A 57,671-nucleotide genomic window follows, 5' to 3' on the forward strand; every position below is an offset into this window, starting at 1 on the left:
TTTTTGCGGGAACTTTTCTATGTCGTCTTTCCCTTATTGCACGATCGTTTCCACAAAGGCAGCATGATAGATTTGTTCTCCGCTATCCACGGTAATCTTATCTCCTTTATTCAAGCGAACTAATTGGCCATTGGCATCCAAGTTAAACCGGCTGTAGATTTTGAAACGGCCATCGGGGTCGATTTGTCCGGCACCGGCGCTTCGTGGTGTGATTACGCGTTGGGGAATACCGTTGACAATCAGTCGTAAAGTTTGGGAGCCTGGTAAGGTTTGTCCTGTGATGTAGTCCGCACGTGCTTGCACCGGATCGACTGTCGTTGGACGGCTATACTCTTTGACCACTTGTCTCGTAATGAAATGCTCCGGCGTATCTGCCCCATAGTCTACTTGGATTGTATCTCCAGATCTAATAGAGAACATTGCTGCACCGTTGCTCATCAAGACTTTACGTACAGGTACGGAGTAGTAGCCGTCCGCATCGGTATCTACTTCACGTTGCATGACGCCATTTATTAAGACGCGCGCATGCGATCGACCATCGATTATGCGCCCGCTAATAGCTTGTATCCCCACGGTCACTTTGTTTAATTGCGGTGCGACACCATCGACAATTAGCGCAAGGACAGGTGTACCTTTGGTGCCGGTTGGATCACTAACTGTTACGACATACGGCGTATCTACAGCATGCATGCCTATTTGTATCGCAAAAGTACCCGTCTCATCGGCTACTGCTTCATAGGTTTTCCCCGCGATGTCGACTTGAATAGTATAGCCGGGACTTGTTTTCCCGTGTAGTGTATCTTGTAAGACCGATACAGGCGACAAAGTTGGAGGTTTAGGAATGTCCAACACGCGAACCTTGGTCTGCACTTTATACCCAGGAACCACTTCACTCGTCAGCGTCGTGACCCCACCTTTCGTTGCTTCAACAGGGATTGTAGTCAAGGTTGGTTTCGTAATGGTTAGAATCGCTGGACTACTTGTCACCGTATTGCTGTAATTACTGAAAGGAACGTCTGGCCCCAAGTAACCCGGCGAAACGGGAACTAATGGCAGGCCATTGTAGGTCCATGTCATCGGTAAGACTATACTTTCTCCAATCGCTAGCTCCGTTGTTTCTGTTGGTAATTGGGCAGCGTATTGATTGGGTTTCCCAGAAATATAATTACCATCCAAAATCACTTCTTGTAACGAGGGTAACGCTTGAAGCGAATCGACGTTTGTAAGCCAATTATTCGTAAGATCCAAGTACGTCAAATGCTTTAATGGCGCTAAGAAACTGGTATCTTGTATCCTCTGCTCTTGGAGGCGGAGGGATTCTAAGTGGGATAAGGTTGAAATAGGACTAAGATCCAATTTTTTAATTGTATAGTACAGCGATAGTGACTTTAATAAGGATAAATTCTGTAACGCCGAGATATCAGTTAGTGCACGATTATCGTAGTCCTTGCCCCCTAACTCTAGCTTTTCTAGTGCCGTATTCTTGGATAGGAAATTCAAGTCTATCAATCGGGGAGCGCTTAAAGTTAGTTCCCTTAATTTAGGGAGGGACGAGAAAGATGGATAAGAATCGTAATTTAATATTTTTAACGACAAAATCTCTAGATGATGTAATTGAAGGATACGTTCTATGTCTGCGGACTTAGCGACGGAACCTGAAAATTCTCGTAAATTAACCGCATATTCTAGACCAGTAAAATCCTCAATGTAAGGGCTAGAGGCCTTTAACGTGGTGAGGGAAGCCATCATCGATCTGGTTATAGGCGTCTTGCGCTCCAAATGCAAAGTATCCGTGATAAGATTGCGTAGGTTAGTGTTCGGTATTGTTACAATAATATCGACAATAGCCGCATGTACAGGTTTACCTTCGGTGCCGGTTGGATCACTAATTGTTACGACATACGGCGTATCTACAGCATGCATGCCTATTTGTATCGCAAAAGCACCCGTCTCATCGGCTACTGCTTTATAGGTTTTCCCCGCGATGTCGACTCGAATAGTATAGCCGGGACTTGTTTTCCCATTTAGTGTATCTTGTAAGTCCGATACAGGCGACAAAGTTGGAGGTTTAGGAATATCCAACACGCGAACCTTGGTCTGCACTTTATACCCAGGAACCACTTCACTCGTCAACGTCGTGACTCCCTCTTTTGTTGCTTCAACAGGGATTGTAGTCAAGGTTGGTTTCGTAATGGTTAGAATCGCTGGACTACTTGTCACCGTATTGCTGTAACTTCGGAAAGGAACGGATAACGGAAAGTGACCCTGGTAATCGGGACCTACTGGCACGCCATTGTAGGTCCATGTCATCGGTAAGACTATACTTTCTCCAATCGCTAGCTCCGTTGTTTCTGTTGGTAATTGGGCAGCGTATTGATTGGGTTTCCCAAAAATATAATTACCATCCAAAATCACTTCTTGTAACGAGGGTAACGCTTGAAGCGAATCGACGTTTGTAAGCCAATTATTCGTAAGATCCAAGTACGTCAAATGCTTTAATGGCGCTAAGAAACTGGCATCTTGTATCCTCTGCTCTTGGAGGCGGAGGGATTCTAAGTGGGACAAGGTTGAAATAGGACTAAGATCCAACGGTTCCCTTGTAAAGTACAGCGCTAGATACTTTAATAAGGGCAGATTCTGTAACGCTGAGATATCGGTTAATGAATAGTTATCGCTAACCTGGCTCCCTAACTCTAGCTTTTCTAGTGCCGTATTCTTGGATAAAAAGTTCAAGTCTCTCATTCCGGCATCCCCCACAGTAAGTTCCCGTAATTTGGGGAGGGACGAGAAGGATGGATAACGCTCTTCTGAATATATTTGCGTGCCTAACGACAAAATCTCTAGATGATGTAATTGAAGGATACGTTCTAGGTTTTCGGATCTAAAGTCATTGCCCGATATAAATTCTCGTAAATTAACCGCATATTCTAGACCAGTAGTATCCTCAATGTAAAAGCGAGAGGTATCTAACGTGGTGAGGGATGCCATCATTGATTGGGTCACAGACGTCCCACGCTCCAAATGTAAAGTATCCGTGATGCTATTGTGTAGCTCTGAATCTTTTATCGTTACAATAGGATCTGTTTCCAATGACTTTTCTGTTTTTGGTTCGGTAGCTGGTGTTGCTGATTTATCTGTTTGGCGTGGTGCTTCTACGCTTGTTTCTACCTCTACGTTCGCTGCTTCCTCTGTTAGTGGTGCCATGTCTTTCGGTGTTGCTGATTTATCTGTTTGGCGTGGTGTTTCTACGCTTGTTTCTACCTCTACGTTCGCTGCTTCCTCTGTTAGTGGTGCCACGTCTTGCGGTGTTGTTGATTTATCTGTTTGGTGTGGTGTTTCTACGCTTGTTTCTACCTCTACGTTCGCTGCTTCCTCTGTTAGTGGTGCCATGTCTTTCGGTGTTGTTGATTTATCTGTTTGGCGTGGTGTTTCTACGCTTGTTTCTACCCCTACGTTCGCTACTTCCTCTGTTAGTGGTGCCACGTCTTTCGGTGCTGCTGTTTCTTCCGATGCCCACGTCATACTCGGGATAATTAACGCCATGATGAGGACCGTTATGCCTAGTTTCTTTTTCATCTTTTTCTCTCCTTATTACCCTTTTTACCCTTTGAACCAATTTCATAATTCAAAAGCGTTGCCGCACAATGACTTTCAGAACGTCAAAAAATGCTACCTCCCCATGCCACTCATTTAAATACCAAAAAATAACTACTATCAGGTTTTCAAATCTCCTTGCCTGCGCTATTCTGAAATAAAATGGATTATTATTCCTACGAAAACAAAAGCGGAGTTATGAAATTGATTCCTTTATTTGTCTTCTGTCGTGAATTTTTGCCGGTGAAGTCTTGTTCTAGAATAGTCAAAAACAGAAGATTCCTTATGTTGCTATTTAGCTAGAGGCCATGTTTCAAACGCTTAGCTTTTCTATCTCTATAATGCCCACCTCTCTTTTAGTATGTGTTGCGTGTGATTGCTCTTTTTTATCTGTTATTCTCGTGTCGTTGATGATACTTCTGTCCTTTTTGTAAAGTACACTAAATGAGTAGTATAGCATTTTGTCAGCGTATTTTTAGAGACAGGTCCCCGTTTTTAGTGTGATTGTGTGAAGAATATGTGAAGAGTAGACTCAGAGTATCGACAGAATGAGTTCTTGGTTTGTTTGAAGCAAGATTCACGACTTGGCGCAAAAAGGAGATATGTGATAGCTTGATTGTCTTTGTATATTGTAGGATAGATGTACTAATCAATTATAAAATCAATTAATAATATGATTCTAAAGTATATCGTGATATAATCTAAATGAGGAGGGTGATTCAAATGATGTTTGTAGAACCGTCATTAAAACCAAGCCAGCTTGTTAGTACGAGTGAGGTTAACAAAGAATTTAGTAAGATTAAGAAACAAGCGCGAAACAATCCCATTTTTGTATCGAATAAGAATCAAATTGACACGGTGATTTTAAGTTATGATGATTATTTAGCTATGTACAACTTAGCATTGGAGGCACAAGAAATGGAATATTATAAACAGGCAGAAGTCGAGCTACAAGCAATCCAAAATGGGGCGAGTGAAACAGTAGCGCTAGATTTATCTGGAATAGAGGATGATGGAACGCCCGATGCGGAGCTTTTTGAATGAGTTACGACATTGAATTAACCAACTTGGCGGCGAAACAGCTTAAGAAAATGGATGGTTCGGTGAAACAAATGCTTTTAAAAGGTATCAAGCGATTGGCGGAACGTGGTGATACGATTGGTAAGCCGCTGGGCGGAGAGCTTGCGGGATGTCGTGAGTTGAAATTTCGCTCGGACGGTCTGCGTCTCATTTATACGATTGATCAAGGGCGGATTGTGATTACGATTTTAACGATGGCGAAGCGGGGAGACGATGTCGTTTTTCAGATGGCCTTGAATGAGTTGAAGAAAGAAATCGCCGCGGCATGGAGTTCCTCGCGATAATGTACTATAATAGAAGTATTAAATCGAATGGAGGAACTAAAATATGGCTGATTTGCCAAAATGCCCAGAATGTAATTCAGAATACACGTACGAAGATAGAGGTCTATTTATTTGTCCAGAATGTGGTCATGAATGGTCTGCTGACGCGGCCGAAGTAAGTGATGACGTGAAGGTTGTCCGCGATTCTAATGGTAATGTTTTAACAGATGGCGATTCTATCACGGTGATTAAGGACTTGAAAGTAAAAGGAAGTTCATCCGTGGTCAAAATCGGAACCAAAGTAAAAAACATTCGTTTAGTAGACGGCGATCACGATATCGACTGCAAAATCGATGGTTTTGGGCCAATGAAATTAAAATCAGAGTTTGTTAAGAAACTTTGATTTGAGTGAGGGACGCTTGCTTATTTTGGCAGGCGTCTTTATTTTGAAAGGGTGATAAAATGAGATATATTAAATCACAAATGAAACAATTGGTGAGAGAAGATGTGCGCTTGCAGCAGAAACTGAAACAATTGATGACGGAGCATGATTTGGAGAAGAGTTTTGCTTTGAAGGCGTTGTATCATGCGGAAGTTGCGGATAGCGGGAAGTACATGGAAGCGTATCGCGAACTCGATGATTTGAAATAATTTAGTTGGCCCGATTCTACCGCAGAGTCGGGTTTTTAGTAAAATAAATAAAAAAAGTTAGCTATTTTACCGTTTTGTCTGGCGATTTTTTTACTTTAGCTCTATAATAAGGCTATTAAATACTTTTAAAAGGTGATAAAATGGCGACGATGACAGATATTGCGAAATTGGCGGGGGTTTCGATAGCAACGGTTTCTCGGGTGTTGAATTATGATGAAACGCTTTCTGCTTCAGAGGAAACGCGACGTAAAATTTTTGAAATTGCTGAGAGTCTGGATTATACGAAACATAAACAGAAATCGACGAAAAAAGTTGGTAAAATTGCGATTGTGCAGTGGAACACGGAAGAGGAAGAGTTGAATGATATTTATTATATGTCGATTCGAATTGGCGCAGAGAATCGTGCGAGGGATCACGGGATTGAGATTTCGACATTGTATGAATTAGGGAAGATTACATCGGCGACTATTGATGGGATTTTGGCAATCGGTAAATTCACATGGCAGCAAGTGGAGCAGTTGCAGGCGATTCACAGCAATATTTGTTTTGTGGATACGGATTATCGGCTGAATAAATATGATTCGGTTGTGATTGATTTCAGGCAGTCGACACGTGATGTGGTCGATTACTTTATCCAGTCTGGGCACACGAATATCGGTTTTATTGGGGCGGAGGAGCGCAGTGAAATGGATGGTGGCATGAATGATCCGCGTTCGGTCGCTTATGTTGCGTATATGAAGGAGCAAGAATTGTATGAAAAGCGGAATATGTTTGTGGTTGGCGGACGTTTTGATGTGCCGTCGGGTTACGAGCAGATGAAGCAAGCAATTGAGCAACTGGGGGACGATTTGCCGACTGCTTTTTTTGTGGCGAATGATCCGATGGCGATTGGCTGTATGAGAGCTCTTGCGGAACATAACATTCCAGTTCCAGAGCGCGTGAGTATTGTGGGATTCAATGATATCAGTGTCTCGCAGTATGTTTCACCGGCGCTTAGCACGATTCGCGTCTACACAGAGTTCATGGGCGAGGAAGGAATGGACATGTTGTACGAGCGCATGAACGGTCGCAAAATTGCCAAGCGCACGATTCTAGAAACGGACTTAATTATTAGAGAGAGTTCTAAATGAAGAGAGGAAATTCCGATGAGATCAGGCATTCCGCTGGTTTTATCGGCTTTTTTGTCGTTTTTAGTAAACAAAAGGTAAAAATCATTGACTTTTAACTAAAAACTTGTTATTCTGTTGGAGAAGTACATTAAATCTTTTCACAAACTAACGAAATGTTAGCGATTACAAAAATGGAGGGGTAAGGAATGAAGAAACGTTTTGCGATTTTGTTGATGGTCAGTATGGTAGCCATGCTCGCTTTAACAGCTTGTGGGGGCGGTTCCGCGGACAGCATGAATGAGAACAAAAAAGAATTGACGGCTTGGGCTTGGAATGTGAATGTGAAAGCATTAGAGGAAGCGGCAAAGGAATACGAGAAGGATAATAAGGGGTTCAAGTTGAAAGTTGTCGAAATGAGTAACACGGATGCCTACCAAAAAATCACAACGGGTCTTCAAGCTGGTGGGAAGGGTTTGCCAGATATTTTACTGATTGAAGACGATCAAGTGCAAGGTTACCTAGAAAATTTCCCGAAAGCTTTTGTTAATTTGTCTGATAAGGGATTTGATGATGAGAAAAGTAAATTCCCAGATTATAAAATTAGTCTTTTAAGTAAAAAAGATAAAATCTACGGATTCCCGTTTGATGCTGGTCCGACAGGTGTTTTCTATCGTACGGATATTTTCAAAGAAGCTGGTGTAGATCCTAAAACGATCGAAACGTGGGATGATTACATCGCAGCAGGTAAAACAATTAAGCAAAAAACAGGTAAAGATATGATCGGTATGGATTATAACAATGATGACGGGCAATATCGCATTATGTTGAATACGCTGGGCACGTTCTATTTTGATGATAAAGGAGATATCGCGTTTACATCAGATGAGTCTGTGAAGGCGATGAGTATGATTCAAAAAATCAAGGATGCAGGCATTTCGAAAAATACGTCTGGTTGGGATCCGTGGGTGAGCGCGCTTGCAAATGGGGAAGTCGTGACAGCGCCGACTGGGGCATGGTTCTCCGGTTCGTTGATTCAACAAGCGCCTGACTTAGCTGGAAAATGGAGTGTTTTCCCGATTCCGTCTGTTGAAAAAGGTGGAAGTCATGCGGCCAATAATGGCGGTAGTAATTTCATGATTCCGACAGCGAGTGAGAAGTCGGATGAAGCATACAAGTTCTTGAAATATTTCAGTACTTCCAATGATGTGCAGGAGTTGGCGATGAGCGAGGGCGGGCTATTCCCATCCTTGAACACGGTATATGAAACAGATACGTTCAAAAATGCAGGCGATTACTTCACGCAAGATAATATTTGGCAGTTGTTTGCGGCTCAAATGGACGAAATTAAACCAGCGAATTATACCGGAAATTTCTCAATCGCAAAAGATGAAGCAGTGAAGGCGCAATCGAAAGTTCTAGAGGGCGGCGATGTGAAAGATGCTCTAGAAGCAGCGAAGAAAAGCTTAGCCAACCGAATCCAACAGTAAATTCGGTGCGGCGACAAATGCTCATCTCTGTCGTTAAAGCCTGTGTTCCGATGCTCATGTACACTCCGCTTTGTTGGAATTGTTTAAAATGAAATGAGTCACAAAGCCAATATGCAAAGGAGCAAGGCGAGTTTGCCGACCATTAAAAGATTTTACAAGCATTTGTCGCCGCACCGAGGTTTAGCGGTTTTATAAACAAAAGGTGGGAGGGGAGTTCTTCTTCATTACCTGATAGGAGAATGGATACTATGAGTAGAAGTAAGGCGTTTCCGTATATTTTTATTTTGCCATCGGTATTATTATTTGTTGTTTTTATTTTATATCCGATTATTTCGTCGTTCGTGCTTAGTTTTCAGACGAGTGATGGCGGGGAACTGTCATTTGCGGGCTTGGCGAATTATGAACGGTTGTTGCATGACGAGATTTTTTGGAAAGCTTTGAAAAATACGTTTATCATTTTCATTTTCCAAGTACCGATTATGTTGTTCTTGGGGCTGGTTTTGGCGACGGTGTTGAATAATAAGTTACTGAAATGGAAAGGGTTTTTCCGAGTTGGATTTTATTTGCCTGCGGTGACGTCGCTAGTAGCTTATTCTTTGCTATTTTCGATTATGTTGCAAGATTCGGGATTGATAAATAATTTGTTGTCGTACATAGGGATTGGACCGATTCCTTGGCTGTCTTCGGCGAGCTGGTCGAAGGTTTCTATAATTTTAGCGATGATTTGGCGTTGGACGGGGTACAATATGGTCATTTATTTGGCGGCGTTGCAAAATATTCCGGAGGACACGTATGAGGCGGCGGATATGGATGGCGCTGGGAAAATACGTCAGTTCTTTAGTATTACGATTCCGCAGTTGAAACCGGTGATTCTGTTTACGGCGATTCTTTCGACGATTGGTACGCTGCAACTCTTTGACGAGCCTTTCAACTTAACAAAAGGTGGACCGGCCGATTCGACGATGACGCTTGGTTTGTATATTTACCAAAACGGATTTAAGTATTTTGACTTTAGTTACGCGTCGGCGGTTGCTTACGTTGTCGTGATTATCGTTGCGGTGCTGTCCTTTATCCAATTCAAATTTACGGGAGCTGAGAAAAAATGAGTCAGAGAATAATGGGGAGAACGATTGGTAGATACGTGTTGCTCGCGATTTTTATGGTCATTTCGATTTTTCCGTTTTATTGGATGCTAATTGGGGCGACGAATCATTCGAGTAAGATGTTTTCAAAGCCAATTACGCTACTACCGGGCAAAGAATTTATTACGAATTTGGTGAATTTGAACGATAATATCGGGATTTATCGGGTGTTGTTTAACTCGCTGCTCGTGTCAGGGGCTTATGTGCTTTTGGCGCTCGCGATTAGTACGGCGGCGGCTTATGTGCTCGCGAAATTTCGGTTCCGTGGCGCGAATTTGGTTTTCTTATTGTTTATGCTTTCGATGATGATTCCATCGCAGGCAACGGTGATTCCGCTGTTTAAATTGATGTCGAATTTTGAGTTATTGAACACGTATTTTGCGTTGATTGTGCCACAACTTTGCTATCCGTTCGCGATCTTTTTAATGCGGCAAAATTTCATGGCATTTCCGAGTGAATTGTTGGAGTCGGCGCGCTTGGATGGGGCGGGGGAATATCGAATTTTCTTCCAGATTGTGTTGCCGTCGATGAAACCAGCGCTTGCGGCGACGTCGATTTTCTTATTTATGACGCAGTGGAATAACTTTATGTGGCCGCTCGTTGTGACGACTTCAAGTGAAATGTACACGTTCCCGGTTGCGTTATCAAGCTTGATGGGCGTGTCGTTTACGGATTATGGACAGGTGATGACGGGGATTACGTTTGCGACGATTCCAATCATTATTTTCTTCTTGATGTTGCAAAAACACTTTATTTCAGGGATGTTGGGCAGTGCGCTCAAGTAAAATGAGGAGGTTATGGAAATGTTGCGTGAACAGCAGAATTTTTATTATGGTGGGGACTACAATCCGGAGCAGTGGGATGAGTCGGTTTGGCTTGAGGACATGCGCTTAATGAAGAAGGCGGGCGTGAATTATGTCAGCGTAAATATTTTTAGTTGGGCGAAGTTGCAACCGAATGAGGAGACGTATGATTTCGCGACGCTGGATAGGATTATGAATATGCTTGCGGAAAATGGCATCGGGGCGGATTTGGCGACGGGGACTGCGGCGCCGCCTGCTTGGATTGCGCGGAAATATCCGGAGTCGTTGCCGGTAGATGTGGATGGTACGCGTTTGTTGCCAGGATCGAGACAGCATTATTGTCCGAATAGCGTGGATTATGCGCGTTTGGCGGGTGCGTTGACGCGGAAAGTGGCGGAGCGGTATCACGATCATCCGGCGCTTGTGATGTGGCATATAAATAATGAGTATGGTTGCCATATTGGGGAGTGTTATTGTGGGAAATGCCAAGCGGATTTTCAGGGCTGGTTGAAGGAGAAGTATGGCACGATTGAGCAATTGAACACGAGCTGGTCGACGGATTTTTGGAGTCAGCGTTACTATGAATGGGAGGAAATTTTCTTGCCGGGCAAGACGCCGACGTACGCGAATCCGAATCAGCAGGTGGACTTTAAGCGTTTCATGAGTGATTCGTTGCTTGATTTGTACAAAATGGAGCGGGATATTTTACGGGAGTTTTCGGCGGATATTCCGATTATGACGAATTTGATGGGGCTACATAAGCCGATTGATGGCTTTAAATGGGCGCCGGAGATGGATTTGGTGTCTTGGGATGCGTATCCGGACCCGCATGATGTGATTCCGTACGCGCAATTTATGGCGCATGATTTGACGCGGAGTTTGAAGAAAAAGCCGTTTTTATTGATGGAACAGGCAGCGAGTGCGGTGAACTGGCGCAGTCAGAACGGGGTGAAGACGCCGGGCGTGATGCGGTTGTGGAGTTACGAGTCGATTGCGCATGGCGCGGACGGAATCATGTTTTTCCAGTGGCGAGCGTCGCAAGGTGGTGCGGAGAAGTTTCATAGTGGAATGGTGCCGCATTCTGGGGATGAGGATAGTCGTAATTTTAGAGAGGTCGCGGAGTTGGGGCAGGAGTTGCGGGGACTAGACGAGCTCGTGGGTTCGGAGTTTGATGCGCAAGTCGCGATTGTTTTTGATTGGGAAAATTGGTGGGCGCTCGAGCTGGATTCGAAACCGTCTGATTTGGTGACGTATATGCGACAACTGTTGGCTTACTATAAGGTCTTGCATCGCTTGAATGTGCGGGTGGATTTTGTGCATCCGAGTGAGGATTTGACGGGGTATAAAGTGGTGTTTGCGCCGGCGAGTTATCAGGCTTCGCAGGATTTTGCGGCGAAAGTGACGGAATATGTGAAGGCGGGCGGCCATTTTGTGGCGAACTTCTTCAGTGGTATCGTGGACGAGAATGAGCGTGTGTATTTGGGCGGTTATCCGGGTGCGTATCGTGATGTGCTCGGGATTTATGTGGAGGAATTTGCACCGCTAAAACGTGGAGTGAAGCACGAGATTCAGACGCAGTACGGTGATTTTGATATTGCGGTTTGGGAGGAAGTGATTCATTTGCGCGGCGCCGAGGCGATTGCATCGTTTAAGGACGGGTATATGAAGGATATGCCGGCGGTGACGGTGAACAAGTTTGGCGCGGGGACGGCGTATTATGTTGGGACGCAGCCGGATGCGGGCTACTTGGAGCAGTTGTTGCGCGATTGTTTGGGTGCGGCGGCCATTGCGCCTGCCTTTGCTGTGCCAGATGGTGTGGAAGTGACGGTTCGCCGTAAAGCTGATGTGACGTATTACTTCTTTTTGAATCATACGGATGCGACGCAAGTTTTCCCGATTGGTGGGACCTTTGCGGAATTAGTTGGCAATGAAACGGTCGCGGATTTTATGACGTTGCCTGCGCGTGATGTGAAAATTTTAAAAGGATAATGTAGGAGGTGCGCGCGGAAAATGGGGATTTTTTATGATGAGGCGCAGCGGGTGTTTCATTTACGCGGAAAAGATGTGAGCTATGTGCTTGGCGTGGTGCGTGAGGGGTATTTGGCGCATTTGTATTATGGAAAAGGGATTCGCAAATTCGCTGGTTCAAATGGTGTGACGTTCATTAAGCGGGATTTCTCGCCGAGTGTTGGCATTGGAGATGAGACGTTTTCGCTGGATTCGTTGCCGCAGGAGTACCCGCAATATGGCAATTCGGATTTTCGGAAGCCGGCGTATCAGGTGAAGGGCGCGGACGGGACGACAATCTCGGATCTGCGCTACGATTCTCACCACATTTTTGCTGGAAAAGTGGCGCTGGACGGTTTGCCGGCGTCGTATGTGGAGCAGGAGAGCGACGCGGAAACGCTTGAAATCACGATGGTGGATGCCGTTCTTGGCTTGCGTGTGATTTTGCAATATACGGTTTTTGAGGCGGAAAATGTGATTACGAGATCTGCGCGATTTGTAAATGAGGGAAAGGAAACTTTGCGAATTTTAAAGGCGGCTAGCGCGTGTGTGGAGTTTAAGGAGTCGGATTATGACCTGCTGACATTGCCAGGTGCGTGGGGAAATGAGCGGCAAATCGAGCGAGCGCCGTTGCGTCATGGGATGCAGAGTGTGGACAGTGTACGTGGTGGAAGCAGCCATCAGCAGAATCCATTTGTGGCGTTGCTCGGGAAACAGGCAACGGAGGACATGGGTGAGGTTTACGGCTTTAACCTGGTGTACAGCGGGAATTTCGAAGCGTCCGTCGAGGTGGATCAGTTTGCAGCGACACGTGTTGTACTCGGGCTCCATTCGTTTAATTTCGATTGGACACTTGAATCGGGCGCAGAATTTCAAACGCCAGAAGTCGTGATGGTGTACTCAGACACCGGGCTTGGCGGAATGTCGCGTCAGTATCACCGCTTTTATCAGAAACATTTAGTACGAGGCGTTTACCGTGAACAGACACGACCAATTTTGGTTAATAATTGGGAAGCCACGTATTTTGATTTTACCGAAGAAAAGATTTTAGATATCGCCAAAGCCGGCGGGAAACTTGGAATGGAACTGCTCGTATTGGATGACGGCTGGTTTGGCAAGCGAAATTCCGACAAATCCTCACTTGGAGATTGGTTCGTAAACGCTGAAAAACTACCAAACGGCTTGAAAAATCTAGCGGAAAACGTAAACAATCTCGGAATGAAATTCGGATTATGGTTCGAGCCAGAAATGGTTTCGGTCGACAGTGACCTCTACAGAGAGCATCCAGAATGGTGTATCCACGTGCCTAATCGAGCGAAATCAGAGAGCCGCAATCAACTAGTTCTCGATTTTTCACGCGAGGATGTTTGCGACGAAATGACACGCCGGATGGTCGCGATTTTGGAAGAAGTTCCTGTCAGTTATGTGAAGTGGGACATGAATCGGCATTTGACCGAGGTTGGTTCCGCGCATTTTCCGAGTGATAGGCAACAGGAAATCGCGCACCGTCACATTTTAGGCGTGTACAGCGTTATGGATGCGATCACGACGCAATTCCCGGATATTCTGTTCGAAAGCTGCTCTGGCGGCGGTGGGCGTTTTGACCCCGGTATGCTTTACTACATGCCGCAAACATGGACGAGCGACAACACTGACGCCATTTCCCGCCTAAAAATTCAATACGGCACGAGTCTCGTTTATCCGATTGTCACGATGGGTTCCCATGTTTCCAGTGCTCCGAACCATCAAGTCGGCCGTTTCACTTCCCTAGAAATGCGCGGAAACGTTGCGATGTCAGGGAATCTAGGCTACGAGCTCGACTTAACAACACTAACCGATACCGAACAAAAAATAGTCAAGCAGCAAATCACGACATACAAAGAAATTCGCGAACTCATCCAATTCGGCGATTTCTACCGTCTAAAAAGCCCTTTTGAAGGCAATGAAACCGCGTGGATGTTCGTTGATGCGGCAAAAACAGAATGCTATGTATTCTACTTCCAAGTCCTAGCGACACCAGCTCGACCGTTGCAATTCGTGAAGTTAGCAGGCCTAAATAAAGCAGCGCAATACCAATTACGCGGAACAGAGCAAGTTTTCGGTGGTGATGAACTGATGTATGCGGGAATCAAAGTCCCAACAGCGCTCATCGGAGACTTCCAAACAGTAAGTTGGCACTTCCAACTGAAAAAATAGCAATATTCACCCAAATAGGAACCGAACTATGGTAGAATGAATGTTTAGGACATTACAAAAAAGGAGAGTTTTAAAAAATGGGATTTTCAGAAGCATTCAAGGCATTTTGGGGGAATTACGCTAATTTTAGCGGAAGAGCAAGCCGTTCAGAATATTGGTTTGCATGGTTAGCAGTTTGGTTGATGTTCTTTGTTCTTGGTATTTTAAGTTTTGTAAGTGACTTTATTTATTATGTGGACGGTATTCTAGGTTTAGTAGTTCTAATTCCGATGATCAGTCTAGGCGTGCGTCGCTTACATGATACTAATAAAAGTGGTTGGTTCATTCTAATGGCGCTTATCCCGCTAGTTGGTTGGATTATCATGCTTGTCTTCTACTGTACAGCAGGAGATAAAGGTTCCAACCGTTTTGGCGAAGACCCACTAGCTAAATAATATAAAAAAGTTTGAAATTCTGCATCAAAACAGAATCTCAAACTTTTTTTATTTCACCGAAGTTGCAATCAGTTTTTCATAATTCTCAATCTTATATTGCAATTCACTTTCCACACTCGTCAAATTTTGCAACTGCTCTTGAATAAAAGCTTGATGGTTTTGCAAAAGCTCGATTCGCTGTGGCGCCGTGTGCTCACCCGCTAAAAATAATTCCGTATAGACTCGAATCTGAGCGACGGGCATTTGCGTAGCTTTTAGCCGAATCACGAACCTTAGCCAAGCAATATGCTGCTCGTCAAATTCCCGCTCGCCATTCGCATTTCTATGAGGCGTTATAATTTTCTCTTTTTCGTAATATCGCAATGTATACGTACTCAAACCGACCATTTTCGCCGTTTCTCCAATAGAATACATCGAATTCCTCCTAAACGCTTGACTTAGAGTTTACTATAAGGTCTATACTTGCGACTATACCATAAATATCCGGCGAAAGCCACTGGAGGAATGAAGATGAAATATACAGTCATTACGGGAGCGAGTTCAGGAATTGGTTACGAAACGGCGTTAGCATTCGCTGCGAGAGGTAAAAATCTGGTCGTTGTGGCCCGCCGCGAATCAGAACTGACCCAACTAAAAGCAGAAATTGTAAAAATCCGAGCAGATGTGGATGTACAAATCAAAATAGCGGATTTGACAGTCGCGGAAAATGTCTACGGCTTGTATGAAGAGCTAAAAGATTTAGAGCTAGAAACGTGGATAAATAATGCTGGATTCGGCAATTTTGACTTAGTGGGAGAACAGAAATTATCTAAAATAGAGTCGATGTTACATTTAAATATCGAAGCACTAACGATTCTTTCCTCACTATTCGTCCGAGATTACGCCGATGTTGACGGCTCCCAACTAATCAATATATCCTCAGGTGGCGGATACACAATCGTCCCCAATGCCGTCACATACTGCGCAACCAAATTCTACGTCAGCGCATTTACAGAAGGTTTGTCACATGAACTAAAAGCCAACAATGCAAAAATGCAAGCTAAAGTTCTAGCGCCAGCAGCGACAGAAACGGAATTTGCCAAACGGGCGCGTGACGAAGAAACATTCGAGTATAAAGGTGCTGTAGCAAAATACCACACAGGTAAAGAAATGGCAGGGTTCTTACTTGACCTATATGACAGTGAAAAAGTGCTTGGTATCGTGGAAACAGATAATTACGCATTCCAGTTGAAAGATCCGCAATTCAATTATGCGACAAGAGCGCAAACATCTAAATAATTTTGAGAGCAGGTCGTGTTGCGCGATCTGTTTTTTTACCGCATCTTTACATACGTGTTAATACGTGTCATCATATTAATACAGAGAAAAGGAGATATGAGTATGCCGATAACTCCTAAGAAAATGGCAAGGATATCGAAAAAGAATGGCTTCAAGCACATCAGGACGCAAGGCTCGCACATGTTTTTCAAGAATCCAGTATCAAACAGGGCGACGACAGTACCATACCACAGCAAGACACTAGGAAAAGGGCTAGAACAGGCAATTTTGAAACAGGCAGGATTAAAGTAGTAGATATCCAACAATGAGAGGAGGAGTGTATGATGGAATTCCCGAAAAAAGTATATTATCCAGCGATTTATCATCCAGAAGAAGATGGCGGTTACTGGGTCTCGTTTCCTGATATTCCAGAAGTGCTATCTGGGGGCGAGGATATTGCTACAGCAACAGAAATGGCGGAGGATGCATTAGGTATTTATTTGTATGATCTGGAGGAGAATGGGGAGACTCTTCCGACTGTATCGAACCCAGGCTATGTTTCTGTAGAGGAAGAAGGCGCATTTATTGCATTAATTGACTTCGATTACTTGGCTTACAAAATAAAGAATGGCAATCAAGCGGTGAAAAAGACGCTGACAATCCCATCCTGGCTAAACAGTTTAGCCGAAAAGGAAAATATCAACTTCTCGCAAACACTACAAGAAAGCTTGAAAGAGAAATTAAACGTATAGAAAAAACGCTAGTTCGCGAATTGTGCTGAACTAGCGTTTCGTTTTATTCAAATTTACATTTTGTGAGTCCGCGTGACTGTGCCTCGGCTAAAGTAACTTGTGTTTCCCCATTAGAATTATTGAGGCCGCGGCAATTTTGATTGAAGTGATAGCGTTTACCTGTTGCTGTGATATACACCATTTCGCCTTGATCATCTGCTGGTTGTAGTTCCTCCGCTTGTCTACGCTCTTCTGCTTTTCGTTGATCTGCAGCTGCTCGTTCTTTTTGTTCGGCTACGATACGAGCTTTCTCAGCTGCGGCTTCTTGGTCGGCTACTCGTTTTTCTTCTGCCTTCCTGCTTTTTTCCGCAATTCGAGCAGCTTCTACACGCTGAGCTTCCGCGATACGTGCTTGTTCTTTTTGTTCTGCTTCCACACGTTTTGCCTCGGCAATTTGTTTTTCTTGCTCGATTTTAACGAGTTTTGCTTTATATATTGGATTGACCTGATATGTAATGTCTTTGGACTTGTTTTGGCCTTTCCAAGTGGTAGTGAGTACTGCCGTTCCATCATTAGGCACTTGAGTAATCTCAAATGAGAAGTTTCCGTCAGAATCTGAGGTTGCTGTTTGATCTGGTTGACCGCTTGCTACGAGTGTTAAATCTGCGTCAGGAGCTGTTTTTCCGATAATGGTTACGGTTCCATTTTCGTTAGATTTAAAGGCGCTCTCGGATTCCAAGACAAGCTGTTGCGTTTTTTCTTTTTGCGTCGTTGTCGGTTCATCCTCTTTTGTTAATTCGTCACTTGCAGCACCACACCCCGCTAAAATAATCCCAACCATACCAATAGCTAAAAATAGTGACATCCCATTTTTGAAGCTTTTCTTCTTAGCAAAAAGCGCTAATACACCAATAAAAACACAAATTAAAGCTAATTCTATCATTTTTATCTTCCTCCCTATATATGTAAGTATACAATATCACAAAATAAAAGCAATATCTGGAAGCAGAATTAGTTCTAGGATTTCAAATTTAATCCATGAACCAGATCATTTTTGACTAATATTCATAAAAGCGTAACTTTATGGTAGAGGCACTTAGTGGAGTATGGTATAATGTCCTACAGTATCAATCCTGAAATAATATACTATATTAGAAATCAAAATAGCGTATTGATAAATAATACACTGTCTGTTATTTTGCTTATTATCATGCTTATATTACTGGTACATAGACGTTTGCTTAATGATACACTAAAGTTGGCACGGAAATTGCTTTATATTAAACCGGTAATAGATAATGAAAACTAACAGGATTGAAGGAAGCAAATATTGGGTATTAATTGATATCCGAGACAGGCGAGGTAGATAATACTGAACCTGTAGCTTTTCAAAATTTTTAATTAGCCAGGGGATTGGGCTTATAAACGTGCGCAGGGTTTGATGGAGGCTCTGACGATTTGAAAGGGGGAGAGGGATTTCGGGCTTAGGGAAGAGACATAATGAATGGACTAGCTAGAGCTTACGTTAGACGTCTCTAAAATGTTAAGGAAGTAAAGTTAATTACTTAGGAGGGAAAAAGATGGTAGGAATTATCCTCGCAACTCACGGCGAATTTGCTGAAGGTATCTTGCAGTCCGGAACGATGATTTTCGGAGAACAAGAAAACGTTAAAGCAATCACATTGATGCCAAGCGAAGGTCCAGAAGATATCAAAGCCAAGATGGAAGCCGCAATCGCATCATTTGATAGCCAAGATGAAGTACTATTCTTAGTTGATCTTTGGGGAGGCACCCCGTTCAACCAAGCAAACGGTTTGTATGAAGAACATAAAGATAAGTGGGCAATTGTAGCAGGTCTTAACTTGCCAATGTTGATTGAAGCTTTTGCATCACGTTTCTCGATGAATTCTGCGCAAGAAATCGCTACAAGTATCTTGGCACCTGGTCAAGAAGGCGTGCGTATCAAGCCAGAAGAATTACAACCGAAACCACAAGAAGCAGCAGTTGCTGAACAACCGAAAGCGGATCTTGCTCCGGGAACAGTTGTTGGTGACGGCAAAATTAAATTTGTCTTAGCACGCGTTGACTCTCGTTTATTACACGGTCAAGTTGCTACTGCATGGACAAAATCAACAAATCCAACACGTATAATCGTCGTATCTGACGCGGTTGCCAAAGATGATCTTCGTAAAAAATTAATTGAACAAGCAGCACCACCAGGCGTTAAAGCCAACGTTATTCCAGTTGACAAAATGATTGAGATTGCAAAAGATCCTCGTTTTGGGAATACAAAAGCACTTCTTTTATTCGAAAACCCGCAAGATGTTCTCCGTGCTGTTGAAGGTGGAGTCGAAATCGAGCAAGTAAACGTTGGTTCTATGGCCCATTCCGTAGGGAAAGTAGTTGTAAGTAAAGTACTTGCAATGGGACAAGAAGACGTAGAAGCTTTTGATAAGTTGAAAGAAAAGGGTATCAAGTTTGATGTTCGTAAAGTTCCTAACGATTCGAGCGCAAACATGGACGACATTATCAAAAAAGCGAAAACTGAATTAAAAGCGCAGTAATAAATTCAAAATAGGAGGTATATTTATGTCTGTAATAGCAATAATTTTAGTAATCTTAATTGCCTTTCTAGCTGGTATGGAAGGAATCTTAGACGAATTCCAATTCCATCAGCCGCTAGTAGCATGTACATTAATCGGTCTAGTAACAGGTAACTTAACGGCATGTATTATCCTTGGTGGAACACTCCAAATGATCGCACTTGGTTGGGCAAACATTGGAGCAGCCGTTGCACCCGATGCAGCACTTGCATCTGTAGCATCAGCAATTATTTTAGTATTAGGTGGACAAGGCGTAGCAGGTATTCCTTCAGCGATTGCTATCGCGATTCCACTTGCAGTAGCAGGTCTTTTCTTAACAATGATCGTTCGTACTTTGGCCGTTCCTATCGTACATTTAATGGATAGAGCCGCAGCAAAAGGTAGTTTCAGAGAAGTGGAATGGTTGCATATCGGTGCAATCTGTATGCAAGGTGTTCGTATTGCAATTCCAGCAGCAGCACTTCTATTCATTCCAGCAGACAGCGTACAATCTTTCCTAGAATCAATGCCTGCATGGTTAACAGAAGGTATGGCAATTGGTGGGGGAATGGTAGTAGCAGTAGGTTATGCACTTGTTATTAACATGATGGCAACAAAAGAAGTATGGCCATTTTTCATCATCGGTTTTGTCGTAGCAGCAATTACTCAATTAACACTTATCGCAATTGGTGCTCTAGGTGTTGCGTTAGCTCTTATTTACCTTAACCTTTCTAAAATGGGTGGCGGTAATTCAAACGGTGGCGGAGGCGGTAATTCCAAAGATCCGCTCGGCGACATCCTAAACGACTATTAAACCTAAAAAGGAGGAGAAAAGAATGGCAGAAACAGAAAAAATTGTCTTAACGAAAAAAGACCGCTTGAGTGTAGCTTGGCGTTCTACGTTTATTCAAGGTTCTTGGAACTATGAGCGTATGCAAAATGGTGGTTGGGCATTCTCAATGATTCCAGCAATCAAAAAATTATATAAATCAAAAGAAGACCGTTCAGCGGCGATGAAACGTCACTTGGAATTCTTTAATACACATCCATATGTAGCATCACCAATTTTAGGGGTAACACTTGCACTGGAAGAAGAACGTGCAAACGGAGCGCCAGTTGATGACGTAGCAATTCAAGGGGTAAAAGTTGGGATGATGGGACCACTAGCTGGTATCGGGGATCCGGTATTCTGGTTCACAGTTCGTCCAATGCTAGGTGCGCTTGGGGCTTCCCTTGCCATTAGCGGAAATATTCTTGGCCCGATCATTTTCTTCGTAGCTTGGAATATTATTCGTTGGAGCTTCATGTGGTATACACAAGAGTTTGGTTACAAAGCAGGTTCTAAAATCACGGACGATCTATCTGGTGGCCTTTTACAAGATATTACAAAAGGTGCGTCGATTCTCGGGATGTTCGTGCTCGCCGCCCTGGTTCAGAGGTGGGTATCCATTGTCTTCAAACCGGTCATCTCTGAAGTTAAGTTAGATAACGGTGCCTACATTGATTGGAACTCACTTCCAAGCGGTGTCGATGGCGTTAAAATGGCATTTGAACAATACACACAAGGATTATCATTGACTCAAGTAAAAGTAACGACTTTGCAAAATAACTTGGATAGCTTAATTCCAGGTCTTGCAGCATTACTACTTACATTCCTATGTATGTGGTTGCTTAGAAAGAAAGTTAGTCCAATCATCATCATTCTAGGTCTATTCGTAGTTGGTGTTGTTGGTCACGTAATCGGACTTCTGTAAAAAATAAGCCGATAAAAAAGAGGCTGGGCAATCATCGCTAGCCTCTTTTTGTTTGTATATGGCGTGAAAAAACGTATAATAAAGAAAACACGTGAAAAGAAATGGAGCGAAAATAGTTGGTTCAATCGATTAATACAAAGGTAGACATGAAAATAGATGCCACTGCTTTTACCGGACTTACAGATTACGGGGAAATCATGATCGGCGACAACGGTTTTGAATTTTTCAACTCGCGTGATGTCCGTAAGTTTATCCAGATTCCTTGGGAAGAAGTAGATCAAGTTATCGTTTCCGTTATGCTTAAAGGAAAGTGGATTCCGCGTTATGCGATTAAAACAAAGCGCAACGGAACCTTTACCTTTGCTTCTAAAAAACCGAAAGATGTACTCCGAGCGATTCGTGTATATGTAGATCCAGCCAACATGGTGACCTCATTAAGTTTCTTCGATGTACTGAAAAACGCGTTTCAATCGATGTTTAAGAAGAAGCCGAAAAAGAAGAAATGAGCGACTTTTTATGTATAGCGAGACCTAAAAGTACTTCCCATGTAATGTCGGGCGAAGTGCTTTTTGTTGTGGGAATGTAAGCGTTAATCATTGAGAAAAGGGACAGGTCTATGTAGAATAGAAAGTAACGTGATGATACAAGGAGGAGAACATAGATGAAGAAGCCGAGAATTTTTGGGATGTCATTTGGCAGTGTGTACCCGCTTTACATACAAAAAGTCGAGAAAAAAGGGCGTACGAAGGCGGAAGTTGATGAGGTTATTTTTTGGCTGACGGGTTATGATGAGGTGGGTTTGGAACGTGTGCTGGATCAGAAAGTGGATTTTGAAACATTTTTTGAGGAGGCGCCGGCGATGAATCCGAAAGTTTCGCTGATTACGGGGGTTATTTGCGGGTATCGGGTGGAGGAAATTGAAGATCCATTGATGCAGCAAATTCGGTATTTGGATAAGTTGATCGATGAATTGGCGAAGGGGAAAGCGATGGAGAAAGTATTGAGGCAGAATTAAAAATACGAAGCGTAGAAGATGAAACCTGGCTTGTGGTTTAGCTTCTGTGCTTCGTATTTTTTTGCTAGCCTTTAACGACGCCAAGTGTTGAGAGGGTTTTAATGGTTTCGACGAGATCGGTTTGGTTTTGCATGACTTCATCGATATTTTTGTAGGCGAAACGGCTTTCTTCGGCGACGTCTTGGAGGTTTTTCTTGCCGATTGCGATGTTGTGTTCATTCAGGTCTTGCAATACTTCCTCCATTGGGAAATTGCTTTTGGCGCGGGTTCTGGAGAAGTTACGGCCGGCGCCGTGCGAGGAGGAGTGGAAGCTTTCGGGATTGCCTAGGCCGCGAACGAGATAGCTTGTTGCGCCCATCGCGCCTGGAATGATGCCGAGTTCGCCGTTTCGTGCTCGTGTGGCGCCTTTACGGTGAACCCAGACATTTTGCCCGTAATGGTTTTCGAGTGATGCGTAGTTGTGGTGGCAGTTGATTTTGTCGGTGAATTCGGGTGTTTTGCCAAGCTTTTTCTTGCTGTGTTTCGCAAAAATCGTCATTGTGGCTTCGAGCATGGCTTCGCGGTTTTCGAAGGCGTAGTCGAGCGCGAGGTTCATCCATTCGATATAGGCTCTTCCTTCCGGTGAATCGGTCGGTAGGAAGGCGAGCGGGTTTCGTTCTGGTGTGTCGCTGAGCCATTGTTCGTTGAGTTTCACTGCGAGTTTTTGAAAGTGTTGGCAAATTTGGGCGCCAAGATGGCGACTTCCGGAGTGGAGCATGATGCCGAGATAGCCGTTTTCGTCTTTTTGGAACTCGATGAAATGATTGCCGCCGCCGAGTGTGCCGACTTGATAGTAGGCGTTTTCTAGTAGTTCCGCCGCTTTTGGCAGGAGTTCGTAATGGTCTTTTTGTGCGAATGCCATGTCGATAACGGCGGATTTTTGGGGTTCGCGGTGACGCGCTTTGCCGACGGGAACAGTGAATAGGGTTTCGTTCACGATGCTTTGGATGAAGTTCTTGGTGATGTTGCTTTCGTGGATGTCGGTTTGGACGTAACACATGCCACATCCAATGTCCATGCCAACTGCGTATGGGACGATGGTGTTTTTTGTGGCGAGCACACCGCCGATTGGCATGCCTGCGCCTAGATGAGTGTCGGGCATGAGTGCTAGCCATTTGTAGACGAATGGGAGGTTCGCGATTTGCTTTGCTTGCTCGAAGCACCCGTCCTCGATTGCTGATTGGTCTGACAGCCAGATTTTGATTGGTTTTTTGGTTTCATTTTTTTCGTAGTAAGTAAACATTGTCATTTCCTCATTTCTGGTTTATGGTTTTAGTATAGAGAATTTGCGCGGATTTATCTTATAAAAAAAGGTGCGAACGGGGGACAAAATGGCAAAATCGTTTAATGAGTTGATTAAAAATTTCGCGGTGATTAGGAATTATGTACGGGAATTTTATGTGTATGGATTTAAGCAACGAGAGGATTTTACGGCGAAAAGTGGTCGGAGTTATGATAATGAGCGGCGCCGGATTGAGAGTTATTTGCGGGAGTATGTGGAGGTGGAGCAGCAGGGGAATGGGAAGGCATTGCGGTTGTTTATTGATCCGAATGAGGTGACGGAGAATCCGATGTTTGCGGTTTGGCAGGCGAAGAGTTTTACGAAGAATGATGTTTTTCTGCATTTTGTGTTGATGGATATTTTCAAGGAAGGCGCGGCGTATTCGGTGAACCAAGTGTTGGCGCGGATTGATACGGATTATTTGGTGCACTTCCAGGATGGATTTATGGTGGAGGCGCTGACGTTACGGAAAAAATTGGCGGAATATGTGGAGCTTGCTGTGTTGCGACGGGAAACGCGTGGGCGGGAGATTTATTTTTCGCGGGTGGCGAGTGTGGCGTTGTCTGATCGGGCGTTGCGGGCGGTGCAATTTTTTAAGGAGATGGCGCCGCTTGGTGTGTTGGGGCATTATTTGTTGCAGCAGGAGCGTGGGCTGGATGAGGTGTTTAGATACAAGCATTATTTTGTGATGCATACGCTTGAGGAGCAGGTTTGTTTGGATTTGCTATCGGCGATTCGGGAGGAGTGCTGGGTTGCGTTGACGCGGTTCGGGCGGGAGCGGGCATTGCGGTTTATGCCGGTGAAGGTGCTTGTGAGTGCGCAGTCGGGACGGCGTTATGTTGTTGGAAAATCGAAGGCGGGACAGTTTTTTGCGTTTCATCGGTTGGATCAGATTGAGCGGGTGGAATTGGCGGAGGTTGCGACGGATTTCGTGATGGAAAAGGAGCATTTTGATGAGGTTCGAAAATTTATGTGGAGCGCGGGATTTGATCGGCGGGTGGTGCATGAGTTACGTGTGACGCTTGCGATTGACGAGATTCGTGAGGCGTATATGTTGGATCGGATTCGGATGGAGGGGCGGCACGGGACATTGGTGCGGTTGACTTCGAAGCGGTTTGAATTTCGGATTGAGACGTATGATTTGAACGGGATGAAGCCGTTTTTGCGGACGCTCGTGGGGCGGATTGAGAGTTTGGATTCGGGAGATCCGGCTTGGGAACGGCAGTTTTATGCGGAGATTGCGGATATGTATCGGCTTTATTTTGAGGAGGGGACGACGGTTGGAGATATTTAATGAGATGTATGGGACGTATTACCGGGTCGTTCAGGAGATTTTGGCGCAGAAACGGGGATTGACGCGGCAGGAAATGACGGAGATTGTGCGGGAGCGGGGGTTCGATGAGAGTGGGCTTCATTTGTTACCGCAGTTGATGGATCAGTGGCATTTGATGGTGGAGCAGGATGCGGGAGTTTATGCGGGGATTCTGAAACGGGATTGGATGCCGGTGCAGGGGATTTTGGAGAAGCGGTGGTTGAAGACGGTATTGCGTGATCCGCGGATGGGGTTGTTTTTGACGGATAATGAGATCGCAGGGCTAGAGCGGGATCTGGGCGCATATGATGTGTTATTTGATGTGGATACGATTTGGCGTTTTGACCAGTTTCAGGATGGGGATGCTTATTTGGAACCGGGATACAGGGCGCGATTTGGACTTGTTTTGCAGGGATTGGAGGAGAAACGGGAGCTGAAATTGGAGTATCAGGTGAGGGACGGGGAACGGATGACAGGGACTTTTTTGCCGTTTCGATTGGAGTTTTCGCAGAAGAATGATAAGTTTCGGTTGCTTTGTTTTCGTAAGGGAGATTTGAAGCCGTTTACGCTGAATTTGGCGAAGGTTGTGGACGTGCGGGTTGGGACGCGGATGGATGTGGTATTGCCAGAGCATAAGGCGGAGCTGGTGATGGTGAAATGTTTGGTTGTGGACCACCGGAATGCGGTCGATCGGGCGCTGATTCATTTTGCGGATTATAAGAAAAAGGCGTTTCGGACGGAGCGAGAGAATGTGTTTGAGCTCGTGATTTATTGTACGCGAGGGGATTTGACGGAACTTGTGATTCAAATTTTGTCGTTTGGTCCGATGATACAGGTGTTGGAGCCGGCGAGTGTGGTTGGGGAGTTGAAGGCGCGGTTGGCGAGGCAGTTGGCGTTATAAAAAGATGATAGCTACCAGTGTTCGATAGCCGTCATCTTTTCAATGTAGAAGATTTGGATTATATTCGAGGGCAAAGAGGATAGAGGTATTCAAAATATGAATTTTATCAGCTTGTTCTAAATAATTGATTTCATAGTCTAGAAGTTTGCTATATATAAGGCTACTCTCACCAGCATGCGTTTTACTGGTTAGATCAGTGTTTAATAAATAATCTATCTTCATGATATTGTGTCGTATGATTTGCAGGTAATCCTCGGATGAGTATTTTCTGAGGTCGGTTTGGAATGTTTCATTATCTACAAGTGATTTGTATTTTCCGCTAGACAATGTGGCTAAATCAATATCTCTGTTACTATATTCATGGTCGGGTAATGATTTGAAGTGCTTGAATGACTCGACCATAGGATAGTTAATAAAAAGTTGGCCATCTTCTGTTGACTCGCCAAATTTAGATTGGAAGTTGGTCAAAATGGACTTGTTATACTCAGAATCATGTGGATCAAAGTCGAAAACCAATAGTATATCTGTATATTTTTTAGATAAAACTTCTTTTTCGGAGGAGGCTTTACTGTACTCTTTCAAAACGCCAAGTAAATCAATGCTATCCAAATCAATTTCCCCAGTTTTATCAGCATAATGCTTTTTTAGGTGATTATATAGGCTGTATAGATTTGTTTTGAATGAATAAATTTGATAGTGAGCGGTGGCAGGGAAAAGCTTATTAAAAATGAATTCTATGAGCCGTGGTTCTTGTTTAGCGCCTTCAACGATGAGTAGTATGTTTTTATCTGTCATTTTCGAATTCTCCGCTCTGATAAAGTTTTTCTAAATTGTGGCCTTCGCGTAGTTCTCGTTCTGTTGCTCTGAAAAATGGGGTTAGTCCTTCCTTCGTTAATATGAGGTAGCAGTCTGGTCGCATGATGTTATTGCTCACCAAGTTTGTGTTATGAGATGTTAGCACTGACTGGAAGTTCTTATTTTGGAGCAGCTTTACGATATTTTCAGCAACTTCAAAATGATAGTTTGCATCGAATTCGTCGATGAAGACAAAAGAAGCATTTTCGAAATATAGAGATAGATAGAAAATAGCTGTTAAAGAAGCTGTTCCGCCAGAAAAAACTTCAATAAATTTTACTGGTTTAGCATAGTCGATATAAATAGCTTTTTCGCCCGTCACATCTGTTTTCACGATTAATTTATCAGGAACACCATTTTGGTTGAGAAAATCTTGGAATTCTTGTACTTTATCCATCTCAATTAGCTTGGTTGTCATGGGGCTAATTTCAGATATCATACCGATAATTCTATTAGCCTGTCCCCCAGGAGAGCTAAGCCAGATCATGGATGAAACGAAATGAATCAATGAGCGAATAGGTGAATCGGGAGCCAAGTTACTGTTATTTGCCATGTATTTTAACACGGAAAGAGAACTATCTCGAAACTCCCAATTTAACGTAGCTAAATCGGGATAGTTCTGAATCCCAGCGAAATCGCCTTCTTTGCTCTCGAAATTATAATCAAAAATTTTACTGCCATTGATGCTTAAACTTTCGCTGAATAGTATGTTTTTGTCTGACTTTTGATAGGTGTATTCTAAAATATGTTTATCAAATTGGAAAGTATAAGAAAAAGTGGCAGGCTCGTTGGGATTGTCTGCATTGATATAATTTTTATAGTTTGCCAAATTAACTTTATCAACCACATGGATTGTAATATCGAAAAGTGCCAAGCCTAAATTGGACTTACCTACAGCGTTTTTTCCGTAAATAAGGACATTGTTTAATAGTGAATTTTTGATGAGTGATGTGTTGAAATCGTAGTCGCCTATATCCGAAAAATCGATTATGATTTCTTCTCTAAAGTTTTTGAAGTTCTTAACTGAGAATTTTTTAAGCATGTAATTACCTCCGTTTCATAGATTGTTATTATAAGTATAGCGTATCTGTTCGTTTTTAACTATCCTTTACCTTTGAGGTGTAAAACAAAATTGAGAAGGAACATGCGTCGCTATCGGGGCGGATTTTTGGTACAATGAACGAGAGAATATACATAGAAATTGGAGGAATGGGATTATGGCTTTGAAGGACTTGCAGAATGGCTCGGATATTAGAGGGATTGCGATTGAAACGGAGAAACACGATGTGACGTTGACGGATGAACATGTAAGCGCGATTGCGATTGGTTTTGCGGCTTGGTTGCGGGATGTGAAAAACACTGGCGAACGGCCGTCGGTAGCGATTGGGCATGATAGTCGTTTGTCTGCGGATCGTGTGAAGGACGTGCTTGTGGCGAGCTTGACGCGGTCTGGGATCGATGTCGTGGATGTTGGTTTGGCGACGACGCCGGCGATGTTTATGGCGACGCAATATGAGGATTACCAATGTGATGCGGCGATTATGATTACGGCGAGCCATCTTCCTTATTTCTACAATGGGCTGAAATTGTTCACGAGGGACGGTGGCGCGGAACACGAGGATATTGATTATATCGTGGAGCATGCGGACGCGGTTGTTGTGGCAAAAGACGCGGGAACGGTGATGCACAAACCTTTATTGCAAAATTATGCGGCGGACTTGGTCGGCAAAATTCGCGTTGGGATTAATGACGCGGCGGATTACGCGAAACCGCTTGGTGGAAGCCATATTGTGGTGGATGCGGGAAATGGTGCGGGTGGCTTTTTTGCGACAGAAGTGTTGGCAAAGCTAGGCGCGGATATTACGGGTAGCCAGTTCCTCGATCCTGATGGGAATTTCCCGAATCATATTCCGAATCCAGATAATAATGAGGCGATGGCAAGCTTGAAGGAAGCTGTACTCGCGAACAAGGCTGATTTAGGCGTTATTTTTGATACGGATGTGGATCGGGCGGCGATTGTGAATCGTGACGGTGAAAGTTTGAATCGGAATCCGCTGATTGCTGTGATTTCGGCGATTATTTTGGAGGAGCATCCGGGGACGACGATTGTGACGGACTCGACAACTTCGACGCATTTGCAGGATTTCATTGAGAATCTAGGCGGGAAGCAGCACCGGTTTAAACGGGGATACCGTAACGTGATCAATGAGGCGATTCGTTTGAATGAGGCGGGGACGCAGAGTGAGATTGCAATTGAGGTTAGTGGTCACGCGGCTTTGAAGGAGAATTATTTCTTGGATGATGGCGCGTATTTGATTGCGAAAATCTTGATGCGTTATGCGAAATTACGCAAGGACGGCAAAGATTTGGCAGATTTGACACGGGATTTGAAAGTTCCGGCGGACAATGATGAGATTCGCCTATCGATTTTGGCAAGTAATTTTAAGGCGTATGGGTTGGCTGCTTTGGAAGATTTTAAAGGGTTTGTGGCTAAAACGGATGGCTTGGAATTGGAGCCTGTAAACCAAGAGGGCGTAAGGGTCAACACGAGCGGCGCGTTCGGAAATGGTTGGTTCTTGTTACGTATGAGTTTACACGAGCCGGTTATGCCAGTAAACTTAGAGAGTGATGAAGTAGGCGGAGTCGATAAAATTAAGGCGGTATTGCTAGGATTCTTCGGCGAATACGAGGAAATCGATAGCGCGAGCCTGCAAAAATAAGCCAATAGAAGGAATGAGAAGTATGATTGATATACATTGCCACATCTTGAACCAGTTGGATGACGGACCAAAAACGGAAACAGGCAGTCTTGCCATGGCACAACAAGCAATAGCAGAGGGTTTCACGGATATCATTGCAACGCCGCATCATTTGAAAGGCGATTATTTTAATCTGCGGCCTTCTGTGGCAGAGCATGTGGCGGAGCTGAACGAGGCGATTAAGGATAACGGAATGGAGCTGCAAGTGCATATTGGGCAGGAAGTGCGCTTGCATGGCGAAATTATTGAAGGCTTGAAAAATGGGGACTTGGCGTCGCTTGCGGGTAGCCGTTATGTGTTGATTGAGTTCCCGACGCAGAGTATTCCAGTGTTCACAGAGCAATTGTTTTATGATTTGCAGATGGCGGGATATGTACCGGTTATTGCCCATCCAGAGCGGAATTTCGAGATTATGGAGAATCCAGAACGGTTGTATGATTTTGTATCGCACGGGGCTCTGGCGCAGCTTACTTGGTCGAGCTTAGACGGTAAGTTTGGGAAAAAGTCGAAGAAATCAAGCGAGGTTTTGCTGGAAAATCAGTTGGTACATTTTTTGGCAACGGATGCGCATGATACGGTTCGTAGACCACTTTTGCATAAAGACATTGAAGAGCGATTGGTGAAGAAGATTGGTTCGCGTTATGTGGATTACTTAAAAGGAAATGGCGCGAAAGTACTTAAAAATGACGTGATTGTTGCGGAGGATTATTCGATGCCATCGCAAAAACGTTTTTTCTTGTTTTAAGGTAGTGGAATAAAAGGCAGAGCTGGTGGGGACGGTTAGTTCATGTTCTTGCCGGCTTTTTGTTTACTAGCGGATAATAAAAAATGGGGTAGTTAGGCTGACATAAATGGAAATAGCGATGGAGTAGAAGAGGTCGTTAATGCTCAGCGAATTTGATTTAATAAATTTCAGGGGGATCGCTCTTTGGATGCTTTACTGAACGAGGTATAACCAATGTAGAATATAATTTGCAAGGGAAAGTGTTCATTTTTGTTCTGCTAAAAGACATCCCTTTCTTACAGCGGCGAACCGTGGTATAATCAAACAAACGCATAGTCGTAAACAACCATTTCATTAGTGAAGTGGTTTAATTCATTGAGGAGAGTCGTTATGAAAATGATTGTTGGACTCGGAAATCCGGGTAAAAAATATGAGCGTACTAGGCATAATGTCGGCTTTATGGTCGTCGATGAGCTTAGTTTTAGATATCAAACGCCTTGGAAGAAGTCGAAATTTAATGGGATGACGAGTAGTATCGTTGTAAATGGCGAGAAAATGTTGCTCGTGAAACCGTTAACTTTTATGAATCTTTCAGGGGAATGTGTGCGTCCATTAATGGATTATTATGATATTTCAGTCGATGATGTGATGATTGTGTATGATGATCTGGACTTGCCTACTGGGAAAATTAGACTTAGACAAAAGGGTAGCGCGGGTGGTCATAATGGGATGAAGTCACTGATTCAGCATCTGAAAACGCAGGATTTCAACAGGATTCGTGTTGGCGTGGATCGACCTGCAAACGGTGATATTATTAATTACGTGCTTGGGGATTTCCCAAAGTCGGAGCAAGCGGATATTATCGATGCGATTAAGAAGAGTGCAGATGCCGTGGAAGCTTGGTCAAATAAAGGTTTTGCAGAAGTTATGAATCAATTTAACTAGTGACTAGTTGCCGGATTATTTCGGCGAGAAATTTAGATGGAATATTCAAAAAAGGAGGCCTTTTAGCTTGAAAGAATAATGTTTTTTTGGTAAGGCTAAGATTATGCTTTAAACAAATCGAGCGAAAGCGTTTGTATTTCATCTGTTTGGTGGAAGCCGGAAGCGGAATGTACGACTGTACATGAGAACCGGAAGTCCACCAGACAGATGAAATGCGAACGCTTGCCGCCGATTTATTATGGATAGGAAACATATCAAGAGAAAAAGGAGGCCTTTTAGTGTGAAAGGATTGCAACAGCTTGTCTATGAACAAAAAGATATTCGTGGCGTTATAAAAGAATTGGATGAAAAGGGGAAATCGCAATTAGTAACGGGGCTTTCGGGTTCGAGTCGTGCGTTATTTGCCAGTGTTATGGAGGGCGGGACGCAGCGACCGGTTATTTTTGTAACGCATAATTTATATCATGCTCAGAAATTATACGATGATTTGTCGACTTTGGTGGACAGTGATCGTCTTTACTTATATCCGGCCGATGAGTTGATTTCGTCGGAACTTAGTATTTCAAGTCCAGAACTTCGGGGGCAGCGTGTGGAGGTACTACAATTTCTGCTGTCTAGAAAACCGGGGATTGTGATTGTGCCTGTTTCTGGGATGCGCAAAATTTTGCCGCCGGTTTCGATTTGGGAGAAGTATAATATTTCGCTGATTCAAGGCTCGGAAATTGAGCCTGAGGTGTTGCAGAGCCAGCTCATAACGATGGGTTATTCGAGAAGTGATATGGTCAACACGCCGGGCGAGTTTAGTATTCGTGGCGGGATTATTGATATTTATCCGATTACGGAGGAGCACCCGATTCGGATGGAGTTATTTGATACGGAAGTGGAGTCGTTGCGCTTCTTTGACGTTGATTCGCAGCGGTCGATTGAGACGGTGGAGGAATTCCGCTTGGTGCCTGCGACGGAGATTTTGCTTGAGCCGGCGTTTTTCCCGGATTTGGTAACGCGGATTGAGAAAAAACTAGCGCAGACGTTGAAACAGATGGCGGGCGAAAAAGATAAGCAGCAATTGGTGGAAAACTTGGAAGAGGATTTGGAGTTGCTTCGTGACGGCCAAAAACCGGATATGTTTTTCAAATATATTGGGATGTGTTATCCGGATCCAGCTTCGTTACTGGACTATGTGCCGCAAAACTCGATTTTGTTATTTGATGAATTTGCGCGGATTCAGGAGACGGATGAGCGTTTAGAAAAAGAGGAAGCGGAGTGGCAAACGGAGACGTTGGAACGGTTGGAGACGATTCGTGACACGAAGATGAGTCACAATTTCCGAGCACTTTTGGAAACGGATCGCTTGTCACGGATTTATTTGTCGTTGTTCCAAAAAACGCCGAGCAGTGTGCGGATTGCGAAGATGACGAACATTGTTTATAAGCAAATGCAGCAATTCCATGGCCAGATGAGTGTTTTGAAAACGGAGATGGATAGTTGGTCGAAAAATAATTATGCGGTTGTGATTTTGGCGCCGACGATTGAGCGTGCTGAGAAAATGAAGCAGACGTTGGCGGATTATGAGATGGAAAGCGTGATTTTAAAGGACGAGTCGGAGGTTCCGAAGTTTGGCCAGACGCAATTTGTGCTCGGTAGTTTGCAAAATGGGTTTGAGTTGCCTCTCGCCAAGGTTGTTTTTATTAGTGAGACGGAACTGTTTAATAATAAGAAGCAGCAGAAGCCGAAGAAGCGGCAGAAATTGTCGAATGCGGAGCGGATTCAGAGTTATTCGGAGCTGAAGGTTGGCGATTATGTAGTTCACGTGAATCATGGGATTGCGCGCTATGTTGGGATGGAAACGCTGGATATTAACGGTGTGCATAAGGATTACTTGTTGTTGATGTACCAAGGCGATGATAAGCTATTTATCCCGGTGGAGCAGCTGGAGCTCGTGCAAAAATATGTTGGTTCAGAAGGCAAGGCGCCGAAGTTGAACAAGCTTGGTGGCGCGGAGTGGAAACGTGTGAAGACGCGGGTTCAGGCTTCTGTGCAAGATATTGCGGATGATTTGATTAAATTGTACGCCGAACGTGAGGCGGAGCGTGGTTATGGCTATAGCCCTGACGGCGAAATGATGCGTGAATTTGAAGATGCGTTTCCGTACCAGGCGACGGAGGATCAGCTGCGTTCGATTATGGAAATCAAGAAGGATATGGAACGCGAACGGCCAATGGATCGCTTGCTTGTCGGGGACGTTGGTTATGGGAAAACGGAGGTTGCGCTGCGTGCGGCGTTTAAGGCAATGATGGACGGGAAACAGGTAGCGTTCCTTGTGCCGACAACGATTCTGGCGCAGCAACATTATGAAACGATGAAGGAGCGGTTCCAAGGATTCCCGATTGAGGTCGGGTTGTTGAGCCGTTTCCGGACGCGTAAACAGCAGAACGAGACGCTAAAAGGGTTGAAGTCGGGTCACGTGGACATTGTGGTCGGGACGCATCGCCTGCTTTCGAAGGATGTGGAATACCATGATTTGGGATTCCTTGTCATCGATGAGGAGCAGCGGTTTGGCGTGACGCATAAGGAGAAGATTAAGCATATCCGGTCGAAAATTGATGTGTTGACGCTGACGGCGACGCCGATTCCGCGGACGCTCCATATGTCGATGCTCGGTGTGCGTGATTTGTCGGTCATTGAGACGCCTCCTGCGAACCGTTTTCCAGTGCAAACCTATGTGGTGGAGCAGAATAACGTGTTGATTCGGGAAGCGATTGAGCGGGAATTGGCACGTGACGGTCAAGTTTTCTTCCTGCATAACCGGGTAGATTCGATTTTACAAAAGGCGGATGAGATTAAGATGCTCGTTCCTGATGCGCGAGTTGCTGTGGCGCATGGTCAGATGACGGAAACGGAGCTTGAGTCTGTGATTTTGAGTTTCCTTGAGGGCGAATATGATGTCTTGGTGACGACGACGATCATTGAAACGGGTGTTGATATTCCGAATGTGAATACGTTATTCGTTCAAAACGCGGACCATATGGGACTTTCTCAGCTGTATCAGTTGCGTGGTCGTGTTGGCCGTTGGAACCGGATTGCCTATGCCTATTTCATGTATCAGAAGGATAAAATTTTGCGTGAAGAGGCTGAAAAAAGATTGCAGGCCATTAAAGAATTTACGGAGCTTGGTTCTGGGTTCAAAATTGCGATGCGTGACTTGTCGATTCGTGGCGCCGGTAATATTTTAGGATCGCAACAACATGGCTTTATTGACTCGGTTGGATTTGATTTGTATTCGCAAATGTTGCAAGAAGCGATTGCGGCGCGTCAGCCTAAAGAGGACCATGAAAAAATTGTGCCGGTGGAGATTGATATCACGGTGGATGCGTACATTCCGGAGCATTATATCCAGGATGGTCGACAAAAAATCGAGATGTACAAACGTTTCCGGACGGTGCTTGATATGGATGACTTGGAGGAATTGCGTTCGGACATGATGGATCGGTTCGGCGAATATCCAGAGCAAGTGGAATATTTATTCACGATTACGGAGCTGAAAGTCTATGCGATGCGAGTTGGTATTGAGTCGATAAAACAAGATGCGACGAAGATTACGATTCAATTTTCTGACGAGGGTACGCAAAATATGCGCGGTGACATGGTGATGCAAGTTATCGGTGAATATGGTCGTCAGATTGGCGTTGGCATGGATGGTCAGCAACTTAGAATTACGGTGAACGTTGGCACGAAGCCGCTTCAAGAATGGCTATTCGAACTGAAAACATTGACGGACAAACTTTCAGAAGCGAAAAAAGAAGTCGCAGAATCGAAAGCAGAGTAAATTCCTATCTAAAATTATAGACGAGGCGGTGGCGTACAAATGGCTCAGACGACAATTAAGAACTTAATGAAAGGCGCAGTTTGGCTAACCCTTGCGTCACTGCTTTCTAAAATACTTAGCGCGGTATACCGTATCCCTTTCCAAAATATGGTTGGGGATATTGGTCTGTACATATTTCAACAAGTATATCCGATCTACGGAATTGCGATGACGCTAGCTTTGGCCGGATTTCCAATCATTGTTTCACGAATGATTGCCGAGGAAAACGATGAGGCTAAACGAAAGGATATTTTCCAGTCAGCACTACAAGTCATGATTGGTGTCGGTATATTTTTCTTCCTTATTATTTTCTTTGGAGCTGAGATGATCGCCAGTGTCATGGGTGATCTCCATTTGACTATTCTCATTCGCGTCATCAGTTTCGCCTTTTTATTAATGCCGTTTCTGGCAATTTTTCGTGGTTTTTTCCAAGGACATGAGCAGATGATCCCGACTGCGGTTTCGCAAACGATTGAACAATTAGTGCGAGTTGTCATTATTATCGCCGGAGCAACAGGTTCCGTCGCACTTGGTTGGAATCTTTACATGACTGGCGCCGTTGCAATGAGCGGTGCAGTTGTTGGTGGTTTTGGCGCGCTCGGGACACTCTTTTATTTTTACTGGCGCCATAAACCGGAACAGATTACCTTTTCAAAAAAATGGGCCAGCGTGAAGTTCGTCAAACGTTTCTTAGCGCAGAGTATTGCGGTCTGTACAACGAGTGCCATGCTGATTTTGTTCCAACTGCTAGATTCTTTCCAAGTTTATAGCTTGATGGTGGATTCAGGAATCAATGACACGGCGGCAAAAGAATTGAAAGGAGTCTACGATCGCGGACAGCCACTTTTGCAGTTAGGCTTAGTACTGTGCATGGGTCTCGCGCTCGCCATCGTGCCAATGATTACGTCCTCAAAAGCACGCGGTGAAACAAAAGAATTACGACGCTCCGTCCTGCTCATCATCAAGCTCACCATCTTACTTTCAGGCGCAGCAACACTCGGCTTAATCGCAATCATGCGTCCAACAAACCAGATGCTATTCGAAACAGCGGCCGGAACTGGCGTGCTCCAAGTCTTCATCCTATCCCTGTTCCTAAGCTCGCTCATCGTCACCACGAGCAGCATTCTTCAAGGATTCGGCAATATGGCTGGGCCCGCCGTCGCAGTCTGCGTCGGACTCATCATCAAGCTCATCGCGAACGCTATCCTCGTACCGCGCTTCGCCACATACGGCGCTTCGTGGTCCACCGTCATCGGGTTAGGCGCAACACTTCTCGTTTGCTACATCCTGCTAAAACGCCAGCTCCCAATCCCGTTCATCCGTAAAAACATGATCGGTTGGGCACTCATCGCGTTCGCAGCAATGGTCATCGTCCCCGTCATGTGGGAAGCATTCTGGCCACTTACGAGTCGCTTGGGAAGCGCGATCCAAGCCTTATTTGGTGCCCTAATCGGAGGAACCATCTTTTTCTACTGCATCATCAAATTCCGATTACTCACCACCCGCGACCTCGTCTACATGCCATTTGGTTCAAAGCTGATGTGGCTCGCCAACAAAATCCACAAGAGGTAGTGTTTGGTGGCTCAATCCGAAAAACCGGCGGCAAGCGCTCGGTTAGCGTTGCATCGTGTTTAGGGGAAAACATTTAAGATAGTTGCAATTTCACATCAATCATGCGAAGATAAAGATAAATTTTACGAGCAAAGGATGGATGAACAATGGCAGTAACAATGCGTTTAGATAAATTTTTAAAAGTATCCCGACTAATCAAGCGGCGTACCGTTGCAAAAGAAGTCGCTGAAAAAGGGCGCATCTCGGTGAACGGCGTTGTCGCAAAACCGGGTACGAATGTCAAAGTAGAAGACGAACTTGTTATCAAATTCGGACAAAAAACTGTGACAGCACGCATCGATCGTTTAGAAGAAAATGCGCGCAAAGAAGTCGCGACAGAGATGTACACGATTTTAAAAGAAGAGCGCAAAGACGAAGAATAAATGAAAATATGAGCTTGAGACGCGCGACTGGTTTCAGGCTCTTTTTTCACATGTCAAGGAGGAAAATCAATGAAAGCCATCATGTACGTTGCCCATGGAAGCCGCTTGCCAGAAAAAAACCGCGAATTCCGTGCTTTCGTAGCAAAAATCATTCAAAAAAGACCTGAACCGTGCCAAAAAATCGCTTTTCTAGAAAAAGAAGACGAAACAATGCCACTGGTTGGTGAGGCAATGATTCAGGAGGGGGCAACCGAGATTACAGTCGTGCCCATGCTCCTATTCCCGGCGATGCACGCCACGAAAGATATTCCGGAACACGTTGTCAGCTTGAAATCCAGGCACCCAAATGTGACGTTTCGAATTGCAGACACGTTTGGCGCCGAACCTGAAACAATCGCTACAGCAGCAGCTCGAATCCGTGATGCTAAACCCGAATCAGGCGCAACCATCCTAGTCATCGCTCATGGAAGTGCATCCTATGACGAGCCGAGAATTCAAATGCAAGGCGTCATCACAGAACTAAGCACTCAACTAGGTCGCAAAGTAGCGCTAGGCATGCTCCACGGCGAACCAAACTACAAACAAGTCGCCGCGAAGTTAACCGGAAACGTCTACTGGATGCCCTATTTCCTTTTCACTGGTCAGCTTGTCGACAAAATCCGCGCAGGAATCAATGAAATCAGCCCGAATTGGCGCGAAACCAGCTGCCTCGAATTAGATTCCAATCTCGCAACTGGGGTCTTACGAAAAATCGAGGAGGCTACATCATGAGCTACCCAGTTCTCCTGCAATTAACGGATAAAAATGTCACCATCATCGGCGGCGGCAAAATTGCAACAAGAAAGGCACGAGGATTACTTACAACTGGCGCGAACATCACAGTTGTCGCACCAACATTCACAGAAGAACTACACCAAATGTCCGTCCACCGAATCCAAGCAAACTACCAAGCGCAACATCTAAGTAAAGCTTTCCTCATTTTCTGTTGTACAAACGATTCCCAGGTAAACGCTCAAATCATCCAAGACGCCTCCCCACAACAACTAATCAACGACTGCACCGACAAATCAAGGTCCGATTTTTTCAATATGGCGACGCTACAACAAGAAGACCACCTCATTGCGATTTCGACAAACGGAAACAATCCAACACGAGCAAAAGAAATCCTTCAAAAAATACGACAGAGCGCTGACAACTAAGCGCTTTTTCAGTGTTTTCCCCCATACCCCAAACGCACCTAACCCTGTATAATTGAGTTATCTAATTTTACAATTAATTGTTCATATATTCACAATTAACGGGAGGGAAAACACATGCCAAAACAAAAACTGCTCATGATCGGCAACGGGATGGCTGGCGTACGCACAATCGAAGAAATACTAGAGCGCGATCCAGAAAAATACGACATCACAATCATCGGCGACGAACCGCATCCAAACTACAATCGCATCATGCTGTCAAATATTCTACAAAATAAAATGACATCATCTGAAATTATCCTAAACGACGAAACATGGTACGAAGCCAACAACATCACGCTACATACAGATGAACAAGCCCTATTAATCGACAGGCAAACCAACACCGTTACGACAACAAAGCGTAATATCACATACGATCGTCTCATTTTAGCGACAGGGTCAAGAGCTTTCATCCTGCCAATTCCAGGCGCAGATCTTGAAGGTGTACTCGGATTCCGCACAATCGCGGATACAGAAAAAATGATCGAAATCTCAAAAAAATACGAACGAGCTACCGTCATTGGCGGTGGTCTACTTGGCTTGGAAGCGGCACGCGGACTCCTCGATCAAGGCATGGATGTTACCGTTATCCACCTGGCAGATTGGCTGATGGAAACCCAGCTCGACGCCAAAGCAGGCGAACTTTTAAAAGCAGATCTTGAAGCGCAAGGTATGAAATTCCTCATGCAAAAAGCTACCTCCAAAATTCTAGGGAAATCACGCGTGACCGGACTTGCATTTAAGGATGGCACACAAATCGAAACCGACCTTGTTGTCATGGCAATCGGAATCAAGCCTGAAATTGAGTTAGCGCAACATGCGAACCTTCCAACAGGACGCGGTATCGTAGTCGATGATTTCATGACAACCGCTGACCCGGCCATTTTTGCCGTTGGAGAATGTGCCGAACATAATGGCATCGCATACGGTCTGGTGGCGCCACTTTACGAACAAGGCAAGGTTCTCGCAGACTATCTATGCGACATCGAAACGAAAGGATACCGCGGCAGCAAGATGTTCACCCAACTCAAAGTCTCTGGTTGCGATCTTTTCTCAGCAGGCAACATCAAAGAAAACGCCGAAATCAAAGGTGTCACGATTTTTAACAGTATCGAAAACAAATATAAAAAAATCTTCATGCGCGATGGAAAACTAGTCGGCGTCGTACTTTACGGCGACACAACAGAAGGTAACCGTCTCTACAACCTACTCAAAAAAGAAGAAGAACTCACTGACTTCACACTTGTTTCGCTGCTCCACAAATCAGGCGAATCCGAAAGTGCGAGCGTTGCTGAAATGCCTGATGACGAATCTGTATGTGGTTGTAACGGGGTCTCAAAAGGCGATATTAGGCGCGCTATCACGGACAAAAATCTCACAACAATCGGCGAAGTTACGGCGCATACGAAAGCCGGCGGATCTTGTGGGAAATGTAAACCAATCATCGGCGACATCCTAGAACATACACTTGGCGACGATTTCGTGAGTGCAGCACCAGCAGGGATTTGTGGATGTACCGACTATACACGCGATCAACTTATCATCCAAATCCGTTCCAAACAACTCCAAACAGCAAAAGAAGTCCGTCACGTCCTAGCGTTCCGTAACCCAGAAGGCTGCTCGAAATGCCGCCCAGCGCTCAATTACTACCTCAACATGATCTGGCCGCAAACGCACGCAGACGAACCAGAAAGCCGCTACGTCAACGAACGACTACACGCCAACATCCAAAACGATGGCACCTATTCCGTCATTCCGCGGATGTACGCAGGCCAGACGGATCCACAACAACTCATCAAAATCGCCAAAGTCGCCGAAAAATACGACGTTCCTTTACTAAAATTAACCGGCGGACAACGCATCGGCTTATACGGCGTCAAAAAAGAAGACCTACCGAAAATCTGGGAAGAACTCGACATGCGCTCCGGTTTTGCGTACGGAAAAACATTGCGTACCGTCAAATCATGCGTCGGCTCGAAATTCTGCCGTTTTGGCACCCAAGATGCACTCGCACTTGGCGAAGCTTTAGAACGTCAATTTGAGTTCGTCGATACACCACATAAATTCAAAATGGGCGTCTCTGGTTGTCCAAGAAGCTGCGTCGAATCTGGTATCAAAGACTACGGTATTATCTGCGTCGAGAACGGCTACCAAATATACATTGGCGGAAACGGCGGCACAGAGGTCAAAGAAGCCCAGCTCCTAACCACTGTTGCGACAGAGCAAGAAGTACTCGACATTTGCAGCGCCTTCGTCCAATATTACCGCGAAACCGGCGTCTACATGGAACGAACCGCGCCGTGGCTTGAACGAATGGGTATGGAACACGTCCGCGATATCATTCTAGATTCGGTCGAACAAGCGAAACTAAAAGCCGCGTTAGATGAGGCACTCGCAGGACGTGACGATCCATGGAAACAAGTTTTGCAAGACGAAGAAAAACAAAAACTATACCACGTAGAAAGAGTGTGACCGCGATGGATAAAAAATATGTAGCAGACTTAGAAAATTTGACGCCGCTCATTGGTCGTGAGGTCTTGATGGATGGCGCCCAAATCGCGTTATTCCGACTATCAGACGACAACGTGAAGGCTATCGAAAACCGCTGTCCACACAAAAATGGCCCGCTAGCAGAAGGCACCGTATCTGGAACCGATGTTTTCTGTCCACTTCATGATTATAAAATATCGCTAGAAACAGGACAGGTTGCGGCACCTGATGAAGGTTGCGTCAAGACTTACGAAACCAGCGTCGAAAACGGTAAAATCTATTTGGTAACGAATCCATGACAAACGTCTACCTCGTCGGCGCAGGCCCAGGCGATCCAGGACTCCTGACATTAAAAGGCCGGCGCCATCTAGAAACAGCGGACGTCATTATTTATGACCGACTCGTCAACCCGATACTGCTTCACTTAGCGAAAAAAGACGCGGAATTCTTATACTGCGGCAAACTACCAAGGCATCACATTATGCGCCAAGATCAAATCAATGCAGCTATCGTCGCGAACGCCGCACAAGGCAAGAAAGTGGTCCGTCTCAAAGGTGGTGACCCAGCCATTTTTGGGCGTGTTGGTGAAGAAATGAAGGCCATATCAGATGCAGGCTTCACCTATCAAGTCATTCCGGGCATCACGTCCAGTTCCGCCGCCGCGATCTATGCGGGGATTCCCCTAACACATCGCGACCACAACGGACACGTGACTTTTGCGACTGGTCATCAGAAAAACAACGCGCTCACGGAAATCGATATGACAACTCTTGCGCGAGGAGGCACGCTCGCATTTTACATGGGAATCGAAAACCTGCCGCGTATTTGCGGAAAAATCACCAAGCAACCAGAGCTCACGGAACTTCCTATAGCCATCATCGAATGGGGTACGCTCGGCCGCCAACAAGTGCTCACAGGAACCATTGCGACCATTGAATCTGAATTAGCGCAAACAACAATAGCGAATCCTGCCATGATCCTCATTGGAAATGTTGTCAAAGAACGCAGCGCTATTTCTTGGTTTGAACAAACACCACTATTTGGCAAACGTTATTTATTAGCAACAGGTAAAGCCCCGCTATTCGACCAAATCTGCGACTACACAGAACAGGGCGCACACGTTTACGCGCTCCTAATCGGCGACGCGCGATTCGACGACATCACCACACGCGTCTTATCCGAACAACAATGGGATGGCGTCATTTTGCACGACGGAATATCAGCACGAATTTTTCAAGAAGAATTAGCTCGATTAGGCATAAATGAAACCTTTCACATATTCCAAAACGAACCGCCACATGTTATTCTAGAAGGGTAGTTAAGGAGGAATGACATACCAATGAAAGAACAAGATATAGCAAGCGAACTAATCGATATTAGGCTCCAATTCGGGTTGGATTTTGTCGGTATTGCCACGGCGATTGCAGCAGATGGACAAAAAGAAATACGCTGGAAATACGTCGCTGGCAACCGCAATAACCGCTATCAAAAAATTGTTCTCCAAGTGGGTAAAGGCATCGCAGGAAGCGTTTGGCGAACGGCGAGGCCAATGATTTCTGGAAATCTAAATCAGGATAGAGATGCACCACTTCAAGAATACCCCATTGCACTCACCGAGAATTTAGCGAGCATTATCGCGGTTCCAATCATGTCAGGTGGCGCGGTTATCGGAGTCATGCTAGGAGGCTACCGCAAAGTCACGCAAATAAAAGATGCAATGGCAACTGATTTTCAAATGATAGCGGACAAGATGCAACAAAGCTTACTAGCCGTAAAGGAATGATGCAAAATGGAAATAACATCCGAACTATTTATGAAAGCCTACGAGCAGATGAGCGACGCTGTTTTTTTGTTGCGAGATAAGAGTGAAATCATCGCGTCGAATCCAGCAGCAAACCAGCTACTTGATCGTTACGAAGTGAATTTAGACGATTTCTGCACGTATTGCAACGGTTACACGTCGATTTTCGAAGAGCGAACATGTCTGGGCTGCTCCTTACGAAAACGAATCGACAACGAAGCCTTCCAAATTTTCTTAAACGTCAAAAACGGCGAAAATATTCCGTTCAGCGCGAGCTACACGCTCATCGATGAATCAGCTGGAATCAGCATACTGCTTTTGCGAAATCTAACGCAGCAACAACAAACCGAACAACTCCTGAAGCAAAAAACAATGACTGAATACGTCATCAATGCGCAAGAAAACGAACGGAAACGCCTGTCCCGCGAGCTTCACGATGGCTTGGCGCAAGGCCTTTTCAGCACTCTAATCGAACTTCGCAAAATCAAATACATGACTAAAAAAGAAGATTACGAATCAAGCATTGCCGAAATGGACTCGATGCTCGCGACAACGCTTGAGGACATTCGCAATATGGCTGTAGAATTACGCCCATCCTCGCTTGATGATCTCGGCATTTTTGCTGCTCTAAAAGCCTATTTTAAACGTTATGAGCAACTTTTGGGTGTTCATGTCATCTTCGTTTCCGAACTATATGGCACGCGATTCCCAGCAAGCGTCGAAACCATGCTGTACCGCGTGACCCAAGAAGCGCTTACCAATGCAGCCAAATACGCCGATGTAGATGAAATCGAAGTCTATCTTTTCAAAACGAAGCAAACGATCGTACTCGAAATTAACGACCAAGGCATCGGCTTTTCACCAGATCATTTCACCGCAGAAGGAAGCGGTTTAGGCTTGCTAAACATGAAAGAACGCGTGGAACTTTTGCACGGGGAATTCGAGCTTCGTTCAGAGCCCAATCAAGGGACAAAGGTGCTTGTCAGAATACCAATCGAGCCAAAAGGAGGCAGAACAACATGATCAAAGTACTCGTTGTAGACGACCATGCCGTAGTCAGAAGCGGCCTGTCTTTCGTCATCAACTCCCAAGAAGACATGACCGTAGTAGCAGACGCCGCAGACGGTTTGGAGGCCTATCTCGAAACCGAGCGACACACGCCAGATGTTGTGTTGATGGATCTGAGCATGCCACCTGGCGAAAATGGTCTAGTCACCACAAAAAGAATCAAGGAGAACTTTCCTGCTACCAAAGTCCTTATTTTGACGATGCATGACGACGAAGAATACTTGTTCCGAGCCTTGCAACTAGGCGCAGCTGGCTATATCTTGAAAAATGCCAAAGACGACGAATTATTAGATGCAATCCGAGCTTTAGAACAAGGCGAAACATATATCTATCCAAAAGTAACGACGGCTCTCGTACGCCAATTTTTACAGCAAAATAACGGCGAAAAAGTCAGTGATTCCTATATCCAACTATCCAATCGTGAACAAGAAGTCCTACCTTTAATCGCGCTTGGTTACGGCAACAAAGAAATTGCCAATAAATTATGCATCTCTGTGAAAACCGTCGAAACACATAAAGCAAACATCATGAACAAGCTCGACCTTACTACCCGCGCCGAAATTGTCAAATATGCCATCAAGAAAAACCTCATCGATTTATAACGCATGCGGTTTAAACTTCCTTTTTTCTAAAAAAGTTATTATAATGAATAAATGACATAGTTTTGAAAAAGGGAGTGTAATTCATTTGAAGAAAACAAAAACCAGAAAGTGGAATTGGACGAAAATCATCGCGATATTTATCTTTGCATCACTGTTAATATCATTGGTATTTTCGATTTACAATGTAATGACGACACCAGAAACCGGTGTTCCGGCTGGGGAGCCAACACGAAGCGATTATTCCTTGATGGTTAGCCAGTGTATTTTAGGATTAGTCGCGATGTTCTTGCCGTCGATTCTTGGACGCCGATTTAAATTTGAAATTCCAGGTAATATGTATCTTGTCTTTATTATTTTCTTGTATTGCTCGATTTATCTTGGAGAAGTTCAAAGTTTCTACTACTTAATTCCGAATTGGGATACGATTTTGCACACATTTAGTGGCGCTATGCTTGGCGCGCTCGGATTTTCCGTTATATCCTTTCTCAATGAGGATGAACGCACAACGATGAATTTAAGCCCCGCTTTTGTAGCCTTGTTTGCGGTATGTTTCGCCGTGACTTTAGGTGTTATCTGGGAATTTTACGAGTTCTCATCCGACAAATGGTTAGGCATGAACATGCAAAAAACAATGCTAGAAGACGGCACGAAACTTGCTGGAACTGCCGCGGTGTCAGATACGATGGAAGACCTGTTCGTCGATTTCCTCGGAGCTTTAGTATTTGCCATCATCGGGTACGTCAACCTGAAACGCAAAAAAGGTTGGATGGAAAAATTCGAATTCAAAAAAACAGTGAAAAAGTAATAGCGTAGCGCGAGGACTTGTAATAATTATTATTGCAAGTCCTTTTTCAAACAAAGGAGATGAAACGATGGTGTTTTCAACGGGAGACACGGTGTTTACAGTGATTGCATTCGGGAATCTACTGGCCTTTATTGCGGGTATCGCATTGGTAGTTGTGATGCTTTTTAAGAAGAATAAAAAGGTGGACTAGGGACAAATATCCAGACCATAAAGCATAAAAAAATAAATTATGCAACTAAATAGAACAAATGTGCTTAAAAAAGATCGTCAAAATAACGGATACCAATGGACAAAAGCCTGAAATATTGTTATTATTTTAAACAAGAACCAATTTTTTTCAAGACGCATCACAGCTAGTCTTTAAATTGGGGCTAGTGGCTAATTAATACTGAAGAAATGGGGGATGATGTGTGAAAAAAGACCAACGTACTGTTACAAGACTGAACAATCGTTATGTACAAGACGAAACCATCATGAAGAAACAACGATCACGCAGAAGAGTCGCGCTATTTCGGAGGCTATTAATGCTTGCCGCAGTGATTGTGGTGGTCAGTGGTGGTTTAGTGTATGTCTATTCACAACAAGTGAGTTTGCTGCACGCCAAGGAAACAGAGAAAGTAGAGTTAGATAAGAAAGCACTCGCAGTAGCGCAAGACCAGAAGGAACTAAAGAGCACGATTAACAAATTACATGATGATGACTACATCGCGAAACTGGCTAGGAGTGAGTATTTCCTTTCTGAGAAGGGGGAAATCATTTTTAATATTCCTGACGAAAACGATAAAAAGAAAGAGTCGTCCAATTAATTTGCGAAAAAAGTTTCGTGTAATTGACACTCTTTTTATATTAGCTATAATTAAGGGTAGAGTGAAATTCTAAGGAGGAAGCATTGTTTTATGTCGATTGAAGTAGGCAACAAGTTACAAGGGAAGATTACCGGGATTACTAATTTTGGGGCGTTTGTTGAGTTAGAAGGTGGCAAGACAGGTCTTGTTCACATTAGTGAGGTTGCAGATAACTATGTGAAGGATATCAATGACATTTTAACAGTTGGCGATGAAGTCACTGTGAAAATAATGAATGTCGGCGATGACGGCAAAATCGGTTTATCAATTCGTAAAGCAGTTGACCAACCAGAGCGTCCAGAAAGACCAGAGAGAAGTTATAGTAGCGGACCTCGCAAGCCGAAATACAACAAAAAGGCTGCAGAGCCAGTACGTCCAGAGAATTTTGAAGATAAAATGTCCAAATTCTTAAAAGATAGCGAAGACCGTTTATCTACCTTAAAACGTCAAACGGAGTCTAAACGTGGCGGCCGTGGCGCGAAACGTAGCTAATCATAAATAGTGAATTTATAGGAGCTGTTCAAAGTCAACTAAAGTCTGATTTACTTGGCTTAGGTACAACTCCTTTTTTTGCCTGATTTGGATGCAAGAAAGAGGTTGGGAACATGATGGCTCGCGAAAAAGTAATGGCGTTTATAACGAAGCATCAACTTATCAAGCCAAGCGATCAGCTGCTCGTTGCTGTTTCTGGCGGCGCGGATTCTATGGCGTTGCTTCATTTTCTGATCCAGACGAGAATAGTGCCAAAAGAGGCGATTGTTGTAGCGCATGTCAATCATGGTTTGCGCGCAGAATCAGTAGATGAGGAGCAACTTGTCGCGGATGTTTGTGAGACTTACGGCATTCGATTTGAATCGACGCAACTGGATATTAGACGGTTAGCGGAGCAAGAGAAGACAGGGATTGAAGAAACGGCGCGTAAGTATCGGTACACCTTTTTTAGAGGGCTTTTGCGCAAGTATCATTGTCAGAAGCTAGTTCTAGCGCACCATGCAGATGATCAGATGGAGACAATTTTGATGCGGCTTGTTCGTGGAAGTTCCGATTTGGGATGGCTCGGCATGCAGCCAAAACGCGATTTTGCGACGGGGATGGTGATTCGGCCATTCTTACCGCTAACGAAGAATGAGATTGTGAATCTATGTGAGACGCAGGACGTTCCTTATTTAGAGGATGCGACCAATCAGGAAGATACGTATACACGCAACCGCTACCGCAAAGCTTTACTGCCCTTTTTAAAACAAGAAAATGCGCATGTCGATGAACAATTTCGGCGTTTTTCGGAGGAAACTACCGAGGATTTCCTGTTTTTAAACGAGTTGGCAGAACAGGCTCTACGAAACATGACTGAATATAGCGAAACGGACGTGAAACTTTCATTAAATGAGTGGCGTAAACTGCCCCAACCTTTACAACGTCGTACAATTCATTTACTATTAAAATATCTGTATAAAGACACGATGTCGCTTATTTCGGCAGGACATGTGGACCAGATTTTACGACTGAATCGGGAAGCAAATCCGTCAGGCGTCATCCACTTGCCAAACAGTCTGATTGTGAGGCGTGCGTATGACCAGTTGGACTTCTTTTATGGTGAGTCCGGCAAGAAAGTGCAGGATTTTTATCACCAATTATATGATGGTGATCGCGTGACACTAGCAGATGGCGCAGAAATTCGCATCAAGACCAAAAGCTCAGTTGTGCAAACGGCTGGATTAGATGGTATGATTGTGAATCAAGATGCGATCCAGTTGCCGCTGATTATCCGAGGTCGTATGAACGGTGATCGTATGAAAACGACAGGCGGTACACGCAAGCTCAAATCTATCTTCATTGATGCCAAAATCCCGAAACACAAACGTGATACGTGGCCAATTGTGACAGATTATTCAGGTGAAATTTTATGGATTCCAGGCGTTCAGACGTCGGTCCACCAAACGAAGCCAAACCGTGAAACAAAGCAATATATTATAAGATATCATCGTAATTTAGGAGGAAACAAAAGTATGCACAACGATATTCAGAAAGTGTTGATTAGCGAAAATGAAATCCAGGAGAAAATTGCTGAGCTGGGCAAAGAACTGACAGCAGAGTACGACGGTCGCTTCCCGCTAGTTATCGGTGTATTAAAAGGTGCGACGCCTTTCATGACCGATTTACTAAAAAGAGTAGATACATATCTAGAAATGGATTTCATGGATGTATCGAGTTACGGCAATGGCACAGTTTCAACCGGCGAAGTAAAAATCATCAAAGATTTGAACACATCGGTGGAAGGGCGAGATGTGCTAATTCTGGAAGATATTATCGACAGCGGACGCACGCTTAGCTATTTAGTAGATCTTCTAAAATACCGCAAAGCCAAATCCGTAAAACTAGTAACGCTACTTGATAAACCAGAAGGACGCAATGTAGATATTGACGCAGATTATGTTGGTTTTGTTGTTCCAAATGAATTCGTCGTTGGCTATGGCCTTGACTTCGCAGAGAAATATCGTAACTTACCGTACATTGGTGTTTTGAAACCAGAAATTTATGCAGATTGATTTAGTTCACAAAATGAATTAAATTTGTTAACATATAGAAAACAAGGCACAAAGGTAGCTATTCTGCGCTAAAATTTTCCTGTGTTAAAAAAACGTGTCCAACAACATGCAAATCATTGGGAAATTGCAGATCGTTATGCTATCATTAGTCTTAGTTTTTAGCTCAATATGCCTATTTGAGGAATAATAATAAACCATGCTTTTTAATAGAAAGTCTTCGTGAGAGAAGTACAAGGCGGATCCGTTTTTACAGCCAAAAAGGGAATGCAAAACAACCTAACTGTAAAGACTTAATCCATGCTCTTACGTGGGAGGAGGTAAGGAATGAATCGCTTTTTTAGAAACGCCATATTTTACGTTATCATTTTCCTTGTCATCATAGGAATCGTAGCCACTTTTAATAACAATAGTGAGTCTGCAAAAGAAATCAGCTATGATGAGTTCATCACGAAAATGGGTGACGATCAAATCAAATCATTCTCTATGCAACCGGATCGCAGTGTGTATGTGATCAATGGGGAGCTGAAGAAAGCTGAGAAAACGGACAGCAAAGTTGGGAAAGACCAATCAACAACGAAATTTACGACGTATGCTATTGCCAATGATGAACTAACAGCGCAAATCACGAAAGTAGCTAAAGAAAATGATGTGAAAGTAGATGTTGTTCCAGCAAAGCAAAATAGTGGCTGGATTACGTTCTTCACTTCTATCATTCCTTTTGTTATCATCTTTATCCTGTTCTTCTTCCTAATGAGTCAAGCTCAAGGTGGCGGCGGTGGCGGTCGAGTTATGAACTTTGGTAAAAGTAAGGCCAAACTTTATAATGACGACAAGAATAAAGTCCGCTTCACTGACGTAGCTGGTGCAGATGAAGAGAAACAAGAATTAGTGGAAGTTGTGGACTTCTTGAAAGATCCACGCAAATTTGCCGAACTTGGTGCACGAATTCCTAAAGGGGTCCTGCTTGTAGGTCCTCCAGGTACAGGTAAAACATTACTTGCCCGTGCAGTAGCCGGTGAAGCAGGCGTACCGTTCTTCTCAATCAGTGGTTCGGACTTCGTTGAGATGTTCGTTGGTGTCGGTGCAAGCCGTGTCCGCGATCTTTTCGAAAATGCGAAGAAAAACGCTCCATGTATTATCTTTATCGATGAAATTGATGCAGTAGGTCGTCAACGTGGCGCAGGAATGGGCGGCGGACATGACGAACGTGAGCAAACATTGAACCAATTACTTGTAGAAATGGATGGTTTCGGCGGTAACGAAGGAATCATTATCATCGCTGCAACTAACCGTGCCGACGTACTTGATCCCGCGTTACTACGTCCAGGCCGTTTTGACCGTCAAATCATGGTTGATCGTCCCGATGTTAAAGGCCGTGAAGCAGTACTTCGCGTACATGCTCGTAATAAGCCACTTGCGAAAAGTGTTGACTTAAAAGCAATTGCGCAACGTACACCAGGATTCTCAGGTGCCGATTTAGAAAACTTACTGAATGAAGCAGCACTTGTTGCCGCCCGTTCTGATAAGAAACAAATCGATATGAAAGATTTGGATGAAGCGAGCGATCGTGTTATCGCCGGCCCAGCCAAGAAAAACCGTGTTATTTCGATCAAAGAACGCCGTACCGTTGCGTATCATGAAAGTGGTCACGTAATCGTCGGAATGGTGCTCGATGAAGCCGAAGTAGTCCACAAAGTAACGATTGTTCCACGTGGACAAGCAGGCGGATATGCCGTTATGTTACCAAAAGAAGATCGCTTCCTAATGACGAAAGCCGAGTTAATGGACCGTATTACAGGTTTACTAGGTGGACGCGTAGCCGAAGAAATTGAATTTGGAGAAGTAACAACAGGCGCAAGTAATGACTTCGAACGTGCGACACAAATCGCGCGCCGGATGGTAACTGAATGGGGTATGAGCGACAAGATTGGCCCACTTCAATTCTCATCAGGAGGTGGCGATCAAGTATTCATGGGTCGTGATTTTGGAAATAGCAAGAACTATTCCGATAAAATTGCCTATGAAATTGATACCGAAGTACAGAGCTTAATCCGTTTCTGTTACGACCGTGCGAAGACAATTATTGAAGAACACAGAGAGCAACATACGCTTATTGCGGAAACATTGCTTGAAGTTGAAACATTAGATGCACGTCAAATCCGTTCACTATATGACGATGGCGTTTTACCATCCGAAATGGACGCTGACGAACAAATGTCGGAATTCCCTTCTGAAAAAGATGATATCGAACCAAAATCTTATGAAGAAGAGAAGAAAGAACTTGTTGAAGAAGCGAAAGACGATAAGATTTGGGATTATGCAGATAAAGAAGAAAAAGCAGAGAAAGAAGCGAAATCAGAAGAACCGAAAGAGGTTGTTACTGAAGAAGCTCCTGATGCTGAGAAGACGCCTAATGACGATAAAAAAGGTGAATAAGTAAAGAATACGGACCAGTACATGATAGTTGTGTGCTGGTCTTTTTGTTGAGGCACTTACGAAGCGTCATGTGCTGAGTTAGAGCCTCAATATGCATGAGAACGTAGTGAGCATGTAAACCATCAGTGGGTCTTGGATGCCGAATCCGACTGATAGTATACGGATAAGAAACAGGAAACCAGAAGAGTCCCTAACAGCTAAATAGTTGTCAGTTTCGCGTTGCTCAACTGCCTATTGATTCACTACAACAAAGCACACTACGCTTTGTAAGCTCATCAACATAACGGGCCGTTTCAGCTTTTCGTTCGATCCAGCTTCAGAAGCCAGCCCCCCGAAATTTTCGTGCCCTCCATAAAAACCAAGAGCGGGTTTTCACTGCGACCCCTAACAAATTTTTTCGGGTCTAACGGGCTTCTTCAGCTTTTCGTTCTCATTGGTCAAAATAAGACAAATTACTCGGCTTTTCACAGAATCCGTGTTATGATACTCTAGAAAAATCACAAATAAGGATGGTGACGGGTATGATTTTAGTTATCGATGTTGGGAATACGAACATCACAATCGGTGTCTACGAAGGCAAGGAGCTACGCAAGCATTGGCGTATGACAACGGATCGTCACCGGACATCAGACGAACTGGGCATGATGGTCTTAGATTTTTTCCAATACGGTGGCATTTCTTCCAAGGCAATCGAGGGCATCATCATTTCATCGGTTGTTCCACCAATTATGCATTCCATGGAAGCGATGTGCTATAAATATTTCGAAATTAGGCCGCTTGTTGTCGGTCCCGGTATTAAAACTGGTCTGAATTTACAAATTGATAACCCGCGCGAAGTCGGTGCTGATCGAATTGTTAATGCCGTCGCAACGATTGAAGAATACGGAACCCCTGCTATTATCGTAGATTTTGGAACGGCGACAACATTTTGCTATATCGACGAAAAATCGCGCTATCACGGTGGAGCCATTGCACCAGGCATCATGATTTCGACGGAAGCCCTTTACAATCGCGCGGCAAAACTTCCACGTGTAGATATCACAGAGGCGCCTAAAGTCATTGGCAAAAGTACCGTCACATCGATGCAAGCAGGTATTTATTACGGTTTCATCGGTCAATTTGAAGGTATCGTTAAAGCAATGAAAGAACAGACGAATACCGAACCAGTCATCGTTGCAACAGGAGGGCTCGCAAGGCTTATCAGCGGGAAATCAGATATAACGGATATCGTAGACCCATTTTTAACACTCAAAGGGTTGCGAATTTTATATGAACGAAATCAATCAAACGATAAAGGAGTTAATGACAGTGAGTGATTATTTAGTAAAAGCATTAGCGTATGGCGGCAATGTCCGTGCCTACGCTGCGAGAACAACAGAAGCGGTGGGCGAGGCGCAACGCCGTCATGATACGTGGTCCATCTCATCCGCGGCACTTGGCAGATCCATGACAGCCACCCTATTCCTAGGTGCAATGCAAAAAGAGGATCAAAAAGTAACCGTAAAAATTGAAGGAAACGGCCCAATTGGACCAATCATCACAGATAGCAACACGCAAGGTCAGATTCGCGGCTACGTAACAAATCCACACGTTCATTTCAGTGAGCTGAACGAGTTCGGCAAATTAGACGTTCGTCGCGGTGTGGGAACAGAGGGCATGCTAGCTGTTGTTAAAGATATCGGTTTCCGCTCCAATTTTACAGGTCAGGTTCCGATCGTTTCTGGTGAAATTGGTGAGGACTACACGTACTACCTAGCCACATCCGAGCAAATTAATTCCTCACTTGGCGTTGGTGTACTCGTGAATCCAGATGATACCATCGAAGCTGCAGGAGGATTCATGCTTCAACTACTTCCTGGTGCGGACGATGCCATTATTGACGAAATCGAAAAAAACCTGAAAAATTGCCCAACGATTTCCCGTTTAATCGAAGCAGGAGAAACGCCAGAACAAATTTTGGCTAGACTTGCAGGCGGTGAGGAAAACCTACAAATCCTTGAAAAAATGCCGGTCACATTCGAATGCAATTGCTCTAAAGACCGTTTCGGTAACGCGATTGTTTCGCTAGGAAAAAGTGAAATACGCCAAATGATTGAAGAAGATCACGGCGCAGAAGCAGAATGCCATTTTTGTCGTAATAAATATCACTTTGAAGAATCGGAACTAGAAGCATTTTATGAAGAAGCGAAATAAGTATCAGATGAGGCAGCCCATCAGAGGTTGCCTTTTAAATTTGACAAAGTAGGTCGGAATTGATTAAAGTAGAGGAGAGAATAGAGAAGGAGTGTTGAGAAAATGACAATTGCAAACTCAATTACAGACTTAATCGGACAAACGCCTATCGTGAAATTGAATCGTTTACCAGAAGTGGGAAGTGCGGAAGTATACGTGAAATTGGAATTCCAAAATCCGGGTGGCAGTGTGAAAGACAGGATTGCTAATGCGATGATTGAAGATGCAGAAGAGTCCGGCGCGTTGAAACAAGGCGACACAATCATTGAACCGACAAGCGGAAATACAGGAATCGGACTTGCGATGGTTGCAGCGGCGAAAGGATACCGCGCGATTTTTGTTATGCCAGAAACGATGAGTTTAGAGCGTCGTAAGTTACTGCAAGCATATGGCGCAGAGCTAGTTTTAACCCCAGGCCCAGACGGTATGAAGGGTGCTATTGCCAAAGCCGATGAACTTGCAAAAGCGCACGGCTATTTCGTACCGCAACAATTCCATAATCCAGCCAATCCAGCCGTTCACGAGCGGACAACAGGCCCAGAAATTGTCGAAGCGTTCGGTAAAGACGGTCTAGACGCATTTATCGCAGGAGTGGGAACAGGCGGAACTGTATCAGGCGCAGGGCACGTACTTAAGAAAAACTATCCAGACATTAAAATTTACGCCCTAGAACCAGAAGAATCCGCAGTGCTTTCAGGCGATTCGCCGTCCCCGCATAAAATCCAAGGAATTGGCGCCGGCTTTATTCCAGATACACTAGACACAAAAGTATATGATGGAATTCTCAAAGTTTCAAGTGAAGATGCACTAGAAACCGCCCGCGAAGTTGCTAAAAAAGAAGGCATCCTAGTAGGTATATCATCAGGCGCGACCATTTTTGCAGCACTAAACTTGGCGAAAGAACTAGGCACAGGCAAAAAAGTATTAGCCATTGTCGCGAGTAACGGTGAACGCTATCTGAGTACAGCTCTATACAATTTCGAATAAATCTCATAGACTTCTAACAAAAAACACAGTAAAATTTCGCGAGGATACGATATTATATTACTTGTAAGACCACAACAAATAAGTCGATTTCCATTACTTCCTCGTGATGGAAAGAAAGAACCAACGTGCCACCAACGCGTTGGTTTTTTGTTGCGGTTCTTAGGAGGCATCCCCTGCCGATTTAGAGCCACAATATGCATGAGAGCAAAGCGAGCATGTAAACCATCAGAGGCTCTCACACGAAATAACCAGTCAATGTTTCTGAGACACGCCCTAAAAGCAGACAAACAAAAAAGAGGCACCGCAGCACCTCTCCTCGCATATTCTATAAACTCGTACTCAAAATAATCGGTCCTTTTGGAGTTTCACTATCATTATCAGGTTCAATCGTTATGGCGACAGTATCGTACTTCGCGTTTTCAGGTATGGAGTGAATCACACCCCCATGTCCATCGTTATTCGCTACGAAAGTCCCAGCACGCGTTGGCTTCCCATCCAGCAACAACCAAACTTGATAACACTCTGCACCATTCAAACGACTCAAATCCTGAGCTTGAATCACCAACGTATTTTGCGAACCCTTCTGAATTAACGAAGCAGTCGCGCTCGCCGTTACATTGTCCGAAGCTTGCAGCGGTTTCGAAGTTTTCGTAATATCCGTATCCTCCGTCGCTTGTTTCGTATTCTGATCCCGCGTCGCAATAACGTAGAAATTCCCCGCGAGTGAAATAATCAAGGCTGCAACCAAACTAGGAATCACCCAACGCCGTTTCCGCTTAGGCACCACATTCGCAATTTCCACAACGTCCGGCGTTTCGTCCGCCACTGTCTCCTGCTCCTGCGCAAAAACATTCCCCAAAACCCGATCCTTCATGCCCTCAGGAGGAGTAACGGATTCAGACAAGTAAGGCAAGTCACCCATCAAAGCCTCAAGCTCCTGAACTTCCGCCATAAGCTCTGGCAATCGTTCCATCGCCGCCTCAAAAGCCACACGCTCATCCGCGCTCAAATCTCCATTAATATAATCCAAAACCTGCGCACTATAATCACGCTCGCTCATCCAAATCCCTCCTCTCTCCATTAGCATCCAGCGCACTTCGCAAATGTTGTAGCGCTAACCTTAGCCGTCCCTTCACAGTCCCAAGCGGTATTCCAAAATGGTCCGCAATTTTCTGCTGCGAATAGCCGTTAAAATAAAACAAGTGAATCATTTCCTGCTGATTTTCCTTCAAATGCCCGATAGCTTGCTTCAAAGTCTCTTTTTTCTCCTTCCATTCCAATATTTCGTCCGGTGTCGGTTCATCATCCGCTAATTTTTCCCGTTCCTCTTGCAATTCATAAGGCACTTCTTTTTGTTTACGCATGAGGTCGATGCTGAGATTTCGCGTCACCGTCAACAACCACGATGCGAATTTCCCCTTCGAAGGATCATATAAACCCGGCTTCACCCAAATTTTCATGAAAACCTCCTGCACAACTTCCTCCGCCAGCTCTTTATTCCCCGTCATTCGGTACGCAAAAGAAAACACTAATTTGTGATACTGATCATAGAGTTTCTCAAGCGCCGATTTATCACCCTGTCCAATACATTCATATAAGGCAGCATCATTTTCAGACATTTTCATCCCCCTTTTCTCCAAGGTAATACTAGAATAGCACATTCTTTGGAAAAAAGTCCTTCTATAGAAACTAACGAATGAAAAACCTTTTTAGATCAGAAAATAAAATAATTTTAAAAAAAGTGATCCATTTCCAAATCCCATTCGTAAGCTGTATGTAAAACAAATCAAAAGGAGTGGGAAAAATGAAAATGAAAAAATGGTTAGCGCCAGTATTAGGTTTGGTATTAATAGTTTCGCCAGCGACGGGGGCATATGCGGCAGAAACAGCACCAACAGTCAATACACCTGCATCTGATTTGAGAGCGACATTCGATTACTTACTATCGGAACACTACGCATTAGCAGTGGACACGATGATTAAAACATATGATGGCAATAAAGCGGCACCAGAAGCAGCCAAAGCATTAGATCAAAATGCGAAAGACATGGAACCCGCAATTGCATCCATTTACGGTGAAGAAGGCGGCAAACAGTTCGAAGCGATCTTCGCACCACATAACGCAGCAACAGACGATTACGCACAAGCAGTAAAAGACGGTGACAAAGCCGCACAAGACGCAGCAACAAAAGAAGTAGATAAATTCGTAAATGATATGGCGGCCTTCCTATCGACAGCAACAGGCGGTAAATTACCAGAAGCAGGCGCCAAACAAGCACTTGCCGAACATGAGGCAGACGTTCAACAGGTATTCGATCAATACGTCGCAAAAGATTACGAAGGCGCCTATAAAACATACTTAGCAGGTTTCGAACAAATTTTTGGTGCTGGAAAAGCGATTTCAGGAGCAATTGTAGCGCAAAATCCAGATAAATTCGATAACACAAAACCAGATACAGCCGCAGCTGACTTACGCTCAACTCTGACGATGCTCGGAAGCGAACATTTCGCGCTAGCAACTTTAAGCATGGAAAAAGGCTATGACGGCGATCCAGACTACGATTACGTAAACTGGGCACAGGATCAGAACACAGCCGCATTTAAAGCCGCATTCACATCGATTTACGGCGCAGATGCAGGCAATCAATTCGAAAAACTGTGGACTACAAACCATATCAATGCCCAAGCGGACCTAGCCGCAGCGACCGCAGCAAAAAATACCGATAACGAGCAAAAAGATAAAACAAGACTCACCAACACATTTGCCAATGACTTCGGTAATTTTCTAGCAACAGCAACAGACGGAAATCTTCCGGCCAAAGATGCCATCGCGGCAGTAACGCAGCATGAAACAACGGTAACCGACACGTTCGACAAATATGTCTCTGGTGATTACTCAGGTTCATATGCATCCTACCGAGAAGGTTATAAGTTGATGTCAGGTATCGGCGAAAACCTTGGTGGTGCAATCGTTACCCAATTTCCAGACAAATTCAGTGACACGATGCCGACAAGTATGCCTAATACAGGGATGGGCGATGGCGAACAAGCTAATAATAACCTAGCTATTTGGATCAGCCTCAGCGCTATCATCTTAGCAGGAGCAGGATTTATCATTTTTCGTCAACAAAAGAAACAACACCGCCAATAAAATGAGGTGAAACCAATGAAAATTTTTCTAACGAGTATCACTGCGATCGTTGCGATTATAATTTTAGCCTTCGCGATGCATCCATTTGCGACGGAAGAACCTCCAACAATCCAGGTGAAACATGACCAACAACCCGCAAAAGGAAAAATCGTAAGTCGAATTGCTGAATTCCCAATCTACGCCAATCAACAACGGGAAATCGAAACCCTCCGAACTGCTAAGCAAAAACAACAAACAGGAATTATCCCAGTTCGGATTAAAATTCCGGCAATTCAGGTCGATGCGCCAGTGATACAAGTTGGAAAAACAACCAATGGCCAGATGGAAGTGCCAAACAATACCGTCGAAACTGGTTGGTATAATCCGGGCTATAAACCTGGAAGTCTAGGAAACGCAGTTATTGCAGGTCATGTAGATAGCAAAAAAGGAGCTGCTGTATTTTTCTATCTGAAAGAGCTCCAAGCCGGCGATGAAATTTTGCTAGCAGATAAATCGGGTAGAAAACTAACGTTCGCCGTTCAAAGCAAGAAAAGCTATCTAGCCGAAAAGGCGCCAATCAATCAAATATTCGGCTCGTCGACAAATCGCTTGTTGAATTTGATTACATGTACAGGCACGTTCGATTATGAGCGGCGGACGCATATCGACCGACTAGTGGTGACGGCGAAATTAGTAAATGACACCGC

Annotated in this window: 54 protein-coding genes (1 of these 54 only partly in view); 46 read left to right on the forward strand and 8 right to left on the reverse strand. The window is 44.3% G+C overall.

Going from position 1 to position 57,671, the window contains the following annotated elements:
* Nucleotides 1-33 precede the first annotated feature (33 nt).
* Nucleotides 34-3,576 (reverse strand): Ig-like domain-containing protein, encoded by a 3,543-nt coding sequence (locus HPK16_RS10580; RefSeq protein WP_181676934.1) that lies wholly within the window; start codon nucleotides 3,574-3,576, stop codon nucleotides 34-36.
* A 741-nt stretch (nucleotides 3,577-4,317) separates the two neighbouring features.
* On the opposite strand from HPK16_RS10580, the gene HPK16_RS10585 reads away from it, so the two are divergent.
* From HPK16_RS10585 to HPK16_RS10635, 11 genes are all read left to right on the forward strand, one after another.
* Nucleotides 4,318-4,638, forward strand: a complete 321-nt coding sequence (locus HPK16_RS10585; protein ID WP_181676935.1) for a hypothetical protein — start codon at nucleotides 4,318-4,320, stop codon at nucleotides 4,636-4,638.
* Complete coding sequence (locus tag HPK16_RS10590) at nucleotides 4,635-4,958, forward strand: type II toxin-antitoxin system RelE family toxin (RefSeq protein ID WP_181676936.1); 324 nt, start codon at nucleotides 4,635-4,637, stop codon at nucleotides 4,956-4,958. The genes HPK16_RS10585 and HPK16_RS10590 overlap by 4 nt, the downstream gene beginning before the upstream one ends.
* 43 nt (nucleotides 4,959-5,001) lie before the next feature.
* Nucleotides 5,002-5,340 carry a zinc ribbon domain-containing protein YjdM gene (locus HPK16_RS10595; protein ID WP_181676937.1) on the forward strand — a complete coding sequence of 113 codons (339 nt, stop codon included), beginning with the start codon at nucleotides 5,002-5,004 and terminating at the stop codon, nucleotides 5,338-5,340.
* A 59-nt stretch (nucleotides 5,341-5,399) separates the two neighbouring features.
* Nucleotides 5,400-5,588, forward strand: a complete 189-nt coding sequence (locus HPK16_RS10600) for a hypothetical protein (protein WP_181676938.1) — start codon at nucleotides 5,400-5,402, stop codon at nucleotides 5,586-5,588.
* 140 nt (nucleotides 5,589-5,728) lie between these two features.
* Entirely contained in the window at nucleotides 5,729-6,718 is a 990-nt protein-coding gene (locus HPK16_RS10605; protein ID WP_181676939.1) for a LacI family DNA-binding transcriptional regulator, read from the forward strand.
* A gap of 185 nt (nucleotides 6,719-6,903) precedes the next feature.
* Nucleotides 6,904-8,184 carry an ABC transporter substrate-binding protein gene (locus HPK16_RS10610; RefSeq protein WP_181676940.1) on the forward strand — a complete coding sequence of 427 codons (1,281 nt, stop codon included), beginning with the start codon at nucleotides 6,904-6,906 and terminating at the stop codon, nucleotides 8,182-8,184.
* A 248-nt stretch (nucleotides 8,185-8,432) separates the two neighbouring features.
* Nucleotides 8,433-9,290, forward strand: a complete 858-nt coding sequence (locus HPK16_RS10615; protein ID WP_036078035.1) for a carbohydrate ABC transporter permease — start codon at nucleotides 8,433-8,435, stop codon at nucleotides 9,288-9,290.
* Nucleotides 9,287-10,111: a carbohydrate ABC transporter permease gene (locus HPK16_RS10620; protein ID WP_181676941.1), complete on the forward strand. Its 825-nt coding sequence runs from the start codon at nucleotides 9,287-9,289 to the stop codon at nucleotides 10,109-10,111. The genes HPK16_RS10615 and HPK16_RS10620 overlap by 4 nt, the downstream gene beginning before the upstream one ends.
* A gap of 18 nt (nucleotides 10,112-10,129) precedes the next feature.
* On the forward strand, nucleotides 10,130-12,118 hold the full coding sequence (locus HPK16_RS10625) for a beta-galactosidase (protein WP_181676942.1): 1,989 nt from the start codon (nucleotides 10,130-10,132) through the stop codon (nucleotides 12,116-12,118).
* A gap of 21 nt (nucleotides 12,119-12,139) precedes the next feature.
* Nucleotides 12,140-14,332 (forward strand): alpha-galactosidase, encoded by a 2,193-nt coding sequence (locus tag HPK16_RS10630; protein ID WP_181676943.1) that lies wholly within the window; start codon nucleotides 12,140-12,142, stop codon nucleotides 14,330-14,332.
* 77 nt (nucleotides 14,333-14,409) lie between these two features.
* Nucleotides 14,410-14,766, forward strand: coding sequence for a DUF805 domain-containing protein (locus tag HPK16_RS10635; protein WP_181676944.1), 357 nt, complete (start codon nucleotides 14,410-14,412; stop codon nucleotides 14,764-14,766).
* 48 nt (nucleotides 14,767-14,814) lie between these two features.
* Here HPK16_RS10635 and HPK16_RS10640 read toward each other — a convergent pair whose 3' ends face one another.
* Nucleotides 14,815-15,180 carry a MerR family transcriptional regulator gene (locus HPK16_RS10640; RefSeq protein WP_181676945.1) on the reverse strand — a complete coding sequence of 122 codons (366 nt, stop codon included), beginning with the start codon at nucleotides 15,178-15,180 and terminating at the stop codon, nucleotides 14,815-14,817.
* A 96-nt stretch (nucleotides 15,181-15,276) separates the two neighbouring features.
* Here HPK16_RS10640 and HPK16_RS10645 point away from each other — a divergent pair, with 96 nt between their 5' ends.
* The 3 genes from HPK16_RS10645 to HPK16_RS10655 all read left to right on the forward strand — a co-directional run bounded on the left by HPK16_RS10645 (nucleotide 15,277) and on the right by HPK16_RS10655 (nucleotide 16,775).
* Nucleotides 15,277-16,044, forward strand: coding sequence for an SDR family NAD(P)-dependent oxidoreductase (locus tag HPK16_RS10645; protein WP_181676946.1), 768 nt, complete (start codon nucleotides 15,277-15,279; stop codon nucleotides 16,042-16,044).
* 123 nt (nucleotides 16,045-16,167) lie between these two features.
* Nucleotides 16,168-16,335, forward strand: a complete 168-nt coding sequence (locus HPK16_RS10650; RefSeq protein ID WP_246369388.1) for a type II toxin-antitoxin system HicA family toxin — start codon at nucleotides 16,168-16,170, stop codon at nucleotides 16,333-16,335.
* 32 nt (nucleotides 16,336-16,367) lie between these two features.
* Nucleotides 16,368-16,775 (forward strand): type II toxin-antitoxin system HicB family antitoxin, encoded by a 408-nt coding sequence (locus tag HPK16_RS10655; RefSeq protein WP_181676948.1) that lies wholly within the window; start codon nucleotides 16,368-16,370, stop codon nucleotides 16,773-16,775.
* Between the two features lie 43 nt (nucleotides 16,776-16,818).
* Here HPK16_RS10655 and HPK16_RS10660 read toward each other — a convergent pair whose 3' ends face one another.
* Nucleotides 16,819-17,697, reverse strand: coding sequence for a hypothetical protein (locus HPK16_RS10660; protein ID WP_181676949.1), 879 nt, complete (start codon nucleotides 17,695-17,697; stop codon nucleotides 16,819-16,821).
* A 637-nt stretch (nucleotides 17,698-18,334) separates the two neighbouring features.
* Between HPK16_RS10660 and HPK16_RS10665 the strand changes: the two genes are divergently transcribed.
* The 5 genes from HPK16_RS10665 to HPK16_RS10685 all read left to right on the forward strand — a co-directional run bounded on the left by HPK16_RS10665 (nucleotide 18,335) and on the right by HPK16_RS10685 (nucleotide 22,105).
* A complete protein-coding gene (locus HPK16_RS10665) occupies nucleotides 18,335-19,318 on the forward strand; it encodes a mannose/fructose/sorbose PTS transporter subunit IIA (protein ID WP_181676950.1) in 984 nt (327 codons plus the stop codon).
* 25 nt (nucleotides 19,319-19,343) lie between these two features.
* On the forward strand, nucleotides 19,344-20,150 hold the full coding sequence (locus HPK16_RS10670) for a PTS mannose/fructose/sorbose transporter subunit IIC (protein ID WP_036066613.1): 807 nt from the start codon (nucleotides 19,344-19,346) through the stop codon (nucleotides 20,148-20,150).
* Nucleotides 20,151-20,172: 22 nt separating this feature from the next.
* A complete protein-coding gene (locus tag HPK16_RS10675) occupies nucleotides 20,173-21,090 on the forward strand; it encodes a PTS system mannose/fructose/sorbose family transporter subunit IID (protein WP_181676951.1) in 918 nt (305 codons plus the stop codon).
* A 116-nt stretch (nucleotides 21,091-21,206) separates the two neighbouring features.
* Complete coding sequence (locus HPK16_RS10680; RefSeq protein WP_036092212.1) at nucleotides 21,207-21,596, forward strand: DUF956 family protein; 390 nt, start codon at nucleotides 21,207-21,209, stop codon at nucleotides 21,594-21,596.
* A 155-nt stretch (nucleotides 21,597-21,751) separates the two neighbouring features.
* Nucleotides 21,752-22,105 (forward strand): DUF2200 domain-containing protein, encoded by a 354-nt coding sequence (locus HPK16_RS10685; RefSeq protein ID WP_181676952.1) that lies wholly within the window; start codon nucleotides 21,752-21,754, stop codon nucleotides 22,103-22,105.
* A gap of 64 nt (nucleotides 22,106-22,169) precedes the next feature.
* Here HPK16_RS10685 and HPK16_RS10690 read toward each other — a convergent pair whose 3' ends face one another.
* A complete protein-coding gene (locus HPK16_RS10690; protein WP_181676953.1) occupies nucleotides 22,170-23,387 on the reverse strand; it encodes an RtcB family protein in 1,218 nt (405 codons plus the stop codon).
* Nucleotides 23,388-23,475: 88 nt separating this feature from the next.
* Between HPK16_RS10690 and HPK16_RS10695 the strand changes: the two genes are divergently transcribed.
* Together HPK16_RS10695 and HPK16_RS10700 are read left to right on the forward strand one after the other, a co-directional pair.
* Nucleotides 23,476-24,720 carry a WYL domain-containing protein gene (locus HPK16_RS10695; RefSeq protein ID WP_181676954.1) on the forward strand — a complete coding sequence of 415 codons (1,245 nt, stop codon included), beginning with the start codon at nucleotides 23,476-23,478 and terminating at the stop codon, nucleotides 24,718-24,720.
* A complete protein-coding gene (locus HPK16_RS10700) occupies nucleotides 24,707-25,639 on the forward strand; it encodes a WYL domain-containing protein (RefSeq protein ID WP_181676955.1) in 933 nt (310 codons plus the stop codon). The genes HPK16_RS10695 and HPK16_RS10700 overlap by 14 nt, the downstream gene beginning before the upstream one ends.
* 39 nt (nucleotides 25,640-25,678) lie before the next feature.
* Here the strand turns inward: HPK16_RS10700 and HPK16_RS10705 are convergent, their stop codons facing one another.
* Both HPK16_RS10705 and HPK16_RS10710 read right to left on the reverse strand, forming a co-directional pair.
* On the reverse strand, nucleotides 25,679-26,434 hold the full coding sequence (locus tag HPK16_RS10705; RefSeq protein WP_181676956.1) for a hypothetical protein: 756 nt from the start codon (nucleotides 26,432-26,434) through the stop codon (nucleotides 25,679-25,681).
* A complete protein-coding gene (locus HPK16_RS10710; RefSeq protein ID WP_181676957.1) occupies nucleotides 26,424-27,536 on the reverse strand; it encodes an AAA family ATPase in 1,113 nt (370 codons plus the stop codon). The genes HPK16_RS10705 and HPK16_RS10710 overlap by 11 nt, the downstream gene beginning before the upstream one ends.
* A gap of 175 nt (nucleotides 27,537-27,711) precedes the next feature.
* Between HPK16_RS10710 and HPK16_RS10715 the strand changes: the two genes are divergently transcribed.
* The 23 genes from HPK16_RS10715 (at nucleotide 27,712) to cysK (ending at nucleotide 53,834) form a co-directional block, all read left to right on the forward strand.
* Nucleotides 27,712-29,214, forward strand: a complete 1,503-nt coding sequence (locus tag HPK16_RS10715; protein WP_181676958.1) for a phosphohexomutase domain-containing protein — start codon at nucleotides 27,712-27,714, stop codon at nucleotides 29,212-29,214.
* 22 nt (nucleotides 29,215-29,236) lie between these two features.
* Entirely contained in the window at nucleotides 29,237-29,998 is a 762-nt protein-coding gene (locus tag HPK16_RS10720) for a tyrosine-protein phosphatase (RefSeq protein ID WP_181676959.1), read from the forward strand.
* 369 nt (nucleotides 29,999-30,367) lie between these two features.
* Nucleotides 30,368-30,922, forward strand: a complete 555-nt coding sequence (gene pth, locus HPK16_RS10725; protein ID WP_181676960.1) for an aminoacyl-tRNA hydrolase — start codon at nucleotides 30,368-30,370, stop codon at nucleotides 30,920-30,922.
* Between the two features lie 280 nt (nucleotides 30,923-31,202).
* The gene (gene mfd, locus HPK16_RS10730; RefSeq protein ID WP_181676961.1) at nucleotides 31,203-34,748 is read left to right on the forward strand and encodes a transcription-repair coupling factor; all 3,546 of its coding nucleotides are present in this window, start codon (nucleotides 31,203-31,205) and stop codon (nucleotides 34,746-34,748) included.
* Nucleotides 34,749-34,787: 39 nt separating this feature from the next.
* Complete coding sequence (locus tag HPK16_RS10735; protein WP_181676962.1) at nucleotides 34,788-36,359, forward strand: putative polysaccharide biosynthesis protein; 1,572 nt, start codon at nucleotides 34,788-34,790, stop codon at nucleotides 36,357-36,359.
* Nucleotides 36,360-36,517: 158 nt separating this feature from the next.
* Complete coding sequence (locus HPK16_RS10740; RefSeq protein WP_277619741.1) at nucleotides 36,518-36,781, forward strand: RNA-binding S4 domain-containing protein; 264 nt, start codon at nucleotides 36,518-36,520, stop codon at nucleotides 36,779-36,781.
* A gap of 69 nt (nucleotides 36,782-36,850) precedes the next feature.
* Complete coding sequence (locus HPK16_RS10745; RefSeq protein WP_181676963.1) at nucleotides 36,851-37,552, forward strand: sirohydrochlorin chelatase; 702 nt, start codon at nucleotides 36,851-36,853, stop codon at nucleotides 37,550-37,552.
* A complete protein-coding gene (locus HPK16_RS10750) occupies nucleotides 37,549-37,980 on the forward strand; it encodes a precorrin-2 dehydrogenase/sirohydrochlorin ferrochelatase family protein (RefSeq protein ID WP_181676964.1) in 432 nt (143 codons plus the stop codon). The genes HPK16_RS10745 and HPK16_RS10750 overlap by 4 nt, the downstream gene beginning before the upstream one ends.
* Before the next feature lie 114 nt (nucleotides 37,981-38,094).
* Nucleotides 38,095-40,494 (forward strand): nitrite reductase large subunit NirB, encoded by a 2,400-nt coding sequence (nirB, locus tag HPK16_RS10755; protein ID WP_181676965.1) that lies wholly within the window; start codon nucleotides 38,095-38,097, stop codon nucleotides 40,492-40,494.
* 5 nt (nucleotides 40,495-40,499) lie between these two features.
* Complete coding sequence (nirD, locus tag HPK16_RS10760; protein WP_181676966.1) at nucleotides 40,500-40,811, forward strand: nitrite reductase small subunit NirD; 312 nt, start codon at nucleotides 40,500-40,502, stop codon at nucleotides 40,809-40,811.
* Entirely contained in the window at nucleotides 40,808-41,830 is a 1,023-nt protein-coding gene (gene cobA / locus HPK16_RS10765; RefSeq protein WP_181676967.1) for a uroporphyrinogen-III C-methyltransferase, read from the forward strand. The genes nirD and cobA overlap by 4 nt, the downstream gene beginning before the upstream one ends.
* 21 nt (nucleotides 41,831-41,851) lie before the next feature.
* The gene (locus HPK16_RS10770; RefSeq protein WP_181676968.1) at nucleotides 41,852-42,295 is read left to right on the forward strand and encodes a GAF domain-containing protein; all 444 of its coding nucleotides are present in this window, start codon (nucleotides 41,852-41,854) and stop codon (nucleotides 42,293-42,295) included.
* A 6-nt stretch (nucleotides 42,296-42,301) separates the two neighbouring features.
* The gene (locus tag HPK16_RS10775) at nucleotides 42,302-43,336 is read left to right on the forward strand and encodes a sensor histidine kinase (RefSeq protein ID WP_181676969.1); all 1,035 of its coding nucleotides are present in this window, start codon (nucleotides 42,302-42,304) and stop codon (nucleotides 43,334-43,336) included.
* On the forward strand, nucleotides 43,333-43,983 hold the full coding sequence (locus HPK16_RS10780; protein WP_181676970.1) for a response regulator: 651 nt from the start codon (nucleotides 43,333-43,335) through the stop codon (nucleotides 43,981-43,983). Before HPK16_RS10775 ends, HPK16_RS10780 begins: the two co-directional genes overlap by 4 nt.
* An 85-nt stretch (nucleotides 43,984-44,068) precedes the next feature.
* Complete coding sequence (locus HPK16_RS10785) at nucleotides 44,069-44,788, forward strand: DUF2238 domain-containing protein (RefSeq protein ID WP_181676971.1); 720 nt, start codon at nucleotides 44,069-44,071, stop codon at nucleotides 44,786-44,788.
* Between the two features lie 67 nt (nucleotides 44,789-44,855).
* Nucleotides 44,856-44,978: a hypothetical protein gene (locus tag HPK16_RS17015; RefSeq protein ID WP_281368042.1), complete on the forward strand. Its 123-nt coding sequence runs from the start codon at nucleotides 44,856-44,858 to the stop codon at nucleotides 44,976-44,978.
* Nucleotides 44,979-45,198: 220 nt separating this feature from the next.
* On the forward strand, nucleotides 45,199-45,594 hold the full coding sequence (locus HPK16_RS10790) for a septum formation initiator family protein (protein WP_181676972.1): 396 nt from the start codon (nucleotides 45,199-45,201) through the stop codon (nucleotides 45,592-45,594).
* A 90-nt stretch (nucleotides 45,595-45,684) separates the two neighbouring features.
* Nucleotides 45,685-46,125 carry a S1 domain-containing RNA-binding protein gene (locus tag HPK16_RS10795; RefSeq protein WP_036067731.1) on the forward strand — a complete coding sequence of 147 codons (441 nt, stop codon included), beginning with the start codon at nucleotides 45,685-45,687 and terminating at the stop codon, nucleotides 46,123-46,125.
* A 113-nt stretch (nucleotides 46,126-46,238) separates the two neighbouring features.
* The gene (gene hpt / locus HPK16_RS10800) at nucleotides 46,239-48,179 is read left to right on the forward strand and encodes a hypoxanthine phosphoribosyltransferase (RefSeq protein ID WP_181676973.1); all 1,941 of its coding nucleotides are present in this window, start codon (nucleotides 46,239-46,241) and stop codon (nucleotides 48,177-48,179) included.
* A gap of 324 nt (nucleotides 48,180-48,503) precedes the next feature.
* Complete coding sequence (ftsH, locus tag HPK16_RS10805; protein ID WP_181676974.1) at nucleotides 48,504-50,615, forward strand: ATP-dependent zinc metalloprotease FtsH; 2,112 nt, start codon at nucleotides 48,504-48,506, stop codon at nucleotides 50,613-50,615.
* A gap of 521 nt (nucleotides 50,616-51,136) precedes the next feature.
* The gene (locus HPK16_RS10810) at nucleotides 51,137-51,931 is read left to right on the forward strand and encodes a type III pantothenate kinase (protein ID WP_181676975.1); all 795 of its coding nucleotides are present in this window, start codon (nucleotides 51,137-51,139) and stop codon (nucleotides 51,929-51,931) included.
* Complete coding sequence (gene hslO / locus HPK16_RS10815; protein WP_181676976.1) at nucleotides 51,924-52,808, forward strand: Hsp33 family molecular chaperone HslO; 885 nt, start codon at nucleotides 51,924-51,926, stop codon at nucleotides 52,806-52,808. Before HPK16_RS10810 ends, hslO begins: the two co-directional genes overlap by 8 nt.
* 102 nt (nucleotides 52,809-52,910) lie before the next feature.
* A complete protein-coding gene (cysK, locus tag HPK16_RS10820) occupies nucleotides 52,911-53,834 on the forward strand; it encodes a cysteine synthase A (protein WP_181676977.1) in 924 nt (307 codons plus the stop codon).
* Nucleotides 53,835-54,159: 325 nt separating this feature from the next.
* On the opposite strand, the gene HPK16_RS10825 is transcribed toward cysK, so the two are convergent.
* Nucleotides 54,160-54,894 (reverse strand): anti-sigma factor, encoded by a 735-nt coding sequence (locus HPK16_RS10825; protein WP_181676978.1) that lies wholly within the window; start codon nucleotides 54,892-54,894, stop codon nucleotides 54,160-54,162.
* Nucleotides 54,881-55,453, reverse strand: coding sequence for an RNA polymerase sigma factor (locus HPK16_RS10830; RefSeq protein ID WP_181676979.1), 573 nt, complete (start codon nucleotides 55,451-55,453; stop codon nucleotides 54,881-54,883). Before HPK16_RS10830 ends, HPK16_RS10825 begins: the two co-directional genes overlap by 14 nt.
* A gap of 185 nt (nucleotides 55,454-55,638) precedes the next feature.
* Here HPK16_RS10830 and HPK16_RS10835 point away from each other — a divergent pair, with 185 nt between their 5' ends.
* Both HPK16_RS10835 and HPK16_RS10840 read left to right on the forward strand, forming a co-directional pair.
* Entirely contained in the window at nucleotides 55,639-56,985 is a 1,347-nt protein-coding gene (locus tag HPK16_RS10835) for a copper amine oxidase (protein WP_181676980.1), read from the forward strand.
* A gap of 15 nt (nucleotides 56,986-57,000) precedes the next feature.
* A protein-coding gene (locus HPK16_RS10840; RefSeq protein ID WP_181676981.1) for a class F sortase crosses the window boundary here: on the forward strand, nucleotides 57,001-57,671 show its 5' portion. Its footprint extends 259 nt past the window's final position; only the first 671 of its 930 coding nucleotides appear in the window; it begins with the start codon at nucleotides 57,001-57,003; its stop codon lies off the right edge, out of view.

Origin of the sequence: Paenilisteria rustica, assembly GCF_013820765.1 — a bacterium.
In the GTDB taxonomy this organism is placed as follows: domain Bacteria; phylum Bacillota; class Bacilli; order Lactobacillales; family Listeriaceae; genus Listeria_A; species Listeria_A rustica.

Coding starts and splice junctions, on each gene's coding strand:
- HPK16_RS10580 (WP_181676934.1), bottom strand. CDS start 3,576: ATGAAAAAGAAACTAGGCATAACGGTCCTCATCATGGCGTTAATTATC.
- HPK16_RS10585 (WP_181676935.1), top strand. CDS start 4,318: ATGATGTTTGTAGAACCGTCATTAAAACCAAGCCAGCTTGTTAGTACG.
- HPK16_RS10590 (WP_181676936.1), top strand. CDS start 4,635: ATGAGTTACGACATTGAATTAACCAACTTGGCGGCGAAACAGCTTAAG.
- HPK16_RS10595 (WP_181676937.1), top strand. CDS start 5,002: ATGGCTGATTTGCCAAAATGCCCAGAATGTAATTCAGAATACACGTAC.
- HPK16_RS10600 (WP_181676938.1), top strand. CDS start 5,400: ATGAGATATATTAAATCACAAATGAAACAATTGGTGAGAGAAGATGTG.
- HPK16_RS10605 (WP_181676939.1), top strand. CDS start 5,729: ATGGCGACGATGACAGATATTGCGAAATTGGCGGGGGTTTCGATAGCA.
- HPK16_RS10610 (WP_181676940.1), top strand. CDS start 6,904: ATGAAGAAACGTTTTGCGATTTTGTTGATGGTCAGTATGGTAGCCATG.
- HPK16_RS10615 (WP_036078035.1), top strand. CDS start 8,433: ATGAGTAGAAGTAAGGCGTTTCCGTATATTTTTATTTTGCCATCGGTA.
- HPK16_RS10620 (WP_181676941.1), top strand. CDS start 9,287: ATGAGTCAGAGAATAATGGGGAGAACGATTGGTAGATACGTGTTGCTC.
- HPK16_RS10625 (WP_181676942.1), top strand. CDS start 10,130: ATGTTGCGTGAACAGCAGAATTTTTATTATGGTGGGGACTACAATCCG.
- HPK16_RS10630 (WP_181676943.1), top strand. CDS start 12,140: ATGGGGATTTTTTATGATGAGGCGCAGCGGGTGTTTCATTTACGCGGA.
- HPK16_RS10635 (WP_181676944.1), top strand. CDS start 14,410: ATGGGATTTTCAGAAGCATTCAAGGCATTTTGGGGGAATTACGCTAAT.
- HPK16_RS10640 (WP_181676945.1), bottom strand. CDS start 15,180: ATGTATTCTATTGGAGAAACGGCGAAAATGGTCGGTTTGAGTACGTAT.
- HPK16_RS10645 (WP_181676946.1), top strand. CDS start 15,277: ATGAAATATACAGTCATTACGGGAGCGAGTTCAGGAATTGGTTACGAA.
- HPK16_RS10650 (WP_246369388.1), top strand. CDS start 16,168: ATGGCAAGGATATCGAAAAAGAATGGCTTCAAGCACATCAGGACGCAA.
- HPK16_RS10655 (WP_181676948.1), top strand. CDS start 16,368: ATGGAATTCCCGAAAAAAGTATATTATCCAGCGATTTATCATCCAGAA.
- HPK16_RS10660 (WP_181676949.1), bottom strand. CDS start 17,697: ATGATAGAATTAGCTTTAATTTGTGTTTTTATTGGTGTATTAGCGCTT.
- HPK16_RS10665 (WP_181676950.1), top strand. CDS start 18,335: ATGGTAGGAATTATCCTCGCAACTCACGGCGAATTTGCTGAAGGTATC.
- HPK16_RS10670 (WP_036066613.1), top strand. CDS start 19,344: ATGTCTGTAATAGCAATAATTTTAGTAATCTTAATTGCCTTTCTAGCT.
- HPK16_RS10675 (WP_181676951.1), top strand. CDS start 20,173: ATGGCAGAAACAGAAAAAATTGTCTTAACGAAAAAAGACCGCTTGAGT.
- HPK16_RS10685 (WP_181676952.1), top strand. CDS start 21,752: ATGAAGAAGCCGAGAATTTTTGGGATGTCATTTGGCAGTGTGTACCCG.
- HPK16_RS10690 (WP_181676953.1), bottom strand. CDS start 23,387: ATGTTTACTTACTACGAAAAAAATGAAACCAAAAAACCAATCAAAATC.
- HPK16_RS10695 (WP_181676954.1), top strand. CDS start 23,476: ATGGCAAAATCGTTTAATGAGTTGATTAAAAATTTCGCGGTGATTAGG.
- HPK16_RS10705 (WP_181676956.1), bottom strand. CDS start 26,434: ATGACAGATAAAAACATACTACTCATCGTTGAAGGCGCTAAACAAGAA.
- HPK16_RS10710 (WP_181676957.1), bottom strand. CDS start 27,536: ATGCTTAAAAAATTCTCAGTTAAGAACTTCAAAAACTTTAGAGAAGAA.
- HPK16_RS10715 (WP_181676958.1), top strand. CDS start 27,712: ATGGCTTTGAAGGACTTGCAGAATGGCTCGGATATTAGAGGGATTGCG.
- HPK16_RS10720 (WP_181676959.1), top strand. CDS start 29,237: ATGATTGATATACATTGCCACATCTTGAACCAGTTGGATGACGGACCA.
- pth (WP_181676960.1), top strand. CDS start 30,368: ATGAAAATGATTGTTGGACTCGGAAATCCGGGTAAAAAATATGAGCGT.
- HPK16_RS10735 (WP_181676962.1), top strand. CDS start 34,788: ATGGCTCAGACGACAATTAAGAACTTAATGAAAGGCGCAGTTTGGCTA.
- HPK16_RS10740 (WP_277619741.1), top strand. CDS start 36,518: ATGCGTTTAGATAAATTTTTAAAAGTATCCCGACTAATCAAGCGGCGT.
- HPK16_RS10745 (WP_181676963.1), top strand. CDS start 36,851: ATGAAAGCCATCATGTACGTTGCCCATGGAAGCCGCTTGCCAGAAAAA.
- HPK16_RS10750 (WP_181676964.1), top strand. CDS start 37,549: ATGAGCTACCCAGTTCTCCTGCAATTAACGGATAAAAATGTCACCATC.
- nirB (WP_181676965.1), top strand. CDS start 38,095: ATGCCAAAACAAAAACTGCTCATGATCGGCAACGGGATGGCTGGCGTA.
- nirD (WP_181676966.1), top strand. CDS start 40,500: ATGGATAAAAAATATGTAGCAGACTTAGAAAATTTGACGCCGCTCATT.
- cobA (WP_181676967.1), top strand. CDS start 40,808: ATGACAAACGTCTACCTCGTCGGCGCAGGCCCAGGCGATCCAGGACTC.
- HPK16_RS10770 (WP_181676968.1), top strand. CDS start 41,852: ATGAAAGAACAAGATATAGCAAGCGAACTAATCGATATTAGGCTCCAA.
- HPK16_RS10775 (WP_181676969.1), top strand. CDS start 42,302: ATGGAAATAACATCCGAACTATTTATGAAAGCCTACGAGCAGATGAGC.
- HPK16_RS10780 (WP_181676970.1), top strand. CDS start 43,333: ATGATCAAAGTACTCGTTGTAGACGACCATGCCGTAGTCAGAAGCGGC.
- HPK16_RS17015 (WP_281368042.1), top strand. CDS start 44,856: ATGGTGTTTTCAACGGGAGACACGGTGTTTACAGTGATTGCATTCGGG.
- HPK16_RS10795 (WP_036067731.1), top strand. CDS start 45,685: ATGTCGATTGAAGTAGGCAACAAGTTACAAGGGAAGATTACCGGGATT.
- hpt (WP_181676973.1), top strand. CDS start 46,239: ATGATGGCTCGCGAAAAAGTAATGGCGTTTATAACGAAGCATCAACTT.
- ftsH (WP_181676974.1), top strand. CDS start 48,504: ATGAATCGCTTTTTTAGAAACGCCATATTTTACGTTATCATTTTCCTT.
- HPK16_RS10810 (WP_181676975.1), top strand. CDS start 51,137: ATGATTTTAGTTATCGATGTTGGGAATACGAACATCACAATCGGTGTC.
- cysK (WP_181676977.1), top strand. CDS start 52,911: ATGACAATTGCAAACTCAATTACAGACTTAATCGGACAAACGCCTATC.
- HPK16_RS10825 (WP_181676978.1), bottom strand. CDS start 54,894: ATGAGCGAGCGTGATTATAGTGCGCAGGTTTTGGATTATATTAATGGA.
- HPK16_RS10830 (WP_181676979.1), bottom strand. CDS start 55,453: ATGTCTGAAAATGATGCTGCCTTATATGAATGTATTGGACAGGGTGAT.
- HPK16_RS10835 (WP_181676980.1), top strand. CDS start 55,639: ATGAAAATGAAAAAATGGTTAGCGCCAGTATTAGGTTTGGTATTAATA.